Annotated in this window: 33 protein-coding genes and 6 pseudogenes; 32 read left to right on the top strand and 7 right to left on the bottom strand. The window is 58.4% G+C overall.

Annotated features, from left to right (window positions below; all coding sequences use genetic code 11):
* The 4 genes and pseudogenes from H8B02_RS14395 to H8B02_RS14375 all read left to right on the top strand — a co-directional run.
* Positions 1 to 276, top strand: a 276-nt coding sequence (locus H8B02_RS14395) for a flavin reductase family protein (RefSeq protein ID WP_229166844.1), incomplete at its 5' end; no start/stop codon positions are given.
* 1,173 nt (positions 277 to 1,449) lie between these two features.
* Positions 1,450 to 1,878, top strand: coding sequence for a hypothetical protein (locus H8B02_RS14385; protein WP_229166842.1), 429 nt, complete (start codon positions 1,450 to 1,452; stop codon positions 1,876 to 1,878).
* Between the two features lie 714 nt (positions 1,879 to 2,592).
* On the top strand, positions 2,593 to 4,626 hold the full coding sequence (gene shc / locus H8B02_RS14380) for a squalene--hopene cyclase (RefSeq protein ID WP_229166841.1): 2,034 nt from the start codon (positions 2,593 to 2,595) through the stop codon (positions 4,624 to 4,626).
* A gap of 2 nt (positions 4,627 to 4,628) precedes the next feature.
* Positions 4,629 to 5,074: pseudogene (locus H8B02_RS14375) on the top strand (hypothetical protein).
* 343 nt (positions 5,075 to 5,417) lie between these two features.
* Here the strand turns inward: H8B02_RS14375 and H8B02_RS14370 are convergent.
* From H8B02_RS14370 to H8B02_RS14360, 3 genes are all read right to left on the bottom strand, one after another.
* Complete coding sequence (locus H8B02_RS14370; RefSeq protein ID WP_229166839.1) at positions 5,418 to 5,804, bottom strand: response regulator transcription factor; 387 nt, start codon at positions 5,802 to 5,804, stop codon at positions 5,418 to 5,420.
* A 94-nt stretch (positions 5,805 to 5,898) separates the two neighbouring features.
* Positions 5,899 to 6,576: a response regulator transcription factor gene (locus tag H8B02_RS14365; RefSeq protein WP_229166838.1), complete on the bottom strand. Its 678-nt coding sequence runs from the start codon at positions 6,574 to 6,576 to the stop codon at positions 5,899 to 5,901.
* Positions 6,573 to 9,245, bottom strand: coding sequence for a PAS domain S-box protein (locus tag H8B02_RS14360; RefSeq protein ID WP_229166837.1), 2,673 nt, complete (start codon positions 9,243 to 9,245; stop codon positions 6,573 to 6,575). The genes H8B02_RS14365 and H8B02_RS14360 overlap by 4 nt, the downstream gene beginning before the upstream one ends.
* A gap of 781 nt (positions 9,246 to 10,026) precedes the next feature.
* Here H8B02_RS14360 and H8B02_RS48510 point away from each other — a divergent pair.
* The 7 genes and pseudogenes from H8B02_RS48510 to H8B02_RS14325 all read left to right on the top strand — a co-directional run bounded on the left by H8B02_RS48510 (position 10,027) and on the right by H8B02_RS14325 (position 15,558).
* Positions 10,027 to 10,842, top strand: coding sequence for a reverse transcriptase domain-containing protein (locus tag H8B02_RS48510; protein WP_312000901.1), 816 nt, complete (start codon positions 10,027 to 10,029; stop codon positions 10,840 to 10,842).
* Between the two features lie 82 nt (positions 10,843 to 10,924).
* Positions 10,925 to 11,245, top strand: a complete 321-nt coding sequence (locus H8B02_RS14350) for an RNA-dependent RNA polymerase family protein (RefSeq protein WP_229166835.1) — start codon at positions 10,925 to 10,927, stop codon at positions 11,243 to 11,245.
* A 389-nt stretch (positions 11,246 to 11,634) separates the two neighbouring features.
* Positions 11,635 to 11,799 (top strand): annotated as a pseudogene (locus H8B02_RS14345) (IS66 family transposase); the annotation flags it as partial.
* A gap of 164 nt (positions 11,800 to 11,963) precedes the next feature.
* Positions 11,964 to 13,196: a site-specific integrase gene (locus H8B02_RS14340; RefSeq protein WP_233287218.1), complete on the top strand. Its 1,233-nt coding sequence runs from the start codon at positions 11,964 to 11,966 to the stop codon at positions 13,194 to 13,196.
* A complete protein-coding gene (locus H8B02_RS14335) occupies positions 13,193 to 13,561 on the top strand; it encodes a hypothetical protein (protein ID WP_229166834.1) in 369 nt (122 codons plus the stop codon). The genes H8B02_RS14340 and H8B02_RS14335 overlap by 4 nt, the downstream gene beginning before the upstream one ends.
* Positions 13,562 to 13,603: 42 nt before the next feature.
* The gene (locus H8B02_RS14330) at positions 13,604 to 14,557 is read left to right on the top strand and encodes a tyrosine-type recombinase/integrase (RefSeq protein WP_229166833.1); all 954 of its coding nucleotides are present in this window, start codon (positions 13,604 to 13,606) and stop codon (positions 14,555 to 14,557) included.
* A complete protein-coding gene (locus tag H8B02_RS14325; protein ID WP_229166832.1) occupies positions 14,554 to 15,558 on the top strand; it encodes a tyrosine-type recombinase/integrase in 1,005 nt (334 codons plus the stop codon). The genes H8B02_RS14330 and H8B02_RS14325 overlap by 4 nt, the downstream gene beginning before the upstream one ends.
* Positions 15,559 to 16,350: 792 nt before the next feature.
* Here H8B02_RS14325 and H8B02_RS48040 read toward each other — a convergent pair.
* Positions 16,351 to 16,938: pseudogene (locus tag H8B02_RS48040) on the bottom strand (Effector protein NopP); the annotation flags it as partial.
* Positions 16,939 to 17,717: 779 nt separating this feature from the next.
* On the opposite strand from H8B02_RS48040, the pseudogene H8B02_RS14310 reads away from it, so the two are divergent.
* A pseudogene (locus tag H8B02_RS14310) lies at positions 17,718 to 17,987 on the top strand (transposase domain-containing protein); the annotation flags it as partial.
* A 680-nt stretch (positions 17,988 to 18,667) separates the two neighbouring features.
* On the opposite strand, the gene dctA reads toward H8B02_RS14310, so the two are convergent.
* Positions 18,668 to 19,990, bottom strand: coding sequence for a C4-dicarboxylate transporter DctA (gene dctA, locus H8B02_RS14305; RefSeq protein WP_229166831.1), 1,323 nt, complete (start codon positions 19,988 to 19,990; stop codon positions 18,668 to 18,670).
* 548 nt (positions 19,991 to 20,538) lie between these two features.
* On the opposite strand from dctA, the gene H8B02_RS14300 reads away from it, so the two are divergent.
* The 19 genes and pseudogenes from H8B02_RS14300 to fdxB all read left to right on the top strand — a co-directional run bounded on the left by H8B02_RS14300 (position 20,539) and on the right by fdxB (position 38,902).
* On the top strand, positions 20,539 to 20,697 hold the full coding sequence (locus H8B02_RS14300; RefSeq protein ID WP_229166830.1) for a hypothetical protein: 159 nt from the start codon (positions 20,539 to 20,541) through the stop codon (positions 20,695 to 20,697).
* Positions 20,694 to 21,257 (top strand): flavin reductase family protein, encoded by a 564-nt coding sequence (locus H8B02_RS14295; RefSeq protein WP_229166829.1) that lies wholly within the window; start codon positions 20,694 to 20,696, stop codon positions 21,255 to 21,257. The genes H8B02_RS14300 and H8B02_RS14295 overlap by 4 nt, the downstream gene beginning before the upstream one ends.
* 473 nt (positions 21,258 to 21,730) lie before the next feature.
* Positions 21,731 to 22,288, top strand: coding sequence for a hypothetical protein (locus tag H8B02_RS14290; protein ID WP_229166828.1), 558 nt, complete (start codon positions 21,731 to 21,733; stop codon positions 22,286 to 22,288).
* Between the two features lie 5 nt (positions 22,289 to 22,293).
* Positions 22,294 to 22,980, top strand: coding sequence for a molybdate ABC transporter permease subunit (locus tag H8B02_RS14285; RefSeq protein ID WP_229166827.1), 687 nt, complete (start codon positions 22,294 to 22,296; stop codon positions 22,978 to 22,980).
* Positions 22,981 to 23,095: 115 nt separating this feature from the next.
* On the top strand, positions 23,096 to 23,614 hold the full coding sequence (locus tag H8B02_RS48940; protein WP_376711658.1) for a hypothetical protein: 519 nt from the start codon (positions 23,096 to 23,098) through the stop codon (positions 23,612 to 23,614).
* A 28-nt stretch (positions 23,615 to 23,642) separates the two neighbouring features.
* Positions 23,643 to 24,755 carry an alanine dehydrogenase gene (gene ald, locus H8B02_RS14275; protein WP_229166826.1) on the top strand — a complete coding sequence of 371 codons (1,113 nt, stop codon included), beginning with the start codon at positions 23,643 to 23,645 and terminating at the stop codon, positions 24,753 to 24,755.
* Positions 24,756 to 25,461: 706 nt separating this feature from the next.
* The gene (locus H8B02_RS14270; protein ID WP_229166825.1) at positions 25,462 to 25,656 is read left to right on the top strand and encodes a 4Fe-4S binding protein; all 195 of its coding nucleotides are present in this window, start codon (positions 25,462 to 25,464) and stop codon (positions 25,654 to 25,656) included.
* 183 nt (positions 25,657 to 25,839) lie between these two features.
* On the top strand, positions 25,840 to 27,336 hold the full coding sequence (gene sufB, locus H8B02_RS14265) for a Fe-S cluster assembly protein SufB (protein WP_229166824.1): 1,497 nt from the start codon (positions 25,840 to 25,842) through the stop codon (positions 27,334 to 27,336).
* A gap of 69 nt (positions 27,337 to 27,405) precedes the next feature.
* Positions 27,406 to 28,158, top strand: a complete 753-nt coding sequence (gene sufC, locus H8B02_RS14260; RefSeq protein WP_229166823.1) for a Fe-S cluster assembly ATPase SufC — start codon at positions 27,406 to 27,408, stop codon at positions 28,156 to 28,158.
* Positions 28,159 to 28,177: 19 nt separating this feature from the next.
* Positions 28,178 to 29,500, top strand: a complete 1,323-nt coding sequence (gene sufD, locus H8B02_RS14255) for a Fe-S cluster assembly protein SufD (protein WP_229166822.1) — start codon at positions 28,178 to 28,180, stop codon at positions 29,498 to 29,500.
* A complete protein-coding gene (locus H8B02_RS14250; RefSeq protein WP_229166821.1) occupies positions 29,497 to 30,744 on the top strand; it encodes a cysteine desulfurase in 1,248 nt (415 codons plus the stop codon). The genes sufD and H8B02_RS14250 overlap by 4 nt, the downstream gene beginning before the upstream one ends.
* A gap of 460 nt (positions 30,745 to 31,204) precedes the next feature.
* The gene (nifD, locus tag H8B02_RS14245) at positions 31,205 to 32,707 is read left to right on the top strand and encodes a nitrogenase molybdenum-iron protein alpha chain (RefSeq protein ID WP_229166845.1); all 1,503 of its coding nucleotides are present in this window, start codon (positions 31,205 to 31,207) and stop codon (positions 32,705 to 32,707) included.
* Positions 32,708 to 32,797: 90 nt separating this feature from the next.
* Positions 32,798 to 34,354 carry a nitrogenase molybdenum-iron protein subunit beta gene (gene nifK, locus H8B02_RS14240; RefSeq protein WP_229166820.1) on the top strand — a complete coding sequence of 519 codons (1,557 nt, stop codon included), beginning with the start codon at positions 32,798 to 32,800 and terminating at the stop codon, positions 34,352 to 34,354.
* 98 nt (positions 34,355 to 34,452) lie between these two features.
* The gene (nifE, locus tag H8B02_RS14235) at positions 34,453 to 36,099 is read left to right on the top strand and encodes a nitrogenase iron-molybdenum cofactor biosynthesis protein NifE (RefSeq protein ID WP_229166819.1); all 1,647 of its coding nucleotides are present in this window, start codon (positions 34,453 to 34,455) and stop codon (positions 36,097 to 36,099) included.
* Between the two features lie 9 nt (positions 36,100 to 36,108).
* Positions 36,109 to 37,518 (top strand): nitrogenase iron-molybdenum cofactor biosynthesis protein NifN, encoded by a 1,410-nt coding sequence (nifN, locus tag H8B02_RS14230; protein ID WP_229166818.1) that lies wholly within the window; start codon positions 36,109 to 36,111, stop codon positions 37,516 to 37,518.
* A complete protein-coding gene (gene nifX / locus H8B02_RS14225; RefSeq protein WP_229166817.1) occupies positions 37,515 to 37,910 on the top strand; it encodes a nitrogen fixation protein NifX in 396 nt (131 codons plus the stop codon). The genes nifN and nifX overlap by 4 nt, the downstream gene beginning before the upstream one ends.
* Before the next feature lie 6 nt (positions 37,911 to 37,916).
* On the top strand, positions 37,917 to 38,387 hold the full coding sequence (locus H8B02_RS14220) for a NifX-associated nitrogen fixation protein (RefSeq protein WP_229166816.1): 471 nt from the start codon (positions 37,917 to 37,919) through the stop codon (positions 38,385 to 38,387).
* Between the two features lie 8 nt (positions 38,388 to 38,395).
* A complete protein-coding gene (locus H8B02_RS14215) occupies positions 38,396 to 38,596 on the top strand; it encodes a CCE_0567 family metalloprotein (RefSeq protein WP_229166815.1) in 201 nt (66 codons plus the stop codon).
* Positions 38,597 to 38,609: 13 nt separating this feature from the next.
* A pseudogene (fdxB, locus tag H8B02_RS14210) lies at positions 38,610 to 38,902 on the top strand (ferredoxin III, nif-specific).
* A 446-nt stretch (positions 38,903 to 39,348) separates the two neighbouring features.
* On the opposite strand, the pseudogene H8B02_RS48935 reads toward fdxB, so the two are convergent.
* A pseudogene (locus H8B02_RS48935) lies at positions 39,349 to 39,466 on the bottom strand (IS5/IS1182 family transposase); the annotation flags it as partial.
* A 222-nt stretch (positions 39,467 to 39,688) separates the two neighbouring features.
* Here H8B02_RS48935 and H8B02_RS14200 point away from each other — a divergent pair.
* Positions 39,689 to 40,534 (top strand): alpha/beta fold hydrolase, encoded by an 846-nt coding sequence (locus H8B02_RS14200; RefSeq protein ID WP_229166814.1) that lies wholly within the window; start codon positions 39,689 to 39,691, stop codon positions 40,532 to 40,534.
* Between the two features lie 104 nt (positions 40,535 to 40,638).
* Here the strand turns inward: H8B02_RS14200 and H8B02_RS14195 are convergent, their stop codons facing one another.
* Positions 40,639 to 40,971, bottom strand: a complete 333-nt coding sequence (locus H8B02_RS14195) for a hypothetical protein (RefSeq protein ID WP_229166813.1) — start codon at positions 40,969 to 40,971, stop codon at positions 40,639 to 40,641.
* Positions 40,972 to 41,207 lie beyond the last annotated feature (236 nt).

Below are 41,207 nucleotides of genomic sequence, written 5' to 3'. Positions count from 1 at the left end.
AGTTCTGTAACTTCGATCTGCATGGAGCCTCCCTATCTGCTGGTCGCCATCAACGCCAGTTCCGAGACGCATGACGTGATATTCGCCAACAACAATTTTGGAGTGAGTTCTCTGCGCAGTGATCAGGAAGACCTTGCGCTGCGGTTTGGGGGGCGGGATGGCGCGAAAGGAGTTCACCGCTTCGTTTCGGCGCGGTGGAATCAGGGCATTCTCGACGACCGCTTTTGCAAAGCGCAATGTTTACGCTCGAGAGCACCTTGCATGACCATAAGGTGATTGGCACGCATACCATCTTTGTCGGACGAATTGTCGCGACCCGGCCAGGCCAAGGCGATCCGTTAATCGTTGATCAACTTCCGAGGTACGCTTCGAACCATACCGGAAGATTGAATGCATTTTGCACGCAAGGTCCGAACGAACAGCCGGCTCAATCGCTTCGAAGACCGCAATGAGGGCAGGAGCAAATGGTCATAGAATACTCGCCCGAAGGCGGCATACGGTTGGTGGACCCTTTGGATTTTGACGGATTCAAACTCGTTCTGAAAGGGCCCACTTGCTCCCAACACTCAAGCCTTGAGGGGGATTACCCTCGTTGACCAAGGCAATGCGCTGGTTCTGTCGACTTGGTGCCTACGCTGCCCGGTTGCCCCAAGGAAAGCAAAGCCTGGCAAATGGCCTATGGCAAGATGGTGGCGAGCGCTCGCGAGCACGGCTGGATTGACGTCGACGCAGATGCGATTCATCGATTCACGCACACATCGAAAGAAGGTCCTAAGGTCGGAGACGCTATAGCTCATTTCGAAGAGCGACGCAGATCTGTCCTGCATGATTTGCGTCGACACCTACTAACATTGATAGCTCCGGTACTGCCGGCAAGCGAGTAACATCAGTTTCCGCCGAACAGGGCCACTCTCGACCGGTAACAGGTTGTGAGCCAAAAGTATCGTCGCGGAACATCATGGTTGGGACCAGGTGGATCGCATAGCGGCTTTATGTCTCCTCGCTCGAGCCGCGCGGGCCTGCCGCATCGCCTCTACCAGACGCTGCGATGATCGCTGCCCCGCGTGACGTGCCCCCGGGACGACCGGACAACGCGGACGCTAATGCGGAAACACCAGAAGGCGACGTGCCTTTTTTGCTCGTCGCGACTAGCCTGATTTACGACCGCCCTACACTCGTTTGGAACGTCGCGGCTCACGCACCAAATCCTGCACCGTTGTGTCCTGGTCCTGGTATTCGCTACCGCCGTCCCAGTTCACACGAGCGGCGAACGGACTGCTTCAGGCTCGCGCCAAATGGTTGAGATCGTCCAGCTTTCTTGTCGCGTTTTCCACGTCCGGTTGTAGACATTCCATACGACCAGGCCCGAGGGACTTGAATCGCACGTAACGTTAAATTGTACGTTCTTGAGGTGGCGAGTCTCTGACTGTATCGAGGTAAGGATTCCGAATGTCTCAAATTGAAAGACTGACGCCACAAGATCTCATCTTGATACTGAATCCCGACATCTGGCTTGCCGATATGATTATGCATCGATCGTCAACTGCGGCGCTGTTTTTGGCGAACGATAGTGAAGGACCGGGCAATCCAGAACCGAGACCATATGCCCGCAGCGATCGGCAGCGCCTGAGAGAGTCTGCGCGGGTCCACCGTTTCACACATCCGAACGCAAGCCCCTTTGTCAGCCGGCGTGCGCCTCCGAAACCGGTTTGGCGAACATGCTGCTCACGGCGGCCGATGAGCAATGGTATGGTGCCGTTATCGCGCAAATCCGTGACGATCGGTCTGACTGTTGAGAGTTTCAACCGGGGTAGGTTGAAAGAGCCGCGCATCATAAGCGGTGCTTCGATCGCTTGGCAGATCGGAGCAGCAAAGTGAAAGAAAACGATGGCGCCAGGAAGGTTCTCTTGATCGATCATACTGAGGGGCAATGCCGGGCCATTGTCGGTTTCAAAGATGAGGATGAGAGAGAGGCCTATATGTGCGGCGAGCCTGTACTTAGAAAGCCAGGCAAGAAGAGTTCTTCGTGGTGCGCTTATCATTACGGACAGATGCACTCAACATCCGTTGAGCAACCCTCAGCGCGGAATGAAGCGTCCGGATCTGCAGCTCTCAAGGGCCCTTCACCGAAACAATCGTAACATCGTCTGACTGGCGTTTTCCGGCTGAGATAGTCTTACGATCGTCCGCATCTGAAATGCGTATCGACACAATAGCTTCACTATCAGCAGAACTTCTGAAGAATTTCAGGAGCTCAGGAGCCTGATCGCGCATGGCCGATCCAGGGGAACGGAAATGAATCTGGCCACACTGATTGAGCGTAATGCGGCGTTCGCTCCCAACAGGCCGGGGATCCATTTCGAGCCGCTGCGGATGCCGATCCGCTACCCACGCTGATCACTGCGGACGTGGAGCTCATACCGGGTTACACTGAACCGATGCTAGCTCCTAAGAATTGCGCGGAGAGAGTGATGCCGCCGCAGTCCCTTGGGAGCGCAATTTCGGTCGTTCGATATCAATAGAGCTTTTTCTTGTGAGCCTTCATATCACGCTCTAAGCGTACAGCTCGCGCAACTGCATGCAGAAAGCACCATGACTACAATTGGTCCCAATCTATCCAACCGACTGTCTAGGTCCATCCAGGGGGCGATCGACTGGCTCTGGAAAGCCCAAGATCCGTCAGGATTTTGGGTTGGCATGGTTGAATCGAATTCGACGATTGAGGCCGAGTGGCTTTTGGCCAGCTATATGCTGGGCTTCGAGCTGCCTTCAGAGAAAAATATCATCAGGGCCGTATTGCAGCGGCAGCGGCCTGACGGGTCTTGGGCAACCTACCCTGGCGCACCCGATGGCGACATCAACTCGACTGTGGAGGTTTACGCGGCGCTTCGAGCAAAGGGTTTCGATCCCAATTGCAGCGAATTGGTTCGCGCTCGCGCATGGATCTTAGACCACAACGCTATGAGAGACCTCCGAGTATTCACGCGGTACTGGCTGGCTATGGTTGGCGTTTGGCCATGGGAATGTACACCCAATCTACCCCCGGAAATTATTCGCTTGCCGCTCTGGTTTCCGTTCAATATCTACAATTTCGCTCAATGGGCGCGCGCGACCATGGTTCCTCTAACAATCGTCGCGGCACGCAAGCCTGTTTGCCCGCTCCCTGGCGGCAGCAAGCTTGAAGAGGTCTTTCCATGCTCCTATGAGAATTTCGATTTCTCGATTCCTGCCAAGCGTGCGCGCACCTTCTCACTCGAATGGCTCTTTTTGAAAATTGATCGCTGCCTTCACAAGGCGCAGAGATTGAAGCTGATCCCCTTCCGTGAGAATTCCATCAAGCTGTGCCTTGAATGGATTATTCGGCATCAAGACGCGGATGGCGCGTGGGGAGGTCTCCAACCCCCCTGGATATATGGATTGATCGCGCTGATTAACGAGGGGTACACGATGGACCACCCAGTGGTGTCCAAGGCGATCGCAGCGCTGGGCACACACTGGAGCTATGATCGAAATGGGGGCACTCACATTCAGGCAAGTGAATCTCCGGTATGGGACACGCTACTGGCGATCCTTGCGCTCCACGAGGCAGGCGCATCCGCGGATAGCACAGAAGTTCGCAAGGCGCTGGAGTGGACTCTTAATCAGCAAGTTCTTGTTCCCGGAGACTGGGCTGTGAAGAGTAAGAACGCTCGCCCCGGTGGATGGGCCTTCCAACGCGCCAATAATTACTATCCCGATGTGGACGATACCGCGGTTGCTCTGCTTGTGCTCGGAAAATTGCGAACTGGTACCGGCGAGCTAAGGCAGAGAGTTGAATGCGCGATCGAGCTGGGACTCGAGTGGACGCTGGCCATGCAGTGCGGCAACGGCGGTTGGGCTGCCTTCGACAGAGACAACGACAAGGAAATTGTTTCAAAGATACCATTCTGCAATTTCGGCGAGGCAATTGATCCGCCGAGCGTCGACGTCACGGGCCATGTCATAGAAGCCTTCGCTGCGCTCGGATACGACAAGAGCCATCCCGCTATTCGTCGCGCTCTAAACTACATCCGAAGCGAACAAGAAGAAGCTGGAAGCTGGTTCGGTCGCTGGGGCGTCAATCATATCTACGGCACCGCAGCCGTTCTGCCGGCGCTAAGGGCGATAGGCGAGGACATGACGCAGCCCTATGTACAACGCGCCATTGTCTGGATCCTATCGAGGCAGAATGACGACGGAGGATGGGGTGAAACATGCGCATCTTACATGGATCCTGAGCTTCGAGGACGGGGACCGAGCACGCCGTCGCAAACAGCGTGGGGTCTCATGTGCCTCCTATCTGTGAATTCAACCCCTGAAGTCGACGCGGCGGTTCGGAAAGGTGTCGAGCATCTCTGCGCAACCCAGAAGAGCGATGGAAGCTGGGACGAGGATCACTATACGGCGACCGGCTTTCCGGGCTACGGGATCGGCGCTCGAACAAACTCGACCGCCGAGGAGATTGCAAAGCGCTTACAGCAAGGTACGGAGCTATCACGCGGATTCATGTTGAGCTTCAACATGTACCGACACTATTTCCCTCTGCTGGCCCTGGCGCGAATCTCTACAGGTCCCCCTAGTTATGGAACAAGAGTGTCGGACTTCTGAGAATGGAGGGCGGCGACAGCATGAAAGAGTTCGACGTCGAAAGATGGCGAGAGCTTTTCCCGGGCGGACTGGGACTATCTCTACTGTGGATTCTCGAGTCGTTCATCCGCTTGTCGAGAACGCCGGCGATATCCTGCTTGAGCATCAGCTTCGAATGGACGGTGAGAGGCCGTTGCTCAATTTGCGTCCGGCTAATCCAGAAGCAAGAGCCCGTGCGGCAAAGATGGGGTTCGTCGAGGTTGATGCCGACAACATGGTTCTCGACCCAGAGAAGTCAGGCAATTGGGTAAGGAACGATGATGGTGATTGGCAGAGAAGAGGCACCGCTGCGCGGTATCTTTCAAAAGCTGACGACAGCGAAGGCAGTGATACCGAGATCGCAGAAAGCTCTTCAACTTACGATTACGAGGACGATTTCAATGTGACAATGGGATCTGCTGGAAAATAAGCATAGATCTGGTCCTGTTCCTCGCGCGATCTCCACTACGCTCGGCGGTCTTTTGCGGCTTACAATCAGCGGCAAGATTGTTCTGGCCAGCCTGACCGCCTGGCGGGCAGGTCACGGACCAACAACGCAATTAGAGATTGCCCGCTGCCGATGCCGCCTGATTTCGGAGAGTTTGTTCCAGAAGATCGTAGCGGTGTGATAGATCTCGACATTCAGCGCTTAAATTTGGCTTGGGCGAGCTCAGGGTGGCAAGCCGAGAAGGGGGCCAAATGGACCTATTAAAGAGCCCCAACCCGACCTCAGCGGAGTCTAACGACAGCGCAGCGGCGGCCGGCTGATCGTTTCAGATGTCTCCGTCGCCGCCATTCTCCTCCAGTGCAGCATCAAGGCACTCGATCAGGGCATGTCCGGTGAAGGGCTTGGCCAAGAATCCAATCGCTCCCGCGCTCAGGGCTGAGGTGCGCACGCGATCGTTGGGGAACGCAGTAATGAAAATGAACGGCACGCTGTAACCTCTGGTCCGCATTTCTGCCAGCAGGTCCAAGCCGCTCATAACGGGCATCTGCACATCCGTAACTACGCAGGAGGTTTCGCTCAACCGCGGTGACCTCAAGAACTCCTCAGCCGACGCAAATGTTTGGACGATATAGCCACGCGATTTCAAAAGGTTATCTGTCGCCGCACGGACCGACGAGTCGTCGTCAACGACAGAAATCAAAAGCGTGGACAAGACAAGCCCTCCTGACGCGGGGATAGCGACTGCCGAAGGATTAGCCGCCATGGGCGAAAAAGTGAGCTTGAGTGGTTCGATTGTAAAATCATACTTAGGTTTGTTCAGGGCGGTTAGTGCGGATTCCCAGCGTCTCAGTCATTCTGATCAAATCCGCCAGCGACCGGGCACGCATCTTTTTCATCACGTGTCCCCGGTAGATTTTGACCGTAATCTCGGCGAGCCCCAGCTCGGCGGCTATCTGCTTGTTCATCAGGCCGGTAGCTACCAGTTTCATCACCGCCTGCTCGCGCGGGCTCAAGGTCTCAAATAGGGAATTCAGCTTCGCGATGGTCTGCTCGTCCTCCCGCCTTTTGCGATCGCGTTCGGTCGCTGCGACTGCGGCGTCCAGTAGTTCCTGATCGCGAAACGGTTTGGTGAGAAAATCGACCGCTCCACCCTTCATAGCCCTGACACTCATGAGAATGTCGCCATGGCCGGTAATGAAGATGATGGGAATATGAATGTTCAGCCTGGCCAGCTCGGTCTGGAACTCAAGGCCGCTCAAGCCTGGCAACCGGACGTCAAGAACCAAGCAGCTAACAACGTCCGGAAGTGTGCTTTGCAGCATTTCGCGGGCCGATCCGAATGCAACGACGTCCAGGCCCACGGATTGAAAAAGGTTCGTGAGCGACCGACGCATCGAGAGGTCATCTTCGACAACGAAGACAATCGCATTTGCCGAGGCCTCGACCTTGCTGCCTTCGCGCTGGGAGTTAGAGCGTTCGCTCACGACACGACCTCCTTGTGCAACGGCAGGTCAAACCGAAAGCTCGCCCCCGGCCCCTGCTTGCGGACTATTGAAAGGCGCCCTCCATGAGCTTCCACAATCGAGCGGCAGATCGAAAGACCCATGCCAAGGCCACTCGATTTTGTCGTGAAAAAGGGATCTAAAACTCGGTCGGCGTCATTCTCGGCGATGCCGACGCCACTATCGGTCACGGCAACCCGCACGTGCCCCATATCGTCCTCAGAAGACTGAATCACCAGTTCGCGCGTCCGGTCCGTAACTGCGTCCATAGCTTCGATCCCGTTCATCACCAGATTGATAATCACCTGTTGCAGCTGAATCCGGTCTCCGAGGATTGCGGGCAGCGCTGCCGTCAGCTCGGTTTTCAGTGTCACTTGGTGGCTAATCAGCTCACGTGTCACGAGCGCAATGACGTCCTTAACGACGTCATTGATATCGAGCGGCAGCATCTCGATCTCGCCTTTCTTCGCAAGTGCGCGAACGCGACGGATCACCTCGCTTGCTCGGATTGCGTCTTCGATTATCCAGTCAACCGATGAGCGCGCGGCGGAAAGATCAGGGGTTTCGCGGTTCATCCAACCGAGGCACGCGTCGGCGTTGTTGATAATAGCCGCGAGTGGCTGGTTGATTTCGTGGGCGATGGAGGTCGTCAGCTCTCCCAGGGTCGTTACACGCGTCACATGCGCAAGCTCTGCCTGTGCCTTTCGCAGCTCTTGTTCGGCTTGATCTGCGCGAATGATAGCCGTGATGTCAGTGCTGACGCCGCGGTAGCCGAGAAAATGACCGTTGATATCAAAAAAAGGCTTGCCACTCGTTCGGACGTAGATCGGAGATCCCATCCGATTGACGGTGCGGTAGACCAGATCCCGAAACGGCAGATGTGCCTCCAGCCTCGCCCGATGCTGCCGCCACTTCTCGGGTTCTTCTTCGACGTCGCACGCAATGTCCCAGCGAAGCATACCCATCAACCCTGTCGCCAAGATTCCCGCAGCGCTGGTGTGCTCGGACAAGTGGGTGACCTGATGATCTGGCCCGGTCTCCCAGAGCCAGTCGGAAGCTGTTTCGGCGTAGTCGCGAAAGCGCTGCTCGCTTTCGCGCAGCGCGGCAAGTGTGCATTCTAAACGTTCCCTGGCTGCGTATTGCTCAGTGACATCCATATGTGTTCCGATGAGTTCGCTGACATTGCCGTCGCTCCCAACCACGACATGGGCCACGGAATGTATGTGCCTCATTGAGCCATCTGGCATAAGGATTCGGAAATCGTACGCGAAGCGCCCGTCCTTGCCTTCTCTGGCCAGTTGCTGCATCTCCTTAAGTCGCGGCAGGTCGTCCGGATGGATACGCGACCGAATGGTCTCTATCGATACCGTCTCTTGCGGATCAAAGCCAAACAGACGATCGACCTCGGCGGAGCGATAGATAAAATCGAGACCGTGGACGTCCCAGGACCAACTACCCGTGTGACTGAGATGCTGGGCTTCGGCCAGATAGGCCTCGCTGCGGCGCAACTGCTGTTCTGCTTGTCTTGCAGCCGTGATATCCGTCGCTGCCCCGACAAACTCGATGTCACCAGTCGCGTTTCTCGTGGCGCGTGCCCGCGCATGGATATGCTTCACCGACCCGTCCGGCAGCAGTAGCCGGTATTCATGCTCGAAATCCCTTGGATACCGCATTGCTTGATCGATAGTCTCCTGGACCGACGCCCTATCGTCCGGATGCGTACGCGCGACGACCAGTTCCGGCGCCGGAACCGTTTGCGGGTCCAACTGGAGAATTCGAAAAATCTCCTTTGACCAAAAGGCCTCGCCGGTGGCGACGTTCCAACCGAAGCTGCCTGTATTGCTCAACTCCTGCGCCTGGGCCAAATGTGCTTCGCTTCGCTGCAGGGCAAGTTCGGTCCGCTTTCGCTCCGTGATATCTTCGCAGGCTATGAGGACAACGGGCCGATCATCGGCCCAAAGCATCGCTTTGGCGTTTTCACGTACCCACAATACCGAGCCGTCTTTCCTAGCTTTCTGGGCCTCCCAGGTTTGCGATTGAGTGATATCTTCAAGGCACGTCCGAATGCGTTTGCGAGCGAGCGCGCGATCCTCCTCCAGAAAGACTCCCAGGACGGATTGACCGATCAGTTCGGAACGCGCATAGCCGAGTTGTGTCGCGCCGAACGTATTGACGTTGAGGACGGTACCGGCTTCATCGACCATGACGTACATGGACGGATTGTGCTCAAAGATTGCGCGCCACCAATTTTCACGGTCTTTCAAATCGGCAGCGCTGCGCCGGAGCTCGGCTGCAGTCTCACGCGCGGCCTGTCTTTCCTGGCGGACCTTTCCATTCAGGTGCGTTCCGACAATCGAGACAGTAAAGAATGCGACAGCCACCAGAAGAGCTTGAGGGTCTTCGATCCGCAGACTGAACGCCGGCGGCGCAAAATAGTACGCCAAAGCAGCGATAGCTAAGATGGAAAGCGCGGACGATGCAATAAAGCTGCCGATCAACGAAAACAGCAATATCACCAGCAAATAGCCGAACGCCGTCTCAGCGAAATGCGTTTGAAGGTACAAGGAAGCTAACGTCACTACCGCCAGCGTTATGCTGCCGAAAGTAAACTGCGTGGCTGAGCGTTTGAAATTATTGATTTGGTTATACATTCTTGGATCGTCCGGCCTTTCTCCGGCGGAAGAGCTATAAATGGGGCAAGCCTTTCGGCCCCAACAGACGCGCGCCAACGGTTCCGGGTCAATTGCTTGCAGCTGAACTCAGCACATGCCGACGAAAGGCGCATTATAAACGTAGGTATAGTTGTTCTAAACCCATCAATATAGCGCGCTGACATGCGTACAACCGAGTCTGAGATGTCCGTGTTCCTTCCCTGCCGATAATCGCTTGGCGGGCGCTCGAGGCTGTGGAGGTCGCAGCCGAGCACAGCTGCGTGGCCCTAAGGCACGTTCCAACGACGCGGACGACGGCTACATCGTATCCGTCCGACGGCGACTTTATCGAGGGCCTCCCATACGGGTACGGCCCCGCGCTGAGGTGGTGGGTCGAGAAAGCTTAGCTGCTGCATAGCTGTCCTCCGATTCCGGTGGTAGGACATTATGCGCGGCATCCAATTGCCGCAGCAAAGCGTCGACGATTCGTGCAGCAGCTCGGCGTAGGAAGCCAGGAATGCCGCTCGAGCGCATTGCGGGCTTGCACGCGGCAAATGTTGTGCGATAGGCAGATCTGTCCACGCGGCCGGTACAAGGGCACGGGTACCATCGGGCAGCACAAGCGTCAGATGAAGTTCGCCGCGTCGATGACACCAGCCAAGCACATTAAGCGCAGATCCCTCAAAGGGATGGCGCGACCGAACGATGGTTACCTGATCAGGATAGTCGTCGAGATGATGAGCGCGGTGGTGGGCAGTCTGTCGAGTAGTCTTTTGACTCGATATCGCATGAGCTTTTGCTCAAGGCGATTCGGAAGCACACGGACTGCGCTTGGGTGTTGTTGTACATTGAACGGTGGCTTAAAGCTCCCGTTCAACTGGAAGACGGCACCCCTGACCCCCGAGAGAAGGGCACGCCGCAGGGCTCGGTGGTATCACCGCTGATGGCGAATCTCTTTCTCCACTATGCGTTCGACATGTGGATGCGAAGAAATCATCCGAGCATCCCGTTCGAGCGTTATGCCGATGATATTCTCTGCCATTGCGACAGTGAGCGGCAGGCACAAGAACTGAAGGAGGCGCTTGCGAAGCGCTTTGCCGAATGCGGACTGGAGCTTCATCCGGACAAGACGAAGATAGTCTATTGTAAGGATGACGACCGGCGAGGTGATTATCCTGAACAGAAATTCGACTTTTTGGGCTACACGTTCCGTGCCCGTCGGTTGAAGAACCGTTGGGGAAAGCACTTCGTCAACTTCAGCCCCGGTGTCAGCAATGCCGCGACGAAGGCAATCCGACAGGAAATCCGTGCCTGGCAACTACGCTGCCGGGTGGATAAGAGGATCGACGACCTGGCGAGGATATTCAACCCGATCATTCGAGGCTGGATGAACTACTATGGTCGGTACTACAAGTCGGCGCTTTACCCGACACTACGCCATCTCGACCGATGTCTCGCGCGATGGGCGATGTCGAAATACAAACGTCTGCGGCGACATCGAAGACGGGCAGAGCACTGGGTACGGGACATTGCTTGCCGCACCCCCACCCTGTTGGCCCATTGGCCGATGCTGCACAAGACGGCGGCTGGACGGTAAGAGCGGGATGAGCGGAGACGTTCACGTCCGGATCTGTGAGCGCCTGGGGGTGAAACTCCCCAGGGCGACTCGACTGGTGGTCTTGATCGACGCCTACAAACGTCATGACTGGCTGATTGGAGCCGTGACCAAACGACTCCGGGAGGAGTTCGCCAAGCTGCAGGTGGAAATCAATGATGAAAAGAGCCGAACCGTGGACCTGGAACGAGGCGAGAGCTTCAGCTTCCTGGGGTTCGACTTCCGCTACCTCCGCAGTCTACGCGGAGCGATGCGGCCGCATTACACGCCCAAGCTCAAAAAACGGACGGCGCTTCTGCGCGAGCTCAAAGAGGTGTTTCGCCGACACCGGTCGCAGCGGATTGACAGGGTAATAAGCCTGATCAATCCGATGCTCCGGGGCTGAGTGAACTACTTCGCGGTTGGACACTCCAGCGAGTGCTTCAGCCTCATCAAAGATTGGGTGGAAAAGAAGGTCAGGCGCCATCTGGCGCATGCTCGGAAACGAAAGGGCTTCTGCTGGAAGCGGTGGAATAGGTCGTGGTTGTACGACACTCTCAGGCTCTTCAACGGCTATCGAGTGCGACGCGACGGACCGAAAGCGGCCCCAGCCGGATAAGTCGCATAAGCCTTGGAGTGAAGCAAATGGGAGCGCGCAGTGCGGGAAATCCGCACGCTGCGTTGCGACGTGGAGGGGACTGGGAACGTGGCACGGTCGAGATACCTGCCGGCGCGCCAGTCCTCGACCCTACCTGCGAGAGGCTGGAGGTGAAATCCCGCCGGCCCACTCACCCCACCATCCGTATCCTGGCGAAGGGCAAGTGCACGACCGGGCGGATTTGGACTTATGTGCGGGATGACCGGCCCTTCGCCGGGCCTGCGCCGCCGGCGGCGGTCTATTACGCCTCGAGCGACCGACGAGGCGAGCATCCCCAGAAGCATCTGGCCGCCTTCGGTGGTTAATGAAGAGGTGAGCATTAACCGCCTAATCGCGAGGTGGCGGTAATGTGAAGGAATGCCGGCTCGGCGCGTGAGTATCGGGGAAAATCCACAGATCCGGCACAGGCTTTGCTCCGCATTATTTTTCGGCGACCTCTGCAGTCGTTTGACCAGCAGAGGAGACGATGGTGCTGAAATCCAATGAAGAACTGCTCGCCGAGCTCGAGGCCGTACTGACCGGCCAGCGCTATCACCCGAGGGCGATCAGTAACTACTGCAGGTGCGCGCGCAGATTCCTCGATTATCTCGAACAGCGGGAAATCCAGGTCGAGAACGTGACCGAGGCGCTGGTGTCGACATACGTAAGCCATGCGAGTGGGATGTTGCGCAAACGCCATGGTCGATCAGGGCCACACCAGCACCCGATCCCGCGCGCCGGAATCCATGCGCTGCTGCGGCTTGTGCAGGGCCAGTGGCCACCCCCTCCGAAAGCAGCCTGCGCCGCCGAGGCCGAGCGATTTGCGATCTGCGACGAATATGAGGTCTGGCTTCGTGAGGCGCGAGGTCTCGCCGCCGCCAGCATCAAGGTCTTGATCTGGGAGGCACGGCACTTCTTGACTTGGCAGTTCGAGCAGAACGGTGACAACAGCCTGACGAGCCTGAGGGTCGACGACATCGACCGCTATATGGATATGCGCACGCCGAAGCTGACCCGCAAATCGTTGAGCGCCGTCGCGAACCGCTTGCGCTCGTTATTGCGGCATCTGCACCGAGTCGGGCGTACCGCGATCGACCTATCGCCACATGTCATCGGTCCGCGGATCTACGCCTATGAGGGGGTGCCCTCGATTCTGGAGCGAGATCAGGTTGCCGCCGTCCTGCAGGCTGTGGGAAAGGACAGGACACCGAGGGGGTTGAGGGACCATGCGATCCTGCAACTGCTGGCGACCTATGGGCTGAGGTCGAGCGAAATCTGCAACCTGCGGCTTGATGACATCAACTGGCGGGCGGAATCGATCCGCATCCGGCACACCAAGACCAAGGCCTGTTCCTTCCTGCCCCTGATGGAGCCGGTCGGCGAAGCAGTGCTTGCTTATTTACGTGCGGGGCGGCCGGTGATCGACGTCCGGGAAATCTTCATCCGCGCGCGTGCACCCTATCGCAAGCTCAGGATGTTGGACAAGATGGAACGGCGCCGACTGCGCCAGGCCGGTATCAAGCTGCCGGGCAAGAGCGGTGCCCATGTCTTCCGACATGCACGCGCGGTCGAGATGTTGCGCGCATCGGTCCCGCAGAAGGTCATCGGTGATCTGCTCGGGCACCGGTCGGCGGAGTCCACGGTGCCCCATCTCAAGCTTGCCACCGAGGACCTCAGGACCATCGCACTCGACGTGCCGGAAGCGGAGGCGCTGTCATGACAACATGGCCCGATCCCGAACGGCAGTTGATCGCGCGCTATCTGGCAGGCCTTGGCCTGCGCCACGCCGACAGCTGCACCTCTTACAGGCACGTGCTGAACAGCTTCCAGGACGTCGCTGAATGCCATGCCGAGCTCGGCAAGGATGTTATGGTGGCCTGGCTGCAGACATTGTCCGACCATTGGATGGCGACGACGCTGTTGAACCGCACCCGCATCATCGATCGGTTCCTCGATCACCTTCTGAACATCGGAGCGATCGAGCGCAATCCCGTCACCGCCTTGTGCGGGGCATGCAATATCAAGCGATGTCGGCCGGTCTGGCGCGCACTGGCGTCGCATGACCTCGAACAGGCCCTTGCCTAACTCCGCCAGCCCAAGCCGTTCGGCAGCATGCTGGGCGGGATCATGGCCGAGCACGTCGCGCTGATGCGCAACAGAGGATACAAATACACCTCGCAGACCGCATGGTTCTTGCGGTTCGATCGGTTCCTGCAGTTGAATCCTGCGTTGCAGGATGAACCGATCGAGGTGATGCTGGAGCATTGGAAGAAGGCAAAAACGACACTCAATCACGCTGCGGAATGTGAGAGGCTGAAGCGGATCCTTGCGAGAGTCCTGCGCCACAAGAATCCGTCGCTCCCGCCGCGCCGCCCGGACCCGCGACCGCAGAAGGAATTAGCGAGGCAGTGGCGCAAGCCTTACATCTATACGCCGACCGACATACGGCAGATGCTCGATATTGCCCGTTCCTATCCTTCGGAACGGGCCCCACTGCGTGCGCCGAGCGTCCATACCATGCTTCTGCTGGCCTATTGCGCGGGGCTTCGGCGTGGCGAACTTGCCCGTCTCGATCTTGGTGACGTCGACTTCCACGGCGGCACGGTCACGATCCGACAGACCAAGTTCTACAAGACGAGGATACTGCCGTTGCCCGACAGCGTGATCGCCACGCTTCGGGCTGATCTCGATGCGCGGCGGCAGGCCGGCGCTCCGCAGGATCCACACTCCGCCCTGTTTTGGCACGAGGGGCGCAACGCCCGCTACACAAAGCAGGTCATCGCCTTGTTGCTCGTCGACGTGATCCGCCGAGCCGGGCTGAAGCCGCCAGAAGGGCGAACGGGTCCCCGTCTTCATGACCTGCGCCACTCGATGGTCGTTCACCGTATCCTCGAATGGTACCGCTCGGGCATCAATCCGCAAGACCGGCTGCCGTTCCTCGCGACATATCTTGGTCATAAGGATATCAACTCCATTCTAGTCTACATCACCGTTACACAGGATCTGCTTCATCACGCCAACGAGCGGTTCCGGGCGGTGGGCGCATCATGCCTCGATCTGGTGCAGGAGGTGCGGCCATGAGCAAGGCAAACGCGTTCCCGGATCTGATGCGTGCGTTCTTCTACGAATGGCTCGTCGAGCAACGCAACGCATCGATCCACACGGTCCGATCCTATCGGGACTCCTGGCGGCTGCTCCTGCGGTTCGTCGCACAGCGCGCGAAAAAGAAGGTGGCGGTGATCACGTTGGCCGATCTGACCCCCGGCGAGGTGACGGCCTTCCTCGGTCACGCCGAGCACGATCGCGGTGGCACGATCGGCACGCGCAACTGCAGGCTTGCCGCGATCCGCAGCTTCTTCAACTTCGTCGCGACCAAAGACCCCGCATCGATCGCTCAGTGCGTGGAAATCCTTCATATCCCGGTCAAGCGGGCGCCGGTGTCGGAACCCTGTTATCTGGACCCGGCGGAGGTGGCAGCGATCCTTGCCCGGCCAGACCGCTCCACGCTCGAAGGCATGCGCGATCATGCGCTGCTCTCGTTCCTTTACAACAGCGGGGCACGGATACAGGAGGCTCTCGATCTGTGTCCCAAGGCGATCCGGTTCGAGAGCCCAAGTTGCGTTCGCCTTACCGGCAAGGGCCGCAAGGAACGCATCTGTCCACTTTGGCCGGAAACCGTGCTGTTGCTGAAAAAGCTGCTGGAGCGACAGCCGCGTGCATCGGACCAGCGGTTGTTCGTCAACCGCTATGGCGAGCCGCTCAGCTCATCCGGCGTTCGGTTCAAGCTTGCGGCCTATGTGAAGGCGGCGGCTGAAACCACGCCAACGTTGCGGACTAGGTATGTGACGCCGCACAGCTTCCGACACGCCACCGCCGTACACCTCGTCTCGGCGGGCGTCGACGTTACCGTCATCCGCAGCTGGCTTGGTCATGTGAGCCTCGACACCACCAATCACTACGCCAGGGCCAATCTGGAAACGAAGCGAAAGGCACTGGAACAGGTCAGCGCTCCGGAATCGGCTCGACATCCCCCCTCATGGAAGCGGGATACGAGCCTGCTCGCCTGGCTCGACACGCTCTGAAATAATGCGAAGGAACGTCAATCAGAACAGCATCAATCCCGGATCTGGCGACGTTCCTTCACATTACCGCCACCTCGCGATTAGCCGGCATTCTGCAGGTGGATTTGTGGACGCCACAGTAAATGCAAGCAAAATATAACTTCGGAACGGGCATGTGGTCGGGTGCTGACGTGTGTCCGGCCTCGTGATGCGACCTCGACACGTCGCGGGCCCTTATAGAATGCGTGGATTGGATCCAATTCGGCTACGCGTGCTCACCGGCACTCATCCACCTGTTGATTCTTCCAATCCCAGTCCTGACCGATTGCCCATAATCCTCGTTAGACCTTACCACATTCCCGACGTCTCCCGGCGTCTGGTCTTGCCGTTACGCAGCGCCAGACGCTGGAGCTTGGTAAGCGCCACCGCGGACCATCAAGGCCCAGGCGATACGCGCCATTTTGTTCGCTAGAGCGATCGCAATCAGCTTTGGAGGCTTCTTCGAGAGCATTCTCGCCAGCCAGGATCCTGCTGGCGATCCGTAGCGTCTTGCCCATCGCACGACGGCGGTCGCGCCAAGCACAAGGGGGCGTCGGAGATCTCGCCGGCCCATCCTGGAGATTTTGCCGAGCCTATCGGATCACCTGTTCCCAATAGCTAACGGCCGGCGACGCCGCTGCACTCTGGGCGGTATCTCGCTCGAAACCAGCGGTCTCTTCTGGCTGCGGTTGGCAAGAGGTAGTTTAGCTCCTGAAGCTTTCGCGAAGAGCAGCACTAGATACCTGGAGGACCATCTTCCGTAAGATCCTCTCGTCACATGAAATCGTCCTCGTAGTCGTATGTGGATGAGCTTTCTGCGTTCTCGTTATCACTACCTTCACTGTCGTCAGCTTTTGAAAGGTACCGCGCAGTGGTGCCTTTCCGCTGCCATTCACCATCACTGTTCCTTATCCAGTTGGCTGACTTCTCTGGGTCGAGAACCATGTTGTCCGCATCAACCTCGACGAAGCCCATCTTTGCCGCACGGGCTCTTGCTTCTGGATTAGCCGGACGCAAATTGAGCAGCGGCCTTTCGCCGTCAACTCGAAGCTGGTGCTCAAGCAGGATATCGCCAGCGTTCTCGACTAGCGGATGAACGACTCGAAGATCCACAGTAGAAGTGGTCCCAGTTCGCCCGGGAAATAGCTCCTGCCATCTTTCGACGTCGAACTCTTTCATGCTGTCGCCGCCCTCCATTCTTAGAAGCCCGACACTCTTGTTCCCCAGTTGGTAGCTAAAGTATCGTGCGTTATCGGAATCTCGCGTTGTTCCATAGTCCTTAGCAACTTCTGCAGTTCGCCTTGCCTTAGCGGACACGAACTCCGAGTACTCTTGGGGGTTATCGGCGATGTACTTGATTTCGTCGCCATGATAGGCCTACGCGGCCGTTCGGAATGAATGACGATCTTCGAACTCTATCACAGGAGGGCTTGAAACGAGCGAATACGGCCTTGTTGCCGAAGATGAGCTGCCGCTCGAGCTCGGTTCGGCTAAGCGCATATTGGTGAACGCGTCCGCGAAGCGATTTGCATCCGTTTGCTCGTCAGCTTCGGCGAAGCGCTGGGATTGGTAGTAGGACGAGCCATTGATGCGATTATACATGGCAATTGGTGCTCCCGTCGGGCATACATTTCTGCATTTGGTCAAGGCCCATGATAGGCGGCCTGGCTTACGAAAACCTGACGTGGATCCTGCCAAGAGCTGATAACAGGGTGGGCAACCAAGAGCTGACGTGGATCTCCTGATTGTCCCGAAGTCCCGCTTGTTATCGACGGTTGCGCTCGAAGTCAGGGCTACAATGATGATGACCCAAGCAAGATTGAATCCGCTCGTCCACCCGGATCGGTCCATGATTGACCTGTTGACGCCGGGATCGTTCTCCTTCGGATCCACGTACATTTGTGAGTATTAACGTTCAGCGCGCATCCGATAGGCCGCCATTTAGCGATGCCGAGCTACAGGTTCTTGAGCGTCTTGGTCAGCATGTTGAAAAATCACTTCGGCTCAGCATTCGCTTGCTGGACGCAGCACTGGAGAATGTCGCGCTGGGTGAGACTCTGGCCCGCGTTGGCATAGGAGTGTTGACACTCGATTCGCTCAAGCGTGTGGTGTTCGTAAATCCGGCCGCCGAACGAGCCTTTAACAATTGTGCTGAGCGCGCATTGAGAGGCATCGCCTTGGGAAGGCGCAACTGGACCGTCGCCGGCAGCCAGCGTGGCGCCGACCGTGCCGCCATCATGCTGACGATGATCACGACCTGTCGCCTCAACGACGTCGATCCCAAGGCCTGGCTCGCCGACGTCCTCGCCCGTATCGCCGATCTTCCCGCGTCGCGTCTGCACGAACTGCTGCCCTGGGAATGGAAGCTCCTGCGCCAAGCCGACAAACCCGCCGACCAGCAGGCTGCCTGACCTTCACGCAACGCCATCATAGAGCTCGCCGTGCCCCGCGCGCATGCGTCAATCAGGCGGTCTTCGTCGTACTTCGTCGTATGAGTACGCTACATCTATTCCACGAAGACGCTGACGCTGAACAATGAGGCACGCGTCGCCAAATTCGTAACGGGCGGCGGTAAACTGTGGAGCGCCGTGACGTTAGTTCGGTGAGATCCAATTCAGCCTGGTGAAGGTGCCAAGCTCGTCCACGGTGATCTACCCGCTCCGGCCTGATCCCGCAACGCGCACCGGAACAAACGGATGGCTGAGTTGGAGATCGCCGCTGGAAGAGGCCAGTTCAGTGGCCACGCACCAAGCTATTTTGTGGGCTAGACCCAGTACCTTGGCCCGTCGGGCCGGCAGGTTCTGTGTCGGAATCGTATTGTGCTGCGCCCGGCATTTGGATGGCTAGGAGCTTTCAATCCAAGGCGCGCCAAAAAAATAATTGTCGAAAAACGACTTCGTCTTCCACGTTTGCGTGGATATTCTCAGACGCCGTTGGGGCGCGACACGGAGACAGCGGTGCGATCCGCAGATCCCACGAAAAAAGCTCCGGCTCGCAGTTCGAGCGGCTGTGCCGATCTGAACTACGAAAAATCGCCGAGTTGGCTACGCTCAGTTGAGCGCGCCTTGAAATCACGGATAAGATGCGGAGCCTACCTCCTTGAGTTTCGTGTATCGATACCGGTGGAAACGGTGGGTTGCTTAAGCCGGGCATGCAGCGTCGCGTCGTCGAGCTCGCCTTCCCACCAGGACACGAACACCGCGGCGATACCATTGCCGGTGATGTTGGTAAGAGCTCGCACCTCGCTCATAAACTTGTCGATCGAGAATACGATTGCCATGCCCGGCACTAGCGCTGGGTTGACCACCGACAATGTCGCGGCGAGTGTGATGAAGCCTGCGCCGGTGACGCCGCTTGCTCCCTTCGAGGTCAGCATTGCCACGAGCAAGATCGTGAGCTGCTGGCCAAAGGTGAGATCGACCCCGAGTGCCTGCGCAATAAACAATGTTGCAAGCGTCATATAAATGTTGGTGCCGTCGAGGTTGAAGGAGTAGCCGGTTGGCACCACGAGGCCGACCACGGGCTTTGAGCAGCCCAGCCGCTCGAGCTTCTCCATCAATTGCGGCAGCGCGCTTTCCGAGGACGAGGTGCCGAGCACGATCAGGAGCTCGTCCTTGATATAGATAATGAATTTGAATATTGAAAAGCCGACGATCCGCGAGATCAGGCCGAGCACGACGGCCACAAATATCGCGGCCGTCGCATAGAATAGTACGATCAGCCCAATCAGATTACCGAGCGCCGCCGGCCCGAACTTGCCGATCGCGAAGGCCATCGCGCCGAACGCACCGATCGGGGCCGCTTTCATTACGATGGCGATCACGCCGAACACCGCGTGCGCGAAGTCGTCAATCATGCCGCGCAGCCGTTCTCCACGCTCCCCCAGCGCCATCAGCGAAAAGCCAAACAGGATCGCGAACAGGAGCACTTGCAAAATATCGCCGCGAGCGAGGGCGCCGACCACAGTATCGGGAATTATATTGAGAAAAAAGTCGACGGTCTTCGAGGCTTCCGCCTGTTTGACGTAATTGGCGACCGCCGCAGCGTCCGGGTTGACCGCAAGACCACGGCCGATTTGGACCAGATTGCCCATGACAAGGCCCAGCACCAGGGCAAAGCTCGATACGATCTCGAAATAGACCAGCGCTTTGACGCCGACGCGCCCGACTTTCTTTGCATCCTGAATATGCGCGATGCCGGATGCGACGGTGCAGAAGATGATCGGCGCGATCACCATCTTGATCAGCTTGATGAAGCCGTCACCGAGCGCTTTGACCCAGTCGTTGGTTGCGACCGATGGCCACAGCCAGCCGACGATGGCGCCAATCATGATCGCGATCAACACCTGAATGTAGAGAATTTTATACCAAGTCTGCGACGTGCGCGCGGGCGCCGCAGTTGCCATGGTGGTCATGACGCTTCCTTCCCGAATACACTCGCATGCGAGCCGCTGCGTCGTTGAGAGGCGACGGCATCATAGGAGGTAGTCATTTTAGCCGTGTCCGATTGAAGACGGTTCCGAGAGCCGGCGCGTCATTCCAAAGGCGGCGTTCAGTTACATTATCTTTTTCGTCAAGCAAGATCTGCACCAGAGGCCCAACCTGCAGACGATCGAGTGGGCATCGGACTGACGAGGTCAGATTGAATCGTCGAACGGCATTTGTGAGGTCGATCTCGAAGGCGTCGGGCCGCATTTTGCCGAATCAAGTCTCGGCATAGAAGTCCTAGAGCGATCAGCACGTTCGACTGCTGAGCTTGATGCAACAGTACGTTACATTGGTAAAATTGATTGTTTGGATCGTAGGCATCCAGGCGATGGAAGCGCGTGTCATCTAGCGGGCTGGTCGATGTGAGGCGTATCCGCATCGGCGCTCGCTGAGCCGATAGGCGTCTCGGCGTCACGATGCCTATCCGGTCGACAGCCAGATCAATATCGCCGTCACTATCGATGGGCGTCCGGAGATGCGGTCCTGTTCCTTGGTCGGCGAAGCCGATCGAACCGGCTATCGTATCGCCGTGCGGCGCGCGGAGGACTCCCGCGGCGGCTCGCAGTACATGTGGTCGCTCGCGCCGGGCGCGCGGGCTGACGGTTACGTCAGCCGCCTCGCTGCTGCCGATTGACTGGGCGCGCCGGCATTACTGCCCTATCGCGCGGCATCGGTAGTACGCCACTGATCGGGGCAGAGCAGGCGCTGGCGTGCCGCGATGCCGACTTCACTCTGCGCTGTGCCGTGTCTTCCCGTGAGCAAGCCGTCTATTTGGACGTTCTCGCCCCCTTGCTGAACGAGCGACTTATTGTCCATGCAGGCAGCGAAGGGCGCAGGCTCGATTTCGATGGCTTGTTCGCCTCGCTGCCGCCTGACGTCCTGACCTTCTTGTGCGGTCCGATCCGGATGATGCCGCGCGCCGGGCCTGGACCGGCGCAGGACGCGCACTATCCGACCTACGCTACGAGACTTTCGGCTCCAGCGGCTCGCGGCCGACCGAAGGTTTCCGGGGGTGCCTTGCAGATGGCGCCCTGGAGATCGAGATTCGGCGAGCGCTCGTTGCTGGACGTGCTCAATGAGGCCGGATACGAGGTGATTTCGGATTGCCGGCGCGGCGAGTGCGGCGCCTGCGCGATCGATCTCGTCAAAATCGACGGTGAGCTTGACCACCACGACGGTTTCTTCAGCGAGTAGCAAAAGCACGCGAACGAAAAGATCTTTGCATGTGTCTCTCGCGCCCGCGGCGCTATCACCGTCGGTATACTCCACCGCCCGGACGCGCTATAGCTTCGCTGCGACTCCTGCGGGTTCCTTGCCCGGCAACTAGCGCATGTCCCAAGGTCCTTTGAGGGACACTAAACAAACCAACTAATACTTCGAAGCAGCATCCACGTGAGGATTTGCATCGAGGCCTTGCAGAACGCGCATCTCTCGGCCGGCCGATCTGCCATTTCATTCTGCCGTCGTTGTCTGCTTGAGAACAAAGATGCCGGAAACCTGACAGCGCGTTAGGTCCACCCCAAAGTGAGGTGGCATCCATGCGCGTTTTTCTCACGTTAGGCGCAGAGCGCTCCACATTTCGGAAACGGCACGGGGATTGCTGGATGGCAAGCGAGGAGCGTTCCGCCGTTAGATCGGTCGAAGCGACCCTGTCATAGGAGTTTCCGATGATGCTTGCGATGCCGCTGTTGCTCGCAGAAACGACGCGAATCAATCTGCCGGCCGCCACGAAATTCCGCATGCCGGACGATAAGCGTGTCGCGTTGTCGAAGCCAGCGGGGCGGCCCGAGACCGTATTGAGCGTTAACGCGAGCACCGAGCTCGACAGCCAAGGCCCGCAAGCTGCAACATTTCAGACGTTCCGCTCGAGCGACAGCATTCGACCTACTGGGCTGCTTGAGAATGCCCCCGCGGCTCCGGAAAACCACCTCACGGCTGCGGCGAATTCGCCTTCATGCGCCGTGAATGGCGCGGGGACCCGCAAGCCGTCATCGATCACGATGCTGTCGATCTGCAGGCGTGTCGTGGCTCGAAGAGGGACAGCTGAAGCAAACACAACGGATGCGGTCGCCATCCCGCAAGGGGCGCAGCCGAAGCTAAGCAAGACGCCCCGTTCTTGGAGCTTGGATCCGATCAAAAGGCGATGCGCGCCAAATTCCTCAGCGAGCCGGGCGTGCATACGCTCACTGCGCCGGTACGGCGACGTGCTCTCGCCGGTGGGCTGACGCACATGGATGCCCTTTCGCCAGAGATCTGGCAATCCGTTGCGCTCACGATCGAACTCGCCAGCGTGACGACAATGGTTCTGCTGGTTATTGGCGCGCCGCTCGCGTGGTGGCTAGCACGCTCAAAGACGGTTCTGAGCGAGGCGGTAGCGACAATGATCGCGCTGCCGCTTGTGCTGCCGCCGACGGCGCTCGGTTTCTGCGTACTCGTCCTGCTCGGCCCGAACGGACCAGGCGGCCTTCTCGCCTCTTTCTGGGGCGAGCACACGCTCGCCTTTACCTTTGCGGGAATCGTAATCGGATCGGTCCTCTCGGCGCTACCGCTGGTAGTGCAGCCGATCCGTACCGCCTTTGTTGCGATGAGCGAAGGCCCGCAGGAAGTTGTGGCCAGTCAGTGCGCTTTTCCGTTGTATGCCTTCATTACCATCGGCCTGCCGCTGGCACGGCTGGAGTTCCTCAAGGCTGGAGTGGTTGGCTTTGCTCATACGATCGGCACATTCGGTGTCGTCATGATGATCGGCGGCAATATTCCTGGGCGCACCAAGGTGGTCTCAGCCTACGTCATTGACTACGTCCAAGCATCGCGCTGGCGCGAGGCAAGTTGGGTTGCAGGCGGTATGGTGATGTTCGCCTTTGCGGTCATGTTCACCTTAACCCTCATCGACAAACGATGTGCCAGGAGAAGCACATGAGGGGGAGGCGTACCAGGCTGGATCGAAGCACCTTCGGCGTGCTGGCCAGACATGTCCGATCATAACCGAGCAGCAGTATTGCGGGCCAGATCCGTCCAATCTTGGCAAGGACACAATGAACAAGCTTGTTGCGGCCGCGGCGGCTGCTGGTATCAGCTTCAATTCAGCACAGTCCGCGCCTTTGCCCGAGGCGAGGGCCGATGATGTCGGGGTTTCCACGCAGCGCTTTTCCAAACTGGACGAATTCTTCGCTCGCGAGATCTCTCCGCCGACAAAGCAAGGATCAGGGACCTTGTGCTGGTGTCCGGCAGCCTCGGCGACCATGGGGTGGCGATCATGTCAACGCGCCAAAGCGCCGATCTTCAAGTTGAGATCGCCTCTGATTCCGCATCGCTGCCTGGCGGCGGACGAATTGTCGATGGGTTGTCGGGCGAACAATTGCCTCGGATCTGTTGAAGGTGCGGCGCCCATTTGCGGCGAGCATGCGGGAACGATGATTAAGCTCAGCGAAGATGGGTCATTCAACCCGCTTCGCATCTGTTTGTTTGAAATCCTGCGTAGCAGGCCAAAGATCGCTGAATTCCTGTACCATTTAGTCGCCTGCATCGCAATATCGCTGTGCTCTTGCGATTAAAAAGGCGCTCCAGGCAGGGAGTTTTCAAATGAAGGTCGGGGTCCCCAAGGAAATCAAGGCGCACGAATATCGCGTGGGCCTTACCCCTGGAGCCGTCCGCGAATACGTGGCAGCGGGCCACCGCCTGATGATCGAGACCGATGCCGGTGCGGGGATAGGTGCAACCGATGACGATTATCGCGCCGCCGGCGCGGCGATTCTGGATTCCGCAGGCGAGGTATTCGCATCGAGCGAGATGATCGTAAAGGTTAAGGAGCCTCAGCCGTCGGAATGGAGCCAGCTGCGGGAAGGCCAGATCCTCTTCACTTACCTGCATCTGGCGCCAGACCCGGAACAGGCCAAGGGGCTTCTAAAATCTGGGTGCACCGCGATCGCATATGAGACCGTAACTGATGCCCATGGTGGTCTTCCACTGTTGGCGCCGATGAGCGAGGTCGCGGGCAGGCTTGGGATCGAAGCGGCGGGTAGTGCGCTGAAGCGGAGTGCAGGCGGACGAGGGCTGTTGATTGGTGGAGTGCCCGGTGTTCAGCCGGCTCGGATCGTGGTGATCGGGGGCGGCGTCGTCGGCACGCACGCGGCGCGCATGGCGGTCGGTTTGGGCGCAGAGGTCACCATCATCGACCGTTCGATACCCCGGCTCCGCGAGTTGGACGAGCTATTCGAAGGGCGCGTTCGTACCAGGTTCTCCACCATCGAATCCGTAGAGGAGGAAGTATTTGCGGCCGACGTGGTGATTGGTGCGGTGCTCGTTCCAGGAGCGAGCGCGCCGAAGCTGGTCCGCCGGGGCATGCTGAGCTCAATGCGCAACAGAGCAGTCATCGTGGACGTTGCTATCGATCAGGGCGGCTGCTTTGAGACATCGCACCCAACCACTCACGCTGATCCAACTTACGAAGTGGATGGCATCATTCATTACTGCGTGGCCAATATGCCCGGCGCTGTGCCGCTGACCTCGAGCCAGGCACTGAACAATGCCACGCTGCCGTTTGGTTTGGCTCTGGCCAACAAGGGTTTTTCCGCCGTGCTCGAGAATCCGCACCTGCGCGCGGGCCTCAATGTCCATCGAGGCCGGCTGACTTACAAGGCGGTCGCCGAGAGCCTCGGATTTCCTTTCTCTCCGATCGAACAGGCTGCGGCCTGATCCCAGAGGCCCACACGGGCGTTTCCTCCCTGACTTGGGCCACCCTTCGGGGTGGCTTTTTTTCGGCTCTATCAATCTGCTGAGCGCCGCTGGCATTTCTTCGCAGCGCGGCGCGGGGGATCCCAGACCATCGCGCTTGGCTTTCAGTCGTCCCCTACAGGGCATCTGAATGCAGGTTTGCCGGTAATCAGCGGGGATCGAACATTGCCTGCAGCGGCTCGCCCAGAGGGCCCGCGATCATCGAAGCGATTTTTATCTGCGCGACCGCCCCGACGTTTTCAGGCTGTGCTGTGGAATGCGAACCCGACCAGTGACGTCTGCAGCGGCTCTTTCATCATAGCGCTATAGCTGAATCCGCCGCCTTTCGGTGAGTAGAACCGATATGATCGGCCCCGCCAACCTGACGCAGCAGCGGAGCACTCGGCAAGAGGCTAGGCCCGATCGTAGCCGCGCCACCGCGGCCATGGGAAGGACCGTGCCCTGGGGCTGGCGAACGCGGTCGGCTGACTGCCGCCGGGATCGACCCTGCGCTCAAACTACGGCGTCGAGATCAAGCTGCCGTGAGGTCGATTGTGGCATTTGCGACAACCGTTGAGGCGGCGTCATGCGCTTTGGAAAATAGCCGAGACAAATCAAGCCTAAGCTCTTTGGCATAAGATTTGAAAGCAAGAAGCGGTCCCTCACTTCTGCTTATGGAATCGCAGCGATGGCCTACAAGATAATTGCGTCCCAGTGCACCGTCTGCGGCGCGTGTGAGTTCGAATGTCCCAACGCCGCGATCAGCCTGAAGAACGACATATATGTGATCAATCCGACCCAGTGCACCCAATGTGAGGGGCGTTTTGACGCGCCGCAATGCGCCGTCGTTTGCCCAGTGCCCGACACCTGCGTGCCGGCATAAGGAGTAGCCGATGAGTGGGGCTTCGGCACAAAACATGGTGAAGACTCTAGCGACGGCAGCGTCTGCCTGCATCGGTCACCTGATTCTCTCGCTCGCTGGTCCCGTGATTTGCGCGATCAGCTCGGAGGGGGCGCGGGACAATCATCGTCGGCCGGAGTTGTCCGTGCGCGAGCGGAGTGGGCAATGGTAGCTGTGCCAGAGACGGTCGAGCGCGTCCGGCGCATCGACGTCGACCAGTATCGATATGGGTTTGAGACGCTGATCGAATCCGACAAGGCCCCGAAGGGGCTGTCGGAAGACACCGTCCGCTTCATCTCCGCAAAGAAGAATGAGCCGGCCTGGATGCTGGAGTGGCGTCTGGAGGCGTATCGCCGCTGGTTGACCATGACCGAGCCGACCTGGGCGCGCGTCAACTATCCGAAGATTGACTATCAGGACATCTACTATTACGCGGCGCCGAAGCCGAAGAAGACGCTGTCCTCGATCGACGAGATCGATCCGGAAATCCTCAAGACCTACGAGAAGCTCGGCATTCCCCTGCGCGAGGTTGCGATCCTCGAGGGCGTCGAGCCGCCGCCCGGCGGCGAGCCGTCGGCCAACCGGAAGATCGCGGTCGACGCCGTGTTCGATTCGGTGTCGGTCGCGACCACCTTCCAGAAGGAGCTGAAGGCGGCCGGCGTGATCTTCATGCCGATCTCGGAGGCGATCCGCGAGCATCCCGAGCTGGTGCAGAAATATCTCGGCACCGTGGTGCCGACCTCGGACAACTACTTCGCGACGCTCAACTCGGCGGTGTTCTCCGACGGCTCGTTCGTCTACGTGCCGCCGGGCGTGCGCTGCCCGATGGAGCTGTCGACCTATTTCCGCATCAACGAGCGCAACACCGGCCAGTTCGAACGCACGCTGATCATCGCCGACAAGGGCTCCTACGTTTCCTATCTCGAAGGCTGCACCGCGCCGCAGCGCGATGAGAACCAGCTGCATGCGGCCGTGGTCGAGCTGGTCACGCTCGACGACGCCGAGATCAAGTATTCGACGGTGCAGAACTGGTACCCCGGCAATTCCGAGGGCAAGGGCGGCATCTACAATTTCGTCACCAAGCGTGGCGACTGCCGTGGTCGCAATTCGAAGATCTCCTGGACCCAGGTCGAGACCGGTTCGGCGATCACCTGGAAATATCCGAGCTGCATCCTGCGCGGCGACAATTCGAGCGGCGAGTTCTACTCGATCGCGATCTCGAACGGTTTCCAGCAGGTCGACTCTGGCACAAAGATGATCCACCTCGGCAAGAACACGTCGAGCCGGATCATCTCCAAGGGCATCGCCGCCGGCAAGTCGCAGAACACCTATCGCGGCCTCGTCAGCGCGCACCGCAAAGCCACCGGCGCGCGCAACTACACCGCCTGCGACTCGCTGCTGATCGGCGACAAATGCGGCGCGCACACCGTGCCCTATGTCGAGGCCAAGAATTTCTCGGCGACGTTCGAGCATGAGGCGACGACGTCGAAGATTTCCGAGGACGTGCTGTTCTACTGCATCCAGCGCGGGCTCTCGCAGGAAGAAGCCGTCGGCCTCGTCGTCAACGGCTTCGCGAAAGACGTTCTGCAAAAACTGCCAATGGAATTCGCGGTGGAAGCGCAGAAGTTGATCTCGATCTCGCTCGAGGGATCCGTCGGATAACGAAGCGTTCCGCGAGCGCTCACGATTGCGGCTCGCGTTCCGGTTGACGCATTTCAGGATCAGATCACAATGGCGCTACTTGAAGTCCGAGATTTGCATGTTGGTATCGAGGACTGCGAAATTCTTCGCGGCCTCGATCTTACGGTCAATGCGGGTGAGGTGCATGCGATCATGGGGCCGAACGGCTCCGGAAAGTCAACACTCAGCCGCGTTATCTCCGGCAAACCCGGCTATCAAGTGAGCGCTGGCCAAATCCTATTCAAGGATGAAGACCTGCTCGCGATGGAAGCAGACGAGCGCGCCGCCAAGGGCGTATTTCTTGCCTTCCAATATCCGGTGGAAATTCCCGGCGTAACCACCATGAACTTCCTGCGTGCGGCGCTGAACGCCCAGCGCAAGGCGCGCGCACAAATGGAATTCTCCACGCCCGATTTTATGAAACGAGTCCGCGAGGTCGCTAAGTCGCTCAACATCCCGCAAGGCATGCTCAAGCGCGGCCTCAATGTCGGATATTCCGGCGGCGAGAAGAAGCGCAACGAGATTTTGCAGATGGCGCTGTTCGAACCGAGCCTGTGCATCCTGGACGAGATCGATTCCGGCCTCGATATCGACGCGCTGCGGATTGTCGCGGGCGGTATCAACGCTTTGCGTTCGCCGGAACGAGCGATGATCGTGATCACCCACTATCGGCGGCTTCTCGACCACATCGTACCGGACGTTGTGCACGTGATGTCGAAAGGGCAGGTAAGAAAGAGCGGCGGCAAAGAACTCGCGCTGGAGCTTGAGGCTCGTGGCTACGCCCAATTCGAGGACGCGGCGTGACGGCTCAAGGGATTTCCAGATGAAGCAAATTGCAGCCAAAGCCGCCGCCGGGCGCGCAATAGACAATGTCTTCGCCGCGGCGCATGGACGGCTGCCTGGCTCCGGGCCCGTCGCTCATATCCGTGCGAGGGCATTTGAGGCCTACGAGCGAGCCGGCCTCCCGCATCGGCGCATCGAGGCTTGGAGATACACCGATCTGCGCGCGCTGATTGGCGCGGTCCTGCCACTCGCTCCGCAACCCGATGCGGTTGCGCTGGTGCGCGCAGCGGCGTCAGTTAAGCAAGCGGCAGTCGATCAAGCGGTCAAACTCGTCTTGGTAGATGGCATATTCGCCCCCGAGCTATCCGATGTCGGCAGGCTGGAAAATGGGGTCGATGTGCGGTCGCTCCGAGAGGTCCTGGAAAATTCAACCGATAGCGCGATAGCCAGTCTGGTGCTGTCGACGACGACTGATGCGATGATCTCGCTCAATGCGGCAATGGCAACCGATGGCTTGGTGATTACGATCGCTGAGGGCAAGGCGCTAAAGCGTCCGATACAGATCGTTCACGTCGCAACCGGATCGTTGGCGTCCAACTTCACGCGTTCCTATCTGCAGCTCGGTCACGGCGCGTATGCGGCCGTGCTGGAAAGCTTCGTCTCGACCGAAGGCGCGAGCGGCTATCAGATCAACGATGCGACAATCGCCCTGGTTGGTGACGAGGCGAGCCTTTCGCATATCCGACTGGCAGCCGACGCCGCTGACGCGGTGAACATCTCGTCGGGAATCATCGCGGTCGGCGCCAGGGCGAAGCTTGATCTCTTCAGCATGACCTGCGGCGGCTCGGTCAGTCGCTATCAAGGATTCGTCACGCTTGCCGGCGAGGGATCAAAGCTGTCGGCGAACGGGGTCAATCTCATCAGGCACAAGCAGCACGTCGATACGACAATCGTCGTCGACCACGCCGTGCCACATTGCACCAGCGGGGAGAAGTTCCGTGCGGTTATCGATGATTGCGGCTGTTCGGTGTTCCAAGGCCGGATTGTCGTGCGTCCTGGCGCGCAGAAGACGGACGCCACGCTGACGACGCGAGCGCTGCTTCTATCCGACGAGGCCGAGGCCGACAACAAGCCCGAACTTGAAATCTTGGCCGACGACGTGACTTGCGGCCACGGATCGACATCAGGTGCGCTGGACGGTACTCTCGTATTTTATCTGCGCGCTCGCGGTCTATCGGAGAAGGACGCGCAGGCTTTGCTGATCAGAGCATTCCTGGGCGAGGCGATCGAGGAAATCGCTACCGAGAATCTGCGGGATTTTGTGACCGCGCAAGCTGAACACTGGCTGCAGGCGCGGCGATGAGCGTGCATCCCGCGATGAGCAATGGCCGGTACGAGGTTAACCGTCTGCGTACGGACTTTCCTGCGCTGGGCATGACGATCTACGGCAAGCCGCTGGTCTATCTCGACAACGCCGCCTCGGCGCAGAAGCCGAAGGCGGTACTTGACCGCATGATGCAGGTGTACTCAAGCGAATACGCCAACGTGCATCGCGGTTTGCACTACCTCGCTAACGCGGCGACCGAGGCGTATGAAGGCGCCCGTACCAAGTTGGCGCGATTTTTGAATGCCCATCTAGACGAAGAGATCATCTTCACCCGCAGCGCCACCGAGGCAATCAATCTGGTCGCCCAGACCTTCGGCCGAGATCGCGTCACCCCAGGGGATGAGATCGTCCTCTCGATGATGGAACACCATTCCAACATCGTGCCATGGCATTTTCTCAGGGAACGGCACGGTGCAGTGATCAAATGGGCGCCAGTAGATGATGACGGCAACTTCCTGCTGGATGCATTTGAGCAGATCCTGACCCGACGCACCAAAATGGTTGCGATCACACAGATGTCGAACGTGCTCGGGACCGTCGTGCCGGTCAAGGACGTGGTGAGAACCGCGCACGCTCGTGGTGTCCCGGTGCTGATCGATGGTTCGCAAGGGTGCGTCCATCTGAGCGCCGACGTCTGCGACATCGATTGCGATTTCTATGTGATGACGGGCCACAAGCTCTATGGCCCGACGGGCATCGGCGTGCTTTACGGCAAATCTCAGCATCTGGCGTTGATGCCACCCTTCAATGGAGGCGGCGAGATGATCCGTGAGGTCTCACGTGCCGGCGTCATCTATGGTGATCCGCCGCACCGGTTCGAGGCGGGGACGCCACCGATCGTTGAGGCGGTCGGTCTCGGGGCGGCTGTGGATTACATCAATTCAATAGGCAAGGAGCAGATCCGCGAGCACGAGTGCGCGTTGCTTGCCTACGCTCAGCAGCAGCTGGGGGACGTCAACTCCGTGCGCATGATCGGGACACCGGCCGAGAAGGGGCCAATCATTTCATTTGATATGAAGGGTGCGCATGCGCATGATATTGCCACCGTTGTCGACCGCGCAGGTGTAGCGGTGCGGGCGGGGGCCCATTGCGCGATGCCGCTGCTCAAGCGCTTCGGTGTTCTGGCGACATGCCGTGCGTCCTTCGGACTCTACAACACATACGAAGAGATTGATACGCTCGTGGGCGCGCTTATCAAGGCGAGGCAGCTCTTCTCGTGAACCGGCGAGCTTTCCAGTCTCGGTAACCAGGCAGCTTAGGATCAATGACGTCATGAGCAAGGCCATCATCGTTCTCGATGAAGGTAAGCTTCTGTCGTCTCTGCAAACATAGATGGCATTGGCAGCCGGACCCGCCAGCTAGCTTGTTTTCCATGTTAGCGGCGTCCCGGCGCGCGTGATCGCAAGGTACTGCAATCGGCGGCAACTTCGCGCCTTCGAGACTTGCGCGGCGCTGCTCCGCGCATAGCCGGCACTTGTTCCATTTCGAACAGGACTAACGAAGAAGTCTCCGGGCAAAGCGCGATGTCGCGTTCGCAACAACAACCAGTCTCATCGGACGAGGCGCGCTAACTGCTTTTATTCACTCTGGTTTTTGCGCGCGCGACGGACTGGCATGCTCGTTGCAAAAGTCTTGGTCAGCAAGCCGCTCTCCAACAGCTAACCCTTGAAGGACATCCGCATGAGTCTCGCCACGACCCAGAGCATTGCAGAAATCAGGGCTCGCAACAAAGAGCTGATCGAGGAGGTGCTGAAAGTCTATCCGGAGAAGACCGCGAAACGGCGTGCCAAGCACCTCAACGTTCACCAAGTCGGCAAGTCGGACTGCGGGGTCAAGTCCAACATCAAATCAATACCTGGTGTGATGACAATCAGAGGCTGCGCCTATGCAGGATCCAAGGGGGTGGTCTGGGGACCGATCAAGGACATGGTCCATCTCAGCCATGGCCCGGTTGGCTGTGGCCAGTATTCGTGGGGCTCGCGTCGTAACTATTACGTTGGCACGACGGGCATCGACAGTTTCGTGACCCTGCAGTTCACCTCCGACTTCCAGGAAAAAGACATCGTATTTGGTGGCGACAAGAAACTGATCAAAATCCTTGACGAAATCCAAGAGCTGTTCCCGCTCAACAACGGCATCACCATCCAATCGGAATGCCCGATCGGACTGATCGGGGACGACATCGAGGCCGTGTCAAGAGCGAAATCCAAGGAATACGGCGGCAAGACCATCGTGCCTGTCCGCTGTGAGGGCTTTCGCGGCGTGTCGCAGTCGCTTGGCCACCACATTGCCAACGACGCGGTGCGCGATTGGATTTTCGACAAGCTCGAGCCCGACGGCAAACCAAAGTTCGAGCCGACGCCCTACGATGTTGCGATCATCGGAGACTACAATATCGGTGGCGATGCCTGGTCATCGCGAATTCTGCTGGAGGAAATGGGCCTGAGGGTGATTGCGCAGTGGTCCGGCGACGGTTCACTCGCTGAGCTCGAAGCGACGCCGAAGGCAAAGCTCAATATTCTGCATTGCTACCGTTCCATGAACTACATCTCCCGCCACATGGAAGAGAAGTTCGGTATCCCCTGGTGCGAGTATAACTTCTTCGGACCGTCAAAGATCGCAGAATCGCTGCGCAAGATTGCGGGCTATTTCGACGACAAGATCAAGGAAGGCGCCGAGCGGGTGATCGAAAAGTACCAGCCGCTGGTGAACGCCGTGATCGCAAAATATCGCCAACGCCTGGAGGGCAGGACGGTGATGCTGTACGTCGGCGGGCTTCGTCCGCGTCATGTGATTGGCGCGTACGAGGATCTCGGCATGGAAGTCGTGGGCACCGGATACGAGTTCGGCCATAACGACGACTATCAACGCACCGCCCAGCATTACGTCAAGGACAGCACCCTCATCTACGACGACGTCAACGGCTATGAGTTCGAGCGCTTCGTCGAAAAGGTGCAGCCCGATCTGGTCGGATCGGGCATCAAGGAGAAATACGTTTTCCAAAAGATGGGTGTGCCGTTCCGGCAGATGCATTCCTGGGATTATTCGGGCCCGTATCACGGCTATGACGGCTTTGCGATCTTCGCGCGGGACATGGACATGGCTGTCAACTCGCCGATCTGGAAGAAGATGAAGGCGCCCTGGAAGGAAGCTGCGAAGCCGAAGCTGTTGGCTGCAGAATAACACGCACTTGGTTCCACAATAGAGCAACTCAATCCCACTCTCTGCGGAGAGCCGGAGCGACATCAATTTCGATAGTGAAGGATCTTAACAATGGCGCAGAGTGCAGAACATGTGCTCGATCATCTCGAACTGTTCCGCGGTCCAGAATACCAACAAATGCTGGCCGACAAGAAGATGTTCGAGAATCCCCGCGATCCTGCCGAGGTCGAACGTATCAAGGAATGGACGAAAACGGCTGAATATCGCGAGAAGAATTTCGCGCGGGAGGCGCTCGCGGTAAATCCGGCCAAGGCCTGCCAGCCGCTTGGCGCCGTATTCGTCTCGGTTGGTTTTGAGGGCACGCTGCCCTTCGTCCACGGCTCGCAAGGCTGCGTGGCCTATTACCGCAGCCATCTGTCGCGGCACTTCAAGGAGCCGAGCTCCTGCGTGTCTTCGTCGATGACGGAAGACGCCGCTGTATTTGGCGGGCTGAACAACATGATCGACGGCCTCGCCAACAGCTACAACATGTACAAACCCAAGATGATCGCGGTCTCGACGACCTGCATGGCCGAGGTAATCGGCGATGACCTCAACGCCTTCATCAAGACGTCGAAGGAGAAGGGTTCGGTTCCGGCAGAGTTCGACGTGCCGTTCGCACACACGCCGGCGTTCGTCGGCAGTCACGTCACCGGCTATGACAATGCGCTCAAGGGCATTCTGGAGCATTTTTGGGACGGCAAGGCCGGAACAGCGCCGAAGCTGGAGCGCAAGCCAAACGAGGCAATGAACATCATCGGCGGTTTCGATGGCTATACCGTTGGCAACCTTCGCGAGATCAAGCGCATCTTGGCATTGATGGGCATCAAACACACGCTTCTTGCCGACAACTCTGAAGTCTTCGATACCCCAACCGATGGCGAGTTCCGGATGTACGACGGCGGTACCACGCTGGAAGACGCGGCTAACGCGGTTCACGCCAAGGCGACAATCTCCATGCAGCAATGGTGTACGGAAAAAACGCTGTCGTTCGTATCCGCGCATGGCCAGGATGTTGTGTCTTTCAATTACCCGGTCGGCGTATCCGCGACGGATGATGTTCTCGTGGCATTATCACGCATCAGCGGCAAGGAGATTCCGGAGGAGCTCGCGCGAGAGCGGGGCCGCTTGGTTGATGCCATCGCGGACTCCAGCGCGCATATCCATGGCAAGAAGTTCGCGATCTACGGCGATCCGGATCCCTGCTATGGGTTGGCTGCCTTTCTGCTCGAACTCGGTGCCGAACCAACTCATGTGCTGTCCACCAACGGCAACAAGGCGTGGCAGGAAAAAATGCAGGCGCTGTTTGCAAGCTCGCCATTTGGACAGGTTTGCCAAGCCTATCCGGGGCGAGACCTCTGGCACATGCGTTCGCTCTTGTTCACCGATCCGGTCGATTTTCTGATTGGCAACACCCACGGCAAGTACCTGGAGCGCGATACGGGAACGCCATTGATCCGCATCGGTTTTCCAATTTTCGATCGGCATCACCATCACCGCTCCCCTGTATGGGGCTATCAGGGCGGCCTGAATGTGCTGGTGAAGATCCTCGACAAGATCTTCGACGAAATTGACAAGAAAACAAATGTTCTCGGCAAAACCGACTACAGCTTCGACATCATTCGTTGATGGCGGACAATGCGGTGCGCCATCGCCGAGGACATCGACGATGGCACAAAGGGCATGATGGCTGGCTTTGCATCTGGTTTCGATCGAAAGGAAAACGAATGAGTTCGCTAGCGGCCAGGGTCCAGAGTATTTTCAACGAGCCCGGCTGCGCCAAGAATGGCAGCAAGTCGGAGGCCGAGCGCAAAAAGGGCTGCACCAAACAGCTGCAGCCAGGCAGCGCTGCGGGCGGCTGTGCGTTCGACGGCGCAAAGATTGCGCTGCAGCCCATTACCGACGTCGCTCACCTCGTACATGGTCCGATCGCGTGCGAAGGCAATTCGTGGGATAATCGCGGCGCGGCATCTTCCGGCTCTAGTCTGTGGCGCACCGCATTCACGACCGATATGAGCGAAACCGATATCGTGTTTGGAGGCGAGAAACGGCTCTGCAAAGCGATCAAGGAGATCATCGACAAGTACGATCCGCCCGCCATCTTCGTCTATCAGACCTGCATCCCGGCCATGATCGGCGACGATATCAACGCGGTCTGTAAGGCGGCATCTCAAAGGTTTGGCAAGCCGGTGATCCCGATCAATTCCCCGGGGTTCGTTGGTTCCAAGAACCTCGGCAACAAACTCGCCGGCGAGGCCTTACTCGACTATGTGATCGGAACGCAAGAGCCGGACTACACCACACCGTACGATGTCAACCTCATTGGAGAATACAATCTCTCGGGAGAGCTCTGGCAAGTGAAGCCTTTGTTGGATGAGCTTGGAGTGCGGATTCTCTCCTGCATCTCGGGCGATGCCAAATATCGCGAAGTCGCTTCATCGCATCGTGCACGGGCGGCGATGTTGGTGTGCTCGAAAGCCATGATCAACGTCGCGCGCAAGATGGAGGAGCGCTACGGCATTCCGTTCTTCGAAGGGTCGTTCTACGGTATCCAGGATTCGAGCGAGTCGCTGCGCCAGATTGCCCGCTTGTTGGTTGAGCGCGGCGCGCCGAAAGATCTGCTGGGGCGCACCGAAGCTGTGATCGCACGCGAGGAAGCGAGAGCATGGGCCGCGATCGGGCCATACAAATTGCGATTCAAAGGCAAGAAGGCTTTGTTGATTACCGGCGGCGTCAAGTCATGGTCGGTCGTTGCGGCGCTACAGCAAGCCGGCCTCGAACTGGTCGGAACCAGCGTGAAGAAATCGACAAGGGAGGACAAGGAACGCATCAAGCAGCTCATGGGGCAGGATGCCCGCATGATCGAGGATATGACGCCGCGCGAAATGTACAAGATGTTGAAGGACGCCAAAGCGGACATCATGCTCTCGGGCGGCAAATCGCAGTTCGTTGCACTGAAGGCGGCGATGCCTTGGCTCGACATCAACCAGGAGCGTTGCCACGCCTATATGGGCTATCTCGGAATGGTCAAGCTGGTGGAGGAGATCGATAAGTCGCTCTCCAACCCGATGTGGGAGCAGCTACGTCGTCCGGCGCCATGGCAGGCATTGGCCAGGGCAATGGTGCAGATGCAATCGACGGTGGCCGCGGTCGCTTGCGATCCGGCGGTCACGGAGGCGGCGCGGCGCGCGAGAAAGATCTGCTTCTGTAAAACAGTGGATCTCGGCACAATCGAGGATGCGATCTACGCGCATGGCCTAAGGAGCGTCGAGGCAGTCAGAGACCACACCAATGCAGTCGGTGGTTGCTGCAAGCGACGCATCGAGGACGTTCTGGCGTCCTCGCCACCTGCCGGGCTGCAAGCTGCTGAATAGGGAGGTGTCATGGCCACCGCCACGGTACCGACAAAAGCGTGCGCGATTAACCCGCTGAAGATGAGCCAGCCGATCGGCGCCGCATTTGCCTTCATGGGGCTGAGTGGGGCGATGCCGCTTCTGCACGGCTCACAAGGTTGCACCTCCTTCGGGCTCACCCTCTTTGTGCGGCATTTCAAGGAAGCTGTACCACTGCAGACTACCGCGATGAGCGAGGTCGCGACCGTGCTCGGCGGCTACGAGAATCTCGAGCAGGCGATACTCAATATCTACAACCGTACCAAGCCAAAAATCATCGGAATCTGCTCGACGGGTGTCACCGAGACCAATGGCGACGATGTGGACGCCTACCTCAAGCTGATCCGCGACAAGCATCCCCAGCTTGCGAAATTACCGCTGGTCTGTGTCTCGACGCCTGATTTCAAAAGTGCGTTCCAGGACGGCTGGGAGAAGGCTGTGGCGCGCATTGTGGAGATGCTGGTGGAAGGGCCAAACGTCAATGGCCTGCGCGATCCATCGAGGGTGAACGTTCTTCCAGGATGTCATCTCACGCCGGGTGATCTCGATGAACTCCGTGCCATCCTGGAGGATTTTGGGTTGCGGCCGTGCTTCCTGCCTGATCTGGCGGGGTCGCTCGATGGGCATATCCCCGATGAGTTTACGGCAACGACCTTCGGCGGCATCGGCGTCGGCGAAATCGCGAGCATGGGCCGCGCCGGATGGACCATTGCGGTCGGCGGGCAGATGCGGCGAGCAGCGGAGGTCATGCAGGCCAAGACGGGCGTGCCATTTCGCCTGTTCGAACGGCTGTGCGGTCTCGGCCCGAACGACGACTTGATGACTTTCTTGAGCGAGATCAGCGGTCGCCCCGTCCCGTCGAAATATCGGCGCCAGCGCGGCCAGCTCGCCGATGCAATGCTGGATGCGCACTTCCATATCGGCGGTCGCAAACTTGCGATCGCGGCTGAGCCCGACCTGCTGTTCGATCTGTCCAGCATGCTGCATGACATGGGCGCGCAGGTGACCGCGGCGGTGACTACCACGCAGTCGGCGGTGATCGAGCGGATCAAGACCGAGGAGGTACTGATTGGCGATCTCGAGGATCTGGAAGAGGTTGCCAGAACCAAGCATTGCGACCTGCTGATCACGCATTCGCATGGCAGGCAAGCGGCGGCTCGGCTAAAAATCCCGTTCTATCGAGCCGGTTTTCCGATGTTCGATCGGCTTGGCGCAGGGCACCAATTATCTATCGGGTATCGTGGTACGCGCGATCTGATCTTCGATATCGCCAATCTCGTGATCGCGGACCGCGAGGAGAATCATCAGCCGACGCCCGACAGATGGCGGGGTCTGGCCGCAGTGCCAGCGGGGGCCGGGAACCGCAGCTCTATGGGTTCAACTGAGAGGTCGATTGCATGAAGGTCGCGTTCGCCACACAAGACCTAAGACGCGTCGATGCCCATTTCGGTTGGGCAAAGAATATCGCTATCTACGATGTCGCGCCAGGTGGGCACGTGTTTCTCAAAGCGGTTGAGTTTGAGGGCGATCTCAGGGAAGACGGCAATGACGACAAGTTGGCGCCCAAGATCGAGGCGATCAAGGATTGCGCGATCCTTTACGTCGCCGCCATCGGCGGTGCCGGCGCTGCGCGGGTGGTGGCCAACAAGATTCATCCGATCAAGATGAACAAGCCAGAAGACATCCTTGTGCTGCTCGAAAAGCTCGAGCACGTCCTGAAGGGCACGCCACCTCCCTGGCTTCGCAAGGCCATGGCGAAGGATCAACGGCGCACATTCGAGTTCGATGATTGAGGTGAGATGACCAAGGCCGTATCAATAGAGCAGCAGGGCAGCGTCGTCGATGCGCCGTTCCTCAAGGAGCTGGTCAAGATTTGGCGCGCTCAGGATACCAACGGAGCCTGGGAGGCCAAGAGCGATCTCGACCTGCTTGAACCCTATATCTTGGACAAGGAGAAGCGGCGCGCCCTGCCGGTCGTCGGCGATCCAGATCCCGATACGCTGTGGCGGCTTGAGCTGTTCTTCAATGCGGTCGCGCTCTCGATCGAGAGGGTGACCGGCGTGATGATCACGCCGATGCTGAAGCTGCACCATGAAGGCTTTGGCCGCGTGGTGCTGATCGGAGGCCGGCTGGTCGCCGTGAACAAGCAACTACGCGATGTGCATCGCTTCGGCTTCGTCAATCTCGCAAAGCTCGTGCGGGAAGGTGACAAATATGTCTGGGAAGGAATCGATCTGATACGGAAATTTCCGGACGTGGCGAACTATTGAGGGCACTCATGAGCGATCGTGAAACACTGAAGACAGAACTAAAGAAACTGTCGGCCAAAGCGCTACAAGCCAAAATGGATCTGCACGACCTTTCGGAAGAACTTCCCATCAACTGGACTTCGATCATGGCAGTGGCAGAGAAGGCACACGGTGCCTATGCCGAACTCGAACGCAAGAGCCGTGATTTGAAGGCGCTGGAAAAGACCTAAGGGCTTTCGAATCATGTCATTTGCAACGTGCGATGGCCGCGACTGGACGCCGGACTACCTGATCTCGATCGATCCCAAGAAGTGCATCGGCTGTGGCCGTTGTTTCAAGGTGTGCGGTCGAGACGTCATGACGTTGAAAGGAATCAACGAGGAGGGCGAACTTGTCGATCTCGACGATGACGGGGACGATGAGATCGAAAAAAAGTCATGGTTCTGAGTGATCAGGGCGCCTGCATCGGCTGCGGCGCCTGCGCAAGGGTTTGCCCGGCCAACTGTCAAACCCACATTTCAGCTAAAGCTGCCTGAGCAGCGGCCGGGGGCCTCTCACGGCGGGCGCGATATATGCGAGGGACTTGCCTTATCGTCGACACGTGAACCTGCAAAGGAGATCAGGGCGGTGTGCTCGGATGGCCTCGATTGTTGAGACGGAGCGTTCGGCGACATTGCGGCCAGGCCTGCTTGATCCGCAAGGCAAGCCCATAGATTGACCGGCAACCCGTCGGGAAGATCGTTCTCCCATCGCAAGGTCCGGGTTTCGTGGAAGGTCGTTTAACGCCTACTCGGGGCCGAGTATTTGGTGAGCGAGACGCGAACCAGATCATAGCCGATTACAAAATGCTGGTGTCCAGAAATGGGACGATCCTCGGAAGGATGGTGCTTTTATCCTCTGGCGGGCCACAGTGCCGGCCGTGGACAATCATGCCTGCCTTGATCGTGACCGGCCGCGTTGAAGCGGTATCCTGCGGCGGCAGCCCGCGTGACCTTCCCATCGATTGGCGCTGGTTCCTTGTTATGCAGGCTCCGCCTTGATGCACGCGGACAAGACGTGTCGATCATCTGGACAGCGGCGTCATGGGAGGCGGCAAGTGCATGCGGCTTGTTCGGCAGCATCGGCTTGACGGCAAGCCATTCATAGTCTGCGAGTTCGTAGCGCATGATTCGCCCCCCAGTTTGGGAGTTTGAATCACAGGGGCTCGCCGAAACACAACACCCCTGAGACCGGCCAGCGCCAGGGCAGAAGCGGACATTCCCACGGCTTGCACGTACCTCGCTTGCCTGCTCTTATTAGCAGGCCGTTTGGAGACTCTGCCGATGCCTTATGTGCCGCCGAAGTGGTCGATCCCTCCTGATGTGAAATGGATTGAGGTAAATGGGTATCCGATGGCCTATCAAGACCGGGGAGCGGGCTCGCCACTGGTCCTAATCCATGGATCGTTTTGTGATTACCGAATCTGGCCAGATCAGCTCGGACCGTTTTCTAAGCAGCATCGAGTTCTCAACGTAAGCCTTAGACACTACTTTCCTGAAGTGTGGGATGGCGTAGGAAACGATTTCTCATTCGCTCAGCATGCCGACGATTTGGCTGCCTTCGTTCAAAAGCTCACACTTGGTCCCGTTCACTTATTAGGCGTTTCTCGCGGCGGAACGGTAGCTATCGAAGTGGCGAAAAAGTACCCGAACGCAATCCGAACGCTCATTCTGGCGGACGCAGGTGTAAGGCTAGAACTCTCCGAAACGGAAGAGAATTTGAAGGCGACGGCGTTCAGGCAAAGCCTATTTGATGATTTGCGGAAAGACGTAGCAAAGGGGGACGTTGAAGGCGGCACGGTGCGGTTCATGTTTCGCTTAAATGGTCCCGGTTGGTGGGAGAGCTTGTCAGCGGAACGGCAGAAGGAATTCCTACAGAATATCTGGACAGCAATCGTTGATTGTCCACAACCGCTCACTAAAGATGAGGAGCTGCGTAAATTCAATTTCCCGGTGCTAATGTTGAATGGTGAAAAGTCGCCACTTCTGAACGGAGTTCTGATTTCAGAAATGCGGAAGCGGGGCAATTTCGGACCGCCGGTCATCATTCGGCGCGCGGGTCACGGAATGAATCTTCAGAACCCCAAAGACTTCAATGAGGCTATCTTGAAGTTTACATCGCAGCACTGAAAGCAGCAGTGTTCATGCGAGTTCGCCCCTTCAGTCCGATTTATGACGGGGTTGACGCCCCGCCCGACGGCATCGATGTGCCAAAGTGGAGGTGTTGAGACCACTTAAGGGAGGCGTCCGTGTCTGAGGTTATCATAATCGGTCTGGATATCGCCAAGCACGTTTTTCACGTGCACGGAGCAGATGGACAGGGTCGAGCAATGTTCAGCAAGCGGATCAGCCGAGGAAAGCGGCGGGATTTCTTCGCGACCCAGCCGAGTTGCACGGTAGCGTTGGAGGCGTGTGGTGGAGCACATCACCGGGCCCGCCAGCTCGCTCAGCTTGGCCATGAAGTTCGGCTGATCCCGCCCGCCTATGTAAAGCCGTTCGCAAAGCCGGCAAAACAATGACGCGATCGATGCCGAGGCGATTTGCGAAGCAGCCCAGCGGCCGAGCATGCGATTCGTGGTGCGAAGAGCAGCAGGCGGGCGGCCTGGTGTTTAGAACCCGTGATCTGTTCATGCGGCAGCGAACCCAGCTGATCAAGGCGATTCGCGGACACCTCACGGAATATGGTTGGTCGCGCTCAAGGGGCCGTCGCATGTGGCGATGCTCGCTGATCTTATCGAGGAAGAAGAGATGGTCAACCCGCTTCCCGGAGCGGCCCGCGCCATGTTCCGAGTGATGTTAGACC

The sequence above is a fragment of the Bradyrhizobium altum genome (genome assembly GCF_020889705.1).
GTDB lineage: Bacteria > Pseudomonadota > Alphaproteobacteria > Rhizobiales > Xanthobacteraceae > Bradyrhizobium > Bradyrhizobium altum.
The sequence above is the reverse complement of the archived record's forward strand: the minus strand, read 5'-3'. Positions and strand labels throughout refer to the sequence as shown.

Bases quoted from the DNA above. Each gene is read 5' to 3' on its own strand.
- sufB (WP_229166824.1), top strand. From the start codon at position 25,840: ATGGTAGCTGTGCCAGAGACGGTCGAGCGCGTCCGGCGCATCGACGTC.
- H8B02_RS14285 (WP_229166827.1), top strand. From the start codon at position 22,294: ATGGATGCCCTTTCGCCAGAGATCTGGCAATCCGTTGCGCTCACGATC.
- sufC (WP_229166823.1), top strand. From the start codon at position 27,406: ATGGCGCTACTTGAAGTCCGAGATTTGCATGTTGGTATCGAGGACTGC.
- sufD (WP_229166822.1), top strand. From the start codon at position 28,178: ATGAAGCAAATTGCAGCCAAAGCCGCCGCCGGGCGCGCAATAGACAAT.
- H8B02_RS48940 (WP_376711658.1), top strand. From the start codon at position 23,096: ATGAACAAGCTTGTTGCGGCCGCGGCGGCTGCTGGTATCAGCTTCAAT.
- H8B02_RS14335 (WP_229166834.1), top strand. From the start codon at position 13,193: ATGACAACATGGCCCGATCCCGAACGGCAGTTGATCGCGCGCTATCTG.
- nifX (WP_229166817.1), top strand. From the start codon at position 37,515: ATGAAGGTCGCGTTCGCCACACAAGACCTAAGACGCGTCGATGCCCAT.
- H8B02_RS14330 (WP_229166833.1), top strand. From the start codon at position 13,604: ATGGCCGAGCACGTCGCGCTGATGCGCAACAGAGGATACAAATACACC.
- H8B02_RS14385 (WP_229166842.1), top strand. From the start codon at position 1,450: ATGTCTCAAATTGAAAGACTGACGCCACAAGATCTCATCTTGATACTG.
- H8B02_RS14195 (WP_229166813.1), bottom strand. From the start codon at position 40,971: ATGCTCGGCCGCTGGGCTGCTTCGCAAATCGCCTCGGCATCGATCGCG.
- H8B02_RS14220 (WP_229166816.1), top strand. From the start codon at position 37,917: ATGACCAAGGCCGTATCAATAGAGCAGCAGGGCAGCGTCGTCGATGCG.
- dctA (WP_229166831.1), bottom strand. From the start codon at position 19,990: ATGACCACCATGGCAACTGCGGCGCCCGCGCGCACGTCGCAGACTTGG.
- H8B02_RS14250 (WP_229166821.1), top strand. From the start codon at position 29,497: ATGAGCGTGCATCCCGCGATGAGCAATGGCCGGTACGAGGTTAACCGT.
- H8B02_RS14325 (WP_229166832.1), top strand. From the start codon at position 14,554: ATGAGCAAGGCAAACGCGTTCCCGGATCTGATGCGTGCGTTCTTCTAC.
- nifD (WP_229166845.1), top strand. From the start codon at position 31,205: ATGAGTCTCGCCACGACCCAGAGCATTGCAGAAATCAGGGCTCGCAAC.
- nifK (WP_229166820.1), top strand. From the start codon at position 32,798: ATGGCGCAGAGTGCAGAACATGTGCTCGATCATCTCGAACTGTTCCGC.
- H8B02_RS14200 (WP_229166814.1), top strand. From the start codon at position 39,689: ATGCCTTATGTGCCGCCGAAGTGGTCGATCCCTCCTGATGTGAAATGG.
- H8B02_RS14300 (WP_229166830.1), top strand. From the start codon at position 20,539: ATGCGGTCCTGTTCCTTGGTCGGCGAAGCCGATCGAACCGGCTATCGT.
- shc (WP_229166841.1), top strand. From the start codon at position 2,593: ATGACTACAATTGGTCCCAATCTATCCAACCGACTGTCTAGGTCCATC.
- H8B02_RS14340 (WP_233287218.1), top strand. From the start codon at position 11,964: ATGGTGCTGAAATCCAATGAAGAACTGCTCGCCGAGCTCGAGGCCGTA.
- ald (WP_229166826.1), top strand. From the start codon at position 23,643: ATGAAGGTCGGGGTCCCCAAGGAAATCAAGGCGCACGAATATCGCGTG.
- H8B02_RS14270 (WP_229166825.1), top strand. From the start codon at position 25,462: ATGGCCTACAAGATAATTGCGTCCCAGTGCACCGTCTGCGGCGCGTGT.
- nifE (WP_229166819.1), top strand. From the start codon at position 34,453: ATGAGTTCGCTAGCGGCCAGGGTCCAGAGTATTTTCAACGAGCCCGGC.
- H8B02_RS14360 (WP_229166837.1), bottom strand. From the start codon at position 9,245: ATGTATAACCAAATCAATAATTTCAAACGCTCAGCCACGCAGTTTACT.
- H8B02_RS14290 (WP_229166828.1), top strand. From the start codon at position 21,731: ATGATGCTTGCGATGCCGCTGTTGCTCGCAGAAACGACGCGAATCAAT.
- H8B02_RS14215 (WP_229166815.1), top strand. From the start codon at position 38,396: ATGAGCGATCGTGAAACACTGAAGACAGAACTAAAGAAACTGTCGGCC.
- nifN (WP_229166818.1), top strand. From the start codon at position 36,109: ATGGCCACCGCCACGGTACCGACAAAAGCGTGCGCGATTAACCCGCTG.